Origin of the sequence: Francisella sciaenopsi, from assembly GCF_045862875.1 — a bacterium.
Taxonomy (GTDB): domain Bacteria; phylum Pseudomonadota; class Gammaproteobacteria; order Francisellales; family Francisellaceae; genus Francisella; species Francisella sciaenopsi.
Map to the genome: position 1 here is coordinate 115343 of NZ_BTHG01000001.1, position 57671 is coordinate 173013.

Below are 57671 nucleotides of genomic sequence, written 5' to 3' on the forward strand. Positions count from 1 at the left end.
TATTCTCTAGCCATATCCGCTACGGTTATTTTTACTGGTTTTTCAGTTTTGACTTCTAAATCTTCACCACTAGCAATTTTTTTCTTTAATTCTAGGTTTTTGATTTTAGCATCATCAATTTTGATATTGTCAAAAGATCCATGACAAAACCATTTTCTTTTTTTGTCGATAGTGTATCGAGATTGCCATGTTTTTTTACCATTTATGTCAACTCTAAGATAGAGTCCGTCACCTATAGACCTTTTATACTCCTTATCTTCAGCTTTTAAATCTTCAATATGCTCATCTTTTGTTATCTTTTTAGGTGTTAATTTTTCTTTTGTAATCGTCATAATTGGTATACATAATTTATAGAACTGATTTAGTATACCTTTTTGTATACCCTAAGTCCAGAATTTGGCTGGATATGTCAAGACTTGGTAAGAGTACAAAACCCTATTGAAATCACTTGTTTTATTATGTTTTAGGATTTAATGGGAATAAATGAGAAGAGTTTGTGGTACTCGCAACTGGATTCGAACCAGTGACCCCTACCATGTCAAGGTAGTACTCTAACCAACTGAGCTATGCGAGTATTTAGAATAGATATTATAATTTTATATCTTATAAAATCAATAGATTTTCGCTTATTAATTGTTATTTATTTGAATTAATATATCATTTAACACATATTTTATATTTTATAATTTCTTATGCAAAATTTTACATTTTTCGCTAGCTGTGCAAAGGGTATCGAGCTTTTATTAAAAGATGAGCTAGATACGTTAGGCATACCATCATCTGAAAAACTAGCTGGAGTTGAGTTTGAGGGATCTTTTGAAGATGCTTATAAAGTTTGTATTTATTCTCATCTAGCAAGCCAAGTTATGCTAAAAATAGCTACTCAAAAAGTTACAGATCAGCAAGCTTTATATGATTTTATATCTTCGATAAATTGGCTAGATTACTTTGATGTTAATACTGCTTTTAAAATCATAATTTCAGGCAAGCATTATGATTTTAATAATACTATGTTTGTTTCGCAAAAGACAAAAGATGCTATAGTTGATCAGTTTAGAAGAGAAACTAATGAGCGTCCAAATATTGATACTGATAATCCAGATAATATTATCAAACTTCACTTACACAAGCAGTATGTAAATGTGTTTTTATGCTTAAATATAGAGAGTTTACATAAGCGTAGCTATAGACAATTTCAAGGTCAAGCACCTTTAAAAGAATCTTTAGCAGCAGCGATACTTATCAAAGCTGGTTGGTTAGATGAGCTTAAGAAAGAACAGCCTATATTGATTGATCCAATGTGTGGTTCTGGGACTATTCTTATTGAAGCGGCTCTTATGGCAAAAAATATAGCTCCCGTCTTGTTAAATAAAGAATTTAAACTATTTAATTCAAAGCTTCACGATGAAGACTTATGGAGTAACTTATTAGAAATCGCAAAAAAAGCTCAAAAGTCAACAAATGCAATTATTCAAGGCTATGATATTGATAATAATGTTTTAGATAAAGCAGATAGAAATATTTATCAAGCAGGTGTTGAAAATATTGTTAATATCAAACGACAAGATATCCGAGATCTAGAAAATGAGTTTGATAGTGAGGGCTTGATAGTTACAAACCCTCCTTATGGTGAACGTTTATACGGTGATCAGCTTGATGAACTCTTAGATATATTTAATGGCTTCGGTGATAGATTATCTCAAGATTTTTATGGTTGGAAAGTTGCGATTTTGACAAGTTTTGATGAATCAATTAAAGAAATGCAGCTACGCACTACCAAGAAAAATAAATTCTACAATGGTGCGATTGAGACTGTATTGTATCAGTTTGATATAAATGAGCATGCAAGATTTAAACATGAAAGCCAGCTTGAGAAAAATATTCGTTTAGCTGAAGCAAGTGCACAAAAGTCAGATGAGCATATAGATTTTTCTAACAAGTTAAAGAAGAATCTTAAAAATCTAAAACCATGGTTAAAGCAATCAGGAGTAGAGTGTTATCGTTTGTATGATGCTGATATTCCCACTTTTGCTGTAGCCGTAGATATATATGGTGAGCATGTATTTTTACAAGAGTATCGTGCTGATGCTACTATAGATCAAAATATGGCTAAACAAAGATTCTATCAAGCTATATATCAGATACATAAAACTCTAGATATTCAATATGAGAATATACATACAAGAGTCCGTCAACGTCAAAAAGGCAAAGAGCAATATCAAAAAAATAATGACAAAAATAACTTTCATGTTATTAACGAATTTGATGCTAAATTTTATGTGAATTTCGATGACTATTTAGATACTGGTATTTTCTTAGACCATCGTAAGATTAGACAACTTGTGGCAAAAGCTTCGAAAAATAAGACTTTATTGAATTTATTTAGCTATACCTGTACAGCTAGTGTTCATGCTGCCCTAAAAGGTGCTAAAACTACAAGTGTAGATATGTCTAATACTTATCTTGAGTGGGGTAAAAATAATTTTGAGTTAAATAACTTAGATGTTAAAAAACATAATTTTATTCAGGCAGATTGTATTAGCTGGTTAAAATCTAACAGCGAGAAGTTTGATGTGATATTTTTAGATCCACCAACATTTTCAAACTCTAAACGTATGGATGATATTCTTGATATTCAAAGAGATCATGAATTGCTGATAAATTTAGCTATGGACTCTCTCAAAAAGGATGGAGTATTATATTTCTCTAACAATTATCGTCGCTTCAAAATGTCACAACAAATAATCGCTAAGTTTAATTGTGAGAATATTGATAAAATTTGTTTATCAAGAGATTTTTTATCTAACAAAAATATCCATAATTGTTGGGAAATTAAATACAAGAAATAAAAATTATAAACTTAATGCATGATAGTTTTTGAGTATGCACAAATAATAATAGTTCCAATAAGTATAAACAATGTTCCTAAGACAAATGGTAAATCCAACTTTTGCTTAAAAAATAGATACCCTATAATTCCTATTAGAATAATTCCAAATGCAGACCATACAGAATACGCAAAAGCAATATTCATATATTTTAATGATAATGATAAAAAGTAAAACGAAAGTCCATAAAATACCAAGACAAATAGCGAGGGAACAACCTTAGTAAAACCATTACAAAGTGGTAAAGAAATAGTTCCAAGAACTTCAGTAATTATTGCGATGACTAGATATATGTATGGCATAGAAAATGTATGATTTAAGTATTATATTCTTAATAATATTGCAGAATTGCCTTAATTAAAATATTTTTTATTCAACCACAAAGCCACATTTACTAACCCAATCAAAACAGGCACCTCAACTAGTGGACCAATTACACCGACAAAAGCTTCAGTAGAGTTTATGCCAAATACTGAGATTGCAACTGCTATAGCTAACTCAAAATTGTTTGAAGCTGCTGTAAAACTCAAAGACACAGCTTGTTCGTAAGTTGCTTTAGCTTTATATGACATAAAAAATGATATGCTAAACATTATCAAAAAATATATCAAAAGCGGAATAGCAACTTTGATTACTTGAAATGGCAAGTTAATTATTTCATTTCCTTTTGTAGTAAACATTAGGACTATAGTAAATAGTAGGGCGATCAATGTCAGAGGTGATATCGCTGGAGTGAATTTATCTATATACCATTGTTCACCTTTTTTAGAGATTAAGATAGCTCTAGTTAATATCCCGGCTACAAAAGGTATTCCTAAATATATTCCGACACTTTTTGCTATATCTAACATTGATATGTCTATATTGATGTTCGTATCAAATCCTAGTAGTTTTGGAATAACAGTAATGAATATATATGCGTAAGCAGCATAAAATATTATTTGAAAAATAGAATTAAACGCAACTAATCCAGCACAATATTCTCTAGATCCTTTAGCTAAATCATTCCATACAATTACCATAGCAATACATCTTGCTAACCCTATTAAAATTAGTCCTATCATAAAGCTAGGTTGGTCATGGAAAAAAATAACTGCTAAGATAAACATCAGAATAGGACCAATCAGCCAGTTTTGAATTAAAGATAAAAGCAGAATTTTAGTATCTTTAAATATTTCTGGCACTGTCGAGTATTTAACTTTTGCCAGTGGTGGATACATCATCGCAATTAGGCCTAGTCCTATTAACCAGTTACCTGATCCAATATCAAATTTTGATACAAAATTTTTAGCTTCTGGTAGAGTATATCCAATGGTGATACCCGCGATCATAGCTAAAAAAATCCATAAGGTTAGAAACCTATCGAGAAACTTTAATTTCATTATTACTCCTTAAATTTTACAAATTTCAGAAATTTCTAGTCTAGATATTATTTGTTGAACTTCTTCGTCTTTATCTACTTGTTTGAAAAGCTCATTTAAAATATTTAACTGATATTTAGGAATATTTTTATTTAGTTTATAAAATACCCATTTGCCTTGCTTAAAAGATTCCAGCAATCCAGTAGTTACAAGATTTTTTAGTTGTATTGATAACGCTCCTTGAGTTAATGAGATAAGTTTTTGGATATCACATACGCAAAGAGTATTTTTGTTTAATACATATAAAATAATTAATCTATTTTTATCAGAAATTACTTTTAAAAAACTTGTGATCGATGACATATTAAAATAAATACATATTTAAATTTGTAAATATAATAATGGTTTTGGTTATGATTTTCAATTTGTTTGTAATATTTATCTGAACAACTTAATATTTAGCCAATATAGACTAGATGTGTTAAAATCTAGCTAGTTTAGAGCAATATTTAATTTTTAATGAGTCGATTCAGTCAAAATTTGATGTATGTTGGTATATTAGCTGTAGTTTTCATATCTTGTATATATTTTTTTGTTTCTAAGAATATCCCTGAACCAAAAGGTATATATTTACCTAAATATAGTGCAAAATTGCCAGCTACAGATCCAAAACAAGTCAGAATATTTAATCTACGTTATCAAACAGATACACAAGATAGCATAGGTGAAATAAGAGTAGTAATAGGTGTAGATCAAGAGAGAGATTTCCAAAAACTATGTAATGAAAATATAAGAGAAGCTGTAAAATTAGCTGCTCAAAATGGTGCACATGAGATAAAATACGTTTGCCTATTTCCAGAGGGTCAAATTACTGAATTAAGTAGTGTTCAATTACGAGCATACGCTTTTAGAGACTAGTAACAATGAAAAAATTAAATATAGTTTTTGCTGGAACTCCTGATATTTCAGCACAAGTTCTAAAAGACTTATATCAATCACAGCATAATATTCAAGCGGTGCTTACTCAGCCAGATAGAGCAAAAGGGCGTGGTAAGAAAATACAATTCTCACCTGTCAAAGAAGTGGCTATAGCCAACAACACAGCTGTTCTTCAACCATTGTCTTTTAAGAAAGATCCTCAAATACTTGAGCAAATTAGAGAACTAAAACCAGATGTCATAGTTGTGATAGCTTATGGAATTATAGTGCCTCAGGAGTTTTTGGATATTCCTAAGTATGGTTGTTTAAATATTCATGTTTCATTACTTCCTAAATGGCGTGGCGCAGCACCTATCCAGAGAGCAATCCAAGCAGGAGACTCTAAAACTGGAATCTGTATAATGCAAATGGATGCTGGACTTGATACTGGAGCTATACTAAATACTCTAGAAGTTGAGATAAAAGATACAGATACATCCCAATCACTGCATGATAAGTTTGCTAAGCAATCAATAAAACCATTATTAGAAACTTTAGAAAATATTGATACGATCAAACCGCAACCTCAGCAAGGTGAGCCTAGTTATGCACATAAGATTACTAAGCAAGAAGGTCTTATAGATTTCACAAAATCTGCTGAAAAAATTAGTTGTCATATTAGAGCATTTACTCCATGGCCATCAGCATTTTTTATGTTAGAAGATGAGCAAGTAAAAGTAGGTGATTTTGAGATACTTGAAAAATCAGCAAATGATAAAGTTACAGCAATTATAGATATAACTAAAAATGGTTTTGATATTGCTACAAATGACAAGATAATTAGATTTAAGCAATTACAATTTCCCAACAAGAAAATGTTAAATATTGCAGATATTTTGAATGGTAAAGATTTAGATAAATATATCGGGTATAAAATAGGATAAATAATGAAAGTTGGATTTATAATAGATAACTTAAACTCTTTTAATATTTCAAAAGATAGCACATATATGATGCTACAAGCAGCTCAAGATAAAGGATGGGAAATTTATACTTTTTATTTGAATGATTTATCTATAATTAATGGTAATCCTAAAGGTGATGCGCTTAAGATAAAAATCCATAAAGCAAAAGAATCTTGGTATGAAATATTATCTCAACATCATGATTTATCACTGTTAGATCTTGATTGTATTTTTATGCGTAAGGATCCACCATTTAATATGGAATATATATATGTGACATATATGCTTGACTTGGCAAAAAAACATGGGGTATTAATCGTAAATAATCCACAAGCACTTAGAGATTTTAATGAGAAAGTAGCCATTTCAAATTATCCTAAATTTGCGCCAAATACTCTGATAACTAGAAGTTATAAGCAGATTAATCAATTTTACGCAGAGCATAAAGATATTATTGTTAAACCTCTTGATGGAATGGGTGGCAGCTCTATCTTTAGGATTAAAGATGGTGACAAAAACAAAAATGTCATCCTTGAAACGCTAACTCATCATGAAACCAGATATATAATGGTACAAGATTATCAAGAAGCAATAAAAGATGGTGATAAGAGAATTCTGATAGTCAATGGAGAGCCTATTAAGTATCTCTTAGCTAGGATTCCTAGTGATAGTGATAATCGTGGTAACTTGGCAGCTGGAGCTAGAGCTGAAGTAAGAGAACTTCAGGAGCAAGACTATAAAATAGCTAAAAAAGTTGCCAAAAAGCTAAAAAAAGAAGGGGTAATGTTTGCTGGTTTAGATGTGATAGGAGATAAACTAACTGAAGTTAACATTACTAGTCCAACAGGTATTCAAGAAATCTATAAAGCTACCAAAGTTAATGCTGCAAGCTTACTAATGCAGGCAGTCGAGAAAAAAATAAATAAAATGAGACAGGAAGAAGAACATGGAGAATAAAATTAACTCTCAAAGTTTATTCCAAGAGGCCTTACAATATATACCTGGTGGAGTTAACTCTCCAGTTAGAGCATTTAAAAGTGTTGGGCAAGAATTTCCAAGATTCATAAAATCAGCAAAAGGTGCTTATTTATATGATGTTGATTGGAACAAATATATAGATTATATCGGATCGTGGGGACCAATGATTTTGGGTCATGGTGATGATGATGTTCTTGAAGCTATACAATGTCAGCTAAAAAATGGTCTAAGTTATGGCGCTCCTTGTAAACAAGAGATTGAACTTGCTAAAAAAATAGTGGAGCTCATGCCAAATATTGAACAAGTTAGATTTGTAAATTCCGGTACTGAAGCGACAATGAGTGCTATTAGATTAGCAAGAGCATATACAGGTAGAAATAAAATTATCAAATTTGAAGGCTGCTATCATGGACATGCGGATGAGTTTCTTGTAGCTGCTGGATCTGGAGCACTATCATTAGGTCAGCCAAATTCTCCAGGTGTACCAGAAGATGTAGTTAAGGATACTTTAGTTGCTAGCTTCAATGATATAGACTCAATACAAGCTCTCTTTGAAAAGTATAAGGATGAAATCGCTTGTATCATAGTTGAGCCAATCGCGGGTAATATGAATATGATTTTCCCACAAGATGATTTCTTAGCTAAGCTTAGATCGGTTTGTGATGAAAATAATAGCTTACTTATCTTTGATGAGGTGATGACTGGTTTTAGAGTTGCATTAGGTGGTGCTCAAAGTATTTATGATGTTAAGCCTGATTTGACAACATTAGGTAAAGTGATTGGTGGTGGTATGCCAGTGGGTGCTTTCGGTGGTCGTAAAGAAATTATGCAAAAAGTATCTCCAGCTGGACCAGTATATCAAGCCGGTACTTTATCAGGCAATCCAATTGCTATGGCAGCTGGTATCAAAACATTAGAAAAAGTTTCACAAGATGACTTTTTTGTTAAATTAGAAGCTAAAGCTAAACAATTAGTTGATGGATTGAATGAGGCTGCTAGAGTTTATGACTTTAATTTCCATGCGAAATATTTAGGTGGAATGTTTGGACTATTTTTCTGTAGTGAAAAGGTTGCTGTTAATACATTTACAGATTTAGGTAAAACTAATCTTAAAATGTTTAATCAATATTTTGCATATATGCTTGATAATGGTGTATATCTAGCACCATCTGCTTATGAAGCAGGCTTTATATCAATTGCTCATAGTGATGAAGATATCGAAAAAACTATTTGTCTTACTAAAAAATTCTTCCAAGAAAATCAAAATTAATTAATCCCAATGAATAACAAATTTAAAGATATTTTGCTAATTTTAGTTACAGTTGTTGTAGCTTTTTGTATGTATGGTGTAGCTAATTTTTATGCTCCTGATGAAACTAGGTATTCTGAAGTAGCAAGAGAAATGCTCGCTAACCATAACTTTATAGTTCCATATATTGATGGAATGATATTTTTTCATAAGCCTCCGCTAGTATATTGGATTACCTGTATATTTATGAGCATATTTGGCGAGAATACATGGGGAGCAAGACTTGTAAATCCTGTATTATTAGGTATATGTTTAATTTTTACATATATAGCAATACGCAAAGTTTTAGATTGCCGTCAAACAGCATTATTATCAGTGGGAGTAAGTCTAAGTACAGTTTTATTTCTATTTGTTGGTAGATATCTGAATATGGACTTGGCTATAGCAGTATTTTTAAATATGACTATGCTTAGTTATTGGGTAAGCCTTAAATATGATGATGACTACAAGAAAAGTACATATTGGCTTATTTTAGCATTTATATTTGCTGGGTTAGCTGTTATGACTAAGGGACTAATGGGAATAGTTTTTCCCATGGTTATAGTAGGTTTATATTCTGTTATTATGGGACAATATAAAAGGCTACTTGATATTAGGCTTTACCTAGGTTTAGTAATTGTAGCAGTTATTTCGTTACCATGGATATTTGCAGTTGAACAGTATCATCCTAATTTTGCTTATTACTATATAGTAGTGCAACAAATACTTAGATTCTCAACAGATGAACAAAATAGAGAAGTTTCTAAAATTATTTATTTGTTAGCAATTATGGGAGCTTTTTTCCCTTGGACTTTATTTTTACCTAAAATACTTAAAAGCTTCTTTTCAAAAAAAGCCTTCAGAAATCGTAAGCAAAATTCAGATAAGTGGTTTTTATTTATTTGGGCGACATTTATATTTATATTTTTTGGAATTTCTAAGTCTTTCTTGTTTGGCTATTTAGCACCATTAATACTACCATTATCAATACTTGTAGCTATTTACTTTAAAAGCATAGATTTACAAAAATTTGATAAGTGGGATGGTATAAATTTTAAATTTATTATCTTTATTTTTGCTCTGCTTCCTATTGTAGCTATAGCTCTTTTATGTCTTCCTCAGTATTGGAGTTTTGGCTATAAATATTTCTTAATCTTATTAGCAATTGCAATAATAGCTACTGTAATCACGATCAAATTAATCAAAGAATTAAACACTTTTTCAGTAAATAAATTAGTTGCTTATATTTGTATTATGATGATGACTGTTGCAAATTTAGGTTATGTACTAGGAGATTATTTTGATACAAGCTCTAAATATAAGACAGCTCAAGAAATATCTAAAATATATCAGAAATATCCAAATGCCCAAGTTTTTGAGAGTGATCGCTTTTATGACATTATCTTCTACACTAAACGTAATGTAATTATTATTAATGATGAAGGTGAGTTAGATGATGTTAGAGAGTTCCCTAAATCAAATGTAGATAAATATTTAATGAAATTTGATAAATTTGTTAAATATTGGAATAACTCAAATCAGCTAAACATTCTTGTAGTAAAAGATAAGCCTAAAGAGCATAGTCCTCTAGCTTTTGCTGACTATAAAAAACAACTTAATCCAAGTAAGTTTTATGTAATCTCTAGTCAAGATAATGCTACGATAGTTGCTAGTGAAGATATAAAAATATAGTCTAAAGATTTAATCATTATTTTGATTTGAAGGCACGATATTGCATATATCAATAAATCTATAGTCACTTAATCGTGCTATAAAATCATTGCTTGCTTGATTTAGTATAAATTTGAGTTTACAGTTTGGTATTAATGGACAGGTTGCTTTATCCTTGTCAAAGCATTCTACAATGTTCATCGGTTCTAGTTCTTTAACAATAGTTGATAGTTTGATATTGTATGTAGCTTGAGAAATTGATACACCACCAAACCTACCTTTATATGATTCTATATAGTTTAGATTGGATAATTTATTAATAATTTTAGTAGCATGATTAAGTTTAATATCTAATATTTCTACAAGATCCTTAGTTTTATATTTTTGTTTAGGATTTGATCCTAAAATTATTAATATTCTAAGAGAGTAATCAGTAAAAGAAGTTAAATTCATATAAAATATTTTAGTAAAAATATCCATAAAGTATATGATAAATTTGCATAAATTATAATATGCATATATAATGCATATTATAATTGAGTATATGGAGATATCTTTATGTTAAGCCAAAAGAATACAGATACAATAAAAGCAACAATTCCTGTTTTAGAAGAAAATGGAGTTGCTTTAACAAGACATTTCTATGATAGAATGTTTAAACATAATCCCGAAGTTAAAAAGTTTTTTAATACCTCAAGACAAAAAAATTCATCTCAACCAGAAGCTTTAGCTGCAGCAATTTTGGCTTATGCAAAAAATATTGAGAATCTTGAAGTTTTAGGTAATGCGGTAGAGCTAATAGCTCAAAAACATGCATCATTACAAATCAAAGCGGAGCATTATCCAATAGTAGGGTCTAACTTAATCGAATCAATCAAAGAAGTCCTAGACTTAAATAATAATGATGACATAGTTATAGCTTGGACAGAAGCCTATAATTTATTAGCTGAAATCTTGATTAATCGTGAAAAGAGTATATACAAAGAGAATTTAGAACATTATGGTTGGGATAATTTTAAAGAGTTTGAGGTAATCAAAAAAGAAAATGAGAGTATAAATACATATTCTTTTTATTTAAAAAATAATCTTTTTAAAAGATATGATTTTAAACCAGGGCAATATATTACAGTTAGAATTCCATATAATGGAACTACTACTATGAGAAATTATAGTATTTCTTCAGCTACTGGTGAAGATTATCTAAGAATAACGGTTAAAAGAGAGGATCAAGGTTATGTATCTCAATACCTATCGCAAGAGATAAAAGCAGGTGATAAAATAGAAATAGCACCTCCTTGTGGCGAATTTTTCTTGGAGGTAAATAAAAATCTTGATAAGCCGATAGTTTTAATTTCAGCAGGAATAGGTATTACACCTTTAATGAGTATGCTTTTATCAGAGCTAAAAACCCAAAATCAAAGACAAGTACTTTTTGTTTGTGGTAAGAAAAATAAAAGTGAACATCCTTTTGCTGATCTGTTAAAAAAATTATCAATTGAAAATCCAAGACTTAAAACTATTTTCTTTTATGAAAATAACTCTGGATCTAACGCAAAGCAAGGACTAGTCTGTATAGATACAATTCAACAATATCTTAGTGAAGATAATGATAATACACAATATTTCTTTTGTGGACCTAAAGAGTTTATGATTTCTATACATGAAAAGTTATTAAAAAATGGTGTTAGAGAAAAAAATATCCACTATGAATTCTTTGGCTCAAAAACAGCTTAAAATATTTAAATTTTTGTAGGTGATTTGTTTATTCATATATAAAAATTAACAAGGTAGGTAGTTTTATTATTAATATGCATATATAATGCATATTAATATTGTAATCTATACATGATTCATATGAAGTTATTACTTACTTTTTTTTTGTTTACTCAATTTCTGTATCTTATTAGTATAAGCAATGTACATTGGGATTTTTATCTAGTATTGATTTTAATATTATCGGCTTTTTTAATTACCAGTCAAATAAATAAGTTTAAGGAATATTTTTATCATTTTTGGACTTCATTTATTTTTGGTGGCTTAGGTATGAAGATAGGTTGTCAAATAGATATGCATTACTCAATGAATGCAATGAAAAATATGATGAGTTACTCAATTTATTTATCGTTTTTTAATTTTATGACATTATTGATGGTGATTGCATGCGTAAGCTCTTGCATACTTATACCACAATGTAGTTTAAATAAAATTCCAATCAAATACTTAGTAATAGGTTATGCTTTTATTACATTATCAATGCTAATAGGTATGTATATTGGACGAATTATAAGTATATTTTTTAGATTTGAGATGTTTTATAGATATTTCTTTGTAGTTAGTTTAATGGGTATTTTTACTGTCTTAGGATACTTTGTTATATCTAAAATTTACAACGTTAAATTTAAAGCTTAATTTAATCAATGGAGAAACTAATATGGCTAATTTTAAAAAAAATATTTCTTTTCTAGAAGATATAGAAAATCCAGTGGCTTATAAAGTAGATAAATTAACAAATAATCTAGAAGTTAAATTTGATATTCAGTATGAGGAAAATGCGGTATTTTCATTTCATAAAAGTAATGATGTATTAACTAATACTAGGATATTCTCAACTGAAAAAACTAGAGAATCTGGGCGTACAATACCAGCACCTACGATTGAACTAAGAAAAGGTTCTCATTTAACGTTTAAGACATCTAATAATTTACCCTCTGCTGAAACACATAAAGATCCTGAAAATATTAATTTCCCATATGGATTTAATGATTATAATATGCATACACATGGATTACATATCTCTCCTAAGTCACCATCTGATAATGTATGTATGGTTTTAAAACCAGGTGATAAATTTACATACGAATATGATATACCTAAAGATCATCCATGTGGTGTATATTGGTATCATCCTCATAAGCATGGCTCTGTTGCAATACAAGTAGGTAGTGGTATGGCTGGTATGATGATAGTCAAGGGAGAGTTTGATGATGAATTAGAAAAGCTTGGTGTAAAAGAATATCAACTTATTTTTCAGAGTATTCCAGCAGATAAAGATGGATTAGTAGAAGATATGTCACAAGTTTTCCAGTTTCCAAATAGTGAATATAGTATTCTAGTTAATGGGCAGTTTTGTCCAATAATAAAAGTTAATTCTGGTGAGGTTCTTAATTTAAGATTATTAAATGCAACAACTAGAACTTCTATAGATTTTAAATGTCCATCATTTGCAAAATTTTATACTTATTCATTTGATGGTAATCCATTAGATAATTATCGTATTCAAAGTGGAGTAAGTCTTGGTCCAGCTAATAGACAATCAACATTAGTTAAAATTGATGAAAATGCCACTCCTGGATCTTTTTATTATGTATACAATGATGTTGTTGAGTATCAGCATTTGCCACACTACAAATATCATAACAATAGTCCATTATTTGTAATAGCAGTGGATAAAGGAAGTGATCTTGGAAGTAATATACATATCCCTAGTACTACACCAGCTTGTACAACAATTCCACCATTTCCAAAATCACTTAGATGTGATTTGTTAAAGCCAATTCAAGAAGATGAAATTACTAATAAAAGAACTATAACACTTCAAGCAAATACATTAACAGATCCTAAAAAACACTATAAAGGATTAAATGTAAGCTTTGATCATAAACCATTTGCTGGTTGTCATGATGTAAATCATATTGTGGAATTAGATGCAGTAGAAGAATGGACTTTAATTAATGAAAGTAATTTCGCTCATCCAATTCATATTCATGTAAATCCTTATTATATTATAGAAGTTAAGGGTGAAGATCCTTTAAATCATACATTAGAGCTGCCTTTTTGGGCAGATACATTCTTTGTGCCTGCAAATGGATATGTTAAGTTTAGAACAAGATTTAAAGATTTTACAGGTAAGTATCCTATACATTGTCATTTACTATATCATGAAGATTGTGGAATGATGCAGCATGTCGAGGTTGTAGATAAAGCTGAATTAGAAACCAAAAATAAAAATGATGATGGGTGCAAATCTTGTCATTAAATCCTAACAGGTAATTTTCCTGTTGGAATATTACCGTTAAAAATATTTTCTAATGCTGCTTGAATATTAATTTTCAAAGAAGTCTTTGTATAATTTGTTTGATCCATAGAAGTCGCACCATAAATACAAATATAATTAATAATATTATCGATATAGTTAATATCATAAGGAGTAAGTGCTGCGATATTTATAGTTTGTTCTGGCTTTATAGAAGTTACATAACTATAAATCTGATTATATTCACGAAGATTTGCCGAAATTAGTAAAATTATATCAGCATTTTCGATACTAGTTTTTATATCTTGATTATTAATATTTTCAGAGTTTATGATAGTAGTAGAGTTGTTTTTTGATACTATTTTTTGTAACTCATTATGAAAATCTATCATACGTTGGTTATCATTATCTACAATCAAGATATTTTTTAGCTTATTTAGATCGCATGGAATAATTCCTGAATTTTTGACTACTGTTGTACTTTGCTTGGCTATGTCTAAAGATATCTGCTGATGTTTACTACAATTAACTATTTGATTAGCATATTTTAATTGCTCATTTTGAGAGAGCTTGAATATTAAACTTTCATCGAGTTTATGTTTTGCTTTGAAATCAATAATACTCGTGTAGGCATTATCAACTGCATTAGCAAAATTAGGATCTTGATTATATTCTTTTTCTAGTTCATAAAAAAGCTCTTCTAACTTATAAAGATCTTTTTCTGACCATACTCGAACAGGCATTAATAAAATATCTATACCAGCTAAGATAGCTAATTTAGATGCCTCAATAGTTCCAAAGTGTTTTGCAATAGCATGCATGTCCATAGCATCTGACACTACTAGACCATCAAATTTCATTTGTTGTTTTAATAATTTGGTTATTATCTTATAAGAAAGAGTAGTTGGCACATAAATACTTTCGCTTGTTGAAACTGATTGATACTGAGTATCATCTAGGGCTGGAACACTAATATGAGCTGTCATTATCATACTACAATCTCTAGCAAGCTCTCTAAAAGGTAACAATTCTGTAGTATCTAATTCTTCTAAAGTTTTATCTAAGATTACATTACCTAAATGACTATCTGTTGCAGTATCACCATGACCAGGGAAGTGCTTGATGCAGTCTATGATTTTAGCATTATGATAACCATTTATAGCATTTTTGGCATAGTCAGTAACTACATTGGGATTATCTGAGTAAGATCTTACACCAATAATAGGATTATTTTTGTTAGAGTTGACATCTACAGCTGGAGCAAAATTAATATTGATACCTAAAGAATATAATTCATCACCAATTATTTTAGCCATAGTATAAGCATTAATAGGACTATCTGTCGCAGCTAGTGCCATATTACCGCAGCCACTAGTACCTTGTTGTAAGCGATTAACTCTACCACCTTCTTGATCTGTTGCGAAAAATATTGGTGTATTGGTGTTAGCTTGAATATCTCTTAATAGAGAGATAACTTGCTCATTATTTTGAATATTCTCTCTAAAAAGAATAAAACCACCTAAATTATAATCTTTAAAGATCTTATTGACGATATCATTAGTTTTTGTAAAAGGTATACGTTGATTATTTAAATCTTCACCCCAATAGCGAAAATCCAACATAATTAATTGACCTAGTTTTTGTCTTATATTTGAGTTTGTAGGCATCTACAGTTTTAGAATAAAATTAATATGAGAATAAATATATCACAGAAGTATTAGCTTTGTTTACATTCCCCAGCCATGACTTACTAGAATTTTCTGACCTGTTAGAGCATTAGTCTTGAATCCAGCTAAGAATATAGCTGTATCAGCGATATCTTGAACTGTCGTAAACTCACCATCAACTGTGCCACCAAGCATAATATTTTTGACAACTTCTTCTTCAGAAATATTTAGTTCTTTTGCTTGCTCTGGAATTTGTTTTTCTACTAATGGAGTCATCACAAAGCCTGGACCAATTAGGTTAGATGAGATATTATGCTCAGCACCTTCTTTTGCTAGAGCTCTTACAAAACCAACTTGTGCATGTTTAGCTGCTACATAAGCGGCTTTATTTTTTGATGCAAGAACTGAATGAACAGAGCCTACAACTATAATCCTACCACCAGTTTTGAGCTCAATCATATGCCTCATAGCTGCTTGAGTTACAAGTAATGTACCAGTCATATGGATATCAAATAATTTTTTCCAAGCTGATACACTAAAATCTACTATAGGTGATATTATCTGAATACCTGCGTTATTAATCACAGTATTAATACGACCAAATTTTTTGACAATTTCATCTACACCAGATTTTACTTGTTCTTCATTTGTGACATCCATTTGCACAGCCAATGTTTCTACAGCATATGTATCTGCTAATTCTTTTGCTACTGATTGTGATTTTTCTAGATCTAAATCAGCTATTATTACTTTTGCACCTTGTTTTGCAAACTCTATAGCCATACCTAATCCAAGACCTGATGCAGCTCCGGTAATTAAAGTCACTTTATTTTTAACTGACATAAAAAATCTCCTAATTATAAAAAATCTCTTTGGTTATCTAAGTTTATTATATATTACTAATTATCAGATAGATGAGAAAATAATAGATTAATTATAATAATCATATATATAATCTATATTATTTCAGATTGAATAATGTTTTAGATGTCAAAATATATATGTCTTAAAAAGAACAGTGTTATCTTAGGCATCACTGCCTCTTTGGTAATAGGTTTTTTTACAGTTCTACAAATTATCTTAGACTTACAAAATATTTATGGTTTGTTTGCAGCATTAGGATGTTTTGTAGTAGCACTTCATCAAGTTTCAATACGCAATCATAGTATTAAATTTAGGCTATATGCAGGAATATTATTTATATTTTGTATGAGTATAGCAATATCTTTAGGTAGTTATTACTCACATGATTTAATTACAAGCTCACTTATACTATTAGGATTTTCTTTTTTAATTGGCTACACTGCAAAATCAGATTTGGTTTTTGCTAATGGCATACTCTTTATTGTTGATATGTATGTTATAGGAACTGGATTTAATGCTGACGTGACTGATTCAATACTTATCGGGTTATTTACACTAATAGGAGCATTAGCATTTATAATATTTTTAGTAGTTATTCTAAAAAAAATAAGTATAAAAGATGCTTCTGATGATAATTATAGAAGTATAAGAATCTTACCGGATATAGATTCTACTATTTATGCAATTAGTTTATCACTTGGTTTAATTATAGGTAATTTTATATCAATTTACTTTGACATTGAAATAGGATACTGGATACCTATGACAGTTTTATTAATATTTAAACCGGATGTAATTAGATCATCTACAGCTATTAAGCACCGTTTGATAGGTACTATAATAGGGTCATTATTTGCTATACCTTTAGCTATTTATTTATCAAATGCTTACATTATTTGGATGATTTTGTTTATAACAACATTTTTTACTATATGTTGTATCATTAAGCATTATGGAAGCTATGTATTTTTTCTGACAATATTTATTGCAATGCTCCTAAAATTAGCACATTTATCTGGGTATGAGATAAGTTTATCTAGATTAATTTATACTGTCATAGGCATAGTTATAGTAGCTACAATAATCATATTATCAAAAAATATAAGAACAATTTTAAAAAGAATCTAGGAAAATACTACTTAAGATAATCAAAAACTACTTCACCAAAACCTAATGTAACATCAGCAATAAAGTGAGAACCTTTGACAATTTCTAAAACAGGTAAATGATGAAGAGCTGCTTGAACATGATTAAATACCTGTAAATCTACAGGTCCAGTCCATGCACCTTTTACAGTTACATCTTTAACATGGTATTTAACAAGTTCACAAATACTAACATCTTTACCATTAACATGCGGTATGGTTTTAAGTAAGAAGTTAGGAGTTTCTTCTAGTGCTTTTTTGATAGCATCTTTATCAAGCTCTTGATATTTATATCCCATTGTTCCAAAAGCTACATCAACACTGTTATATTTTACCGTACCTAGTAACGTATCAGAATCTACTGTAAGAGTAGGGTGGGCATATTTCTTTGGGAAGCCCCATATTTCACGACCAGCTGCAATTGACGGTAAATTATCCAGCAGCATAATGTGGGAGTATAAGCCTTTCTTACCCTCAAACTCAACTTCGATAAGTTGACCAGCTTCATTAAAGCTACCAAAACCATTTGCATCATGCATTTTCATGAATTCAAATTTTACTAGGCCAGTCGGTTTAAGAGGCTCTGGTACATATTTTTTTAGTACTTCTATATCTGCTATATAGTCGATTATGAAATATTCTCTATTCGTGAATTTATAAGCTATTCTATTTGCTGTAGGCGATACTAGTGGCATCGAAAAAACATTTTTTTTAACATCTTCTATTTTCATTTAGATCTCCAGAATTGTTTTTGTTCCAGTTAACATTATAAGCTTTAATATTTTTTTTAGTAATAGTAATAACTCAAAGATGCTTGATTAAAAGCATATTTACTATTTTTTTGAATTAAAAATACTCTATAAAAATATCTATTTAATAGTATAACGTTGAATTATGTATTATATTTGATAAAAGTAAGCTTTTGATTATCTTATGCTTTTATTAAGTGGTAATTTAAGGCTATAGGTTTATACTTAGAAATTTTTTGAGGCAAATTTTATGAAAAAAAATTACTTAATAGTATCTGTGGTGATGATTGGCTTTTTTGCTGTATCATTTGTGACTAATATTTTAGGACCTATAATCCCAGATGCAACTAATGATCTGCATTTGACACTTTCGCAAGCTGGAGTTTTACCGTTTGCATTTTTTATAGCTTACATTATTTCAATTCCTGCAGGCTATGCGCTAGAGAAATATGGATCTAAGAAGATGATCTTATTTGCCTTTTTATTGGGTTCTTTGGGTTCAATTTTATTCTGTCTAAAAGTTAGCTATCTCACTTATATCGTAAGTTTATTTACAGTTGGTACAGCTGCTGCGATATTGCAAGTTGCTTTTTGGCCTCTATTAAGAGTTGCTGGTGGTGAGGAAAATTACTCATTTTTCTCTGTATTACAGCAAGTATTTTTTGGAGGGGCATCATTTGTTAGTCCATTTGTACTATCGTATCTAGTTATGAATCTTCCATATTCTGGAGATAGTAATTATTTTTTACTATTTTTTAATAAGTTAACAGGAACAAACTTTAGTTGGGTTGCTATTTATTGGTTTAATGCAATTGTAATGTTTTTGCTAGTAATATTTATTGCTTTAATTAAGTTTCCAAAAGTTGAGTTGAAGGAAGATGAGAAATTAGAGGGTTTTGCTACTGTATTACATCTTTTAAAGAATAAAGTCGTAATAATATATTTTTTGGCGATCTTTGCTTATGTTGGTCAAGAACAAGGAATTAGTGTCTGGATTTCTAAATTCTTGAGTGACTATCATGGCTTTAATACCGAAACTGTAGGCAATACTACAGTAGCATTATTCTGGATCATGCAATGTGTTGGCGGTATTTTAGGTATAGTTTTATTGAAACTATATAATGTCAAAAATATTTTGAAAGTATTTCTAATCTTACAACTAATATCATTGTCTCTAGCATTGTTTGGATCGGCTACTATGGCTTTGATATTTTTCCCTATTTGTGGTTTTTTGACATCGATAATGTATGGAGGAGTTTTCTCATTAGGAATGAATTCTCTAAAATCACATCATGGAACAGTATCAGGAATATTCTGTACGGGAATAATCGGTGGTGCTATAGTGCCATTAGTGGTTGGTAATATTGGAGATATCTTAGGCTTAAGAATAGGAATGTGTTTTGTATATCTAACTATAATATATATTTTATATGTAGCTATAACAGCTAAGCCATTAATTGATAATAAAACTATAAAACTAACAGAATTATTTAAAAAATAAGTTGAAGTGATATGAGTAAAAAAATTCAAATTAAGAATAGAACTGTGGTTGGTGTTGATATCGGTGGCACCAAAGTGAATGCTGGTAGAGTATGTGGAGAAAATTTATTAGATTCTTACTTGAGTAAAATTCCACCAGATGCAGAACATAATGCTCAATCTGTTATTGATGTTGTTATAAATACAATAGCAAAAGTTTTTACCTCTGAAGTAGAAGGTATTGGCGTTGGTATTCCTAGCGTTGCAGATCGAGAAAAGGGAATTATATATGATGTGCAAAATATCAAATCATGGCAGGAAATTCATCTAAAGGAAATACTAGAGGCAAAGTTTAAAGTACCCGTTTTTATAGATAATGATGCTAATTGTTTTGCTATAGGTCAAAGACTATATGGTAAGGGCAAAGAGTATGAAAATTTCGTTGGTATTACAATAGGCACTGGTATTGGTGGAGGTATTATCAATAAAGGCTCTTTACTAAAAGACTCCAATTGTGGTGCTGGAGAATTTGGTATGTTGCCATATTTAGATGGAATCTTGGAGGATTATTGTAGTGGTCAATTCTTTATAAAAAAGATAGGTATTGAAGGTGTTGAAATCCTTAAGCGTGCAAGAAATAATGATAAAGATGCTCTAGACATCTATAAGCAATTCGGTAAACATCTTGGAGTTGCAATAAAGTCTATTATGTATACTTTAGATCCGGAGGTGATAATAATTGCAGGATCAATAATGTCAGCTAGAGAATATTTTGAAAAAGCAATGTGGGAAGAGATTAAAACATTTGCCTTTACTCAGTCGGCTAAAAAAATTAAAATAGAATGGTCAGAAACCGAAGGTGATTTTCAGGTTTTTGGTGCGGCAGCTGTTTATTTGGATAGAAGTAGCAATTTATGATTTTGTTAAAAGAGCAAGGCTAAATGAACAAAACTCAACAACAAATATTAACCTTTTTAGATGATGAAAAATATGTAAGTGGTGAAGATATTGCTCAAAAGTTAGGTATATCAAGAGCAGCAATTTCAAAAAATATCAAAGCACTTAAAGACAACTATCAAATAATAGTATCTTCTAACTCAAGAGTTGGATATCGACTCCAAGAAAAATTAGATCTAATAAAGGTTGATGAACTAGCTAAAGTTTTTAATAATATAAATTATTTTTATTCTATAGACTCAACATCTAAATATGCAATAGAAAATCAAGCTAAGTATAGTGAGAATGCAATTTTTATCTCAGAATTTCAAACAGATGGATTTGGACGATTTAAACGTAAATGGATTTCACCATTTGGTAAAAATATCTATTGTACTATGCTTGAAATAGTTGAGCTAGACATATCGAAACTTAATGGATTATCCTTAGTTGTAGGAATCAGTATTGCTAGAGTTCTAAAAAATATTAACTTAGATGCTAAATTAAAATGGCCCAATGATATCTATGTAGATGATAAAAAGATTGCTGGCATTATTATAAATGTTAGTGCTGAAATTAATGGTAGAGCAAAGCTATTCATAGGGTTTGGTATAAATGTTAATATGCAATATAATGAACAAATCTCCAAAAATTGGACATCAATAAAACTACAATCGCAACGCCATGCAAATCGAACTAACTTAACTATACAAATTATTAAAGCTATTAAAGAAGATTTAGCAGTTTTCATTAATAAAGGTTTTACATATTTTAAAAATGGATTTGAATCACTTAACTATCTAAAAGATAAAGAGTTTTCGTTGGCTTTAGCTGATAAAACTTATAATAACTGTAGTTATGTTGACCTAGCAAATAATGGAGAAATTCTTATTAAGAATAGCGAAGGGAATTATTCATTTTCTTCTGGAGATATTAGCATTCTAGATAAATCTATAAAGTCTAAATAATCAGCATTTTGAGAAATTTTTGCACTACACTTGTATCCTGATAACACTTCTATAGTATCTATTTGTTTATGAATATATTTAATATTTGAGTCATTACAATTAGCAATCCAACCAGCTAATTTAATATTATGACGACTTAATTCATTTATAGTCAGTAAGGTATGGTTTATGCAACCAACTTTTATAGCCGATACTAGTAGTACTGGTATTTGTAGAGCCTTTATTAGATCAAATTGTGTAGCATCATCTGAGTAAGGAGTTAATAATCCTCCTGCACCCTCAATAAAGAGAATATCTAAATCTCGAATATACTTATCTTCAATAAATTGCTTAAGATTTTCAATTGAAATATCTACTTTTGATTTTGTTGCTACTATGTGTGGAGCTACAGCTTCATTAAATGAAATTAGGTTTATTTCATCTGCTGTAAATTTATTCTTATAAGCATTTAGAATACTCTCTACATCTTCACACAGTTCTGAAAATTGACTTTGTCCAGATGCTACAGGTTTCAAACAAAGTGATTTAATATTCTCATGTTCACAAGCCTCAATCAGTTTAGTTGATATATATGTTTTTCCTACTTCAGTATCAGTACCAATTATAAAAAACTTTTTCATAAACTATTCCTTAAAACATATAAATAAACCAATATGATAACTAAGGTTTATACGGTCAGTATTTGTAAGAAACTTTTTGATATTTGAAAAGTTAGGTTTATTATTGCTTCCTGTATACGTATTAACTCCCGTAGATTTTAGGTGATTTGTTAGCTCTTTAAAGTTATTAAATCTAATATCTAAATATAAATCTTCATGATGTAGGCAGTTTAAGTTAGATTTTCTGATAAAGTCTAAAATATTAGAACTACTGTGCATTTTATTTATTCTTAGTATGTCTTTTACCTGATGAAAATTGTTATCTAAAACAGTACTAAAGGCTAAAATTGCACGATTATTTAATTTTTTTGCCAGATTTTTAATTAATGATTCTATGTCTTGGCTCCATTGGAACGACATATTTGAAAATATTAAATCATAGCTATTTTTAAGTAGACGTAGATCTGTATCAAAATTAAGTTTTAGCGTGTTTATATTTGTATGCTTGGAGCCTTTCGGTAAAGCAATATCACAAGCATCTATTTGCTTTGCTGAAAATATTCTATCAAGTTCTAATGGCTCTGATAAGTCACGCACTCCTAAATTTAGAATATTATTAGTATGATTGTAGCTTACAAGTCTTGAGTAGTTTAGAGTTTGCTCTAAAAGTAATTGGCGTATTTGATTTTGAATAGTTGAGTTTTTAGAGTAATCTGTAGCTTTTGCAAAGTTACTTTTAACTTGATCATATATGTTCATATTTGACCTCTTTTGAGATAATTTCTAAAGCCTGATGAATTTGGTCAAAGGTATTATTACTATGTAGTGAAAACCTCAATATAGCTTGATCTTTAGGTACTGTAGGATATCTAAAACAAGACACTATTATTTTATTTTCAAAGAGTTTATCCTTTAATCTAATCGCTAGATTAGCATCATTTAGTTGGATACTTCTAATAGGTGATAAATCTTTAGACACTAGTTTAAAATCTTTGTCATCACATAACTCATTAAAAAAAGCGATATTTTTTTGAAGTTTTGCTCGATTATCATTAGCCTTTTCAAGGTTTTTTAGTTGTATCAAAGCAGCTTTTAATATCATTGGTGGTAATGCTGTTGTATAGATATAATTACGTGCGAATTGTATTAGGTATTCTGCAATTGCTTCTGTAGTACAAACTACAGCACCGACTCCACCAAATGCTTTACCAAGAGGAAAAATACAGATTGGACAATTTTTATAACTTATTTGAAAGTTGTTGATTGCGCCACGACCATTTTTACCTAAAATCCCAAAACTATGAGCTTCATCAGCTATTAGCTTTTCTGGTGTGATTTTAGCTAATTTATCAAGTTGAGTAATAGATCCTGAGGTACTAAAAACTCCTTCTGTAGTTGTGAAGCTCTTGCCATCATATATATCTTGAAGTTGATTTAATTGTTGGTGTTTATACCTTTTTAGTTTGGCTTGTGAAAGTTTGATTCCGTCAATAATAGACGCATGGATATACTTATCTGCAAAGATACTATCATGCTTACTAAATAGTGTTGAATAAATTGCTAAATTTGCCATAAACCCTGAACTAAAAAATATAGCTCTAGGATAATTAACAAACTTTGCAAACTCATATTCAAATTGCTGTGTCTCATCAGTGTAACCACAGACTATATTAGACCCTTTACTACCAAAACCATACTTATCAAAACCAGTTACTATGGCATCTTTAAGATTGTGTGCTGATGATAGGTTTAAATAATCGCTAGTTGTAAAGTCAATAGTAGAATCATCCTTTATAAAAGGAGTTAACTCTCTTAATAAATTATCCTTTTGATATTGAGTATACTTATCTTGTAGGTTTAACATAATTCGACATTTGATTCTAAGCCGAGCTTAGCTAATAAAAAATTATCAGAATTAACAGTAGCATTATTCTCTGTTAATAGCTTATTACCATAAAATATTGAGTTAATGCCAGCAAGAAAACATAACGTTTGAGTTTCTAAAGACATATTTTCTCTACCTGCTGATAATCTCAAGCGTGCTTGAGGAAATAGTATTCTTGTAGTTGCTATAAATCTTACTAATTCAAAACTATCAATTTGAGCATCTGTATACTTATCTCCTAGAGGAGTTCCTTTAACTGGTATTAATGTATTGATAGGGATACTTTTTGGAGCAGCAGGTAGCTGTAATAACTCAAGTAATAAATTAAATCTATCATCTAGAGATTCACCCATACCTAATATACCACCACAGCAGACATTTATATCAGCGTTAGCAACGTTTCTAATAGTTTCAATTCTTTCTTCAAATTTGCGTGTGGTAATTATTTCCGGATAAAATTCTCTTGAAGTATCAAGATTATGATTGTAGTAATCTAATCCTGCTTCTTTTAATTTAGTAGCCTCCTCAGCGTTGATACTTCCAAGAGTTACACATGTTTCTAAGCCAAGATTTTTGACTTCAGTAATGATCTCAGCTACTTGATCGAAGTCTTTTTTGGGAATGTGCTTCCAAGCAGCACCCATACAGAATCTTTTCGATCCTGCACCTTTCGCATTTTTTGCTTCTGCCAATATACTATCTTTATCTAATAGTTTATGCTTTTCGATACTAGTATTGTAATGGCCACTTTGAGGACAATATTTACAGTCTTCTGGGCAAGTACCAGTTTTGATACTTTTTAATGAGCATAACTCAATATCATTACCAAAGTTTTTATTATGAATTTCTAAGGCTTGTAAAATTAATTCTGTTAATGGTCTTGAGTAAATTTCTTTGATTTGTTCTAATGTCATTTTTTATAAAAAATTGTTTTAAAGTTGTAAAGTATTTTATATCTTGTGTACAATTTATGTCAACTTAATATTTTACAAAAGGTTTACAATATGTATAGCTCAAATATATGGCATCCATGTACGCAAATGAAAGACTTTGAAAAATCACCTCCTATGAATGTTTATAGAACTGAAGGGAGATATATCTACACTAAAGATAATAGAAAGCTTTTTGATGTTACATCAAGTTGGTGGTGCAAATCTCTTGGACATAGACACCCATACATAATAGCTAAGCTTAAGACACAACTGGATAAATATGAGCATACAATATTTGCAAATACTACAAATGATGAAATAGATAGTTTTAGTCAAAGAATTTGTAATTTGACAGGTATGGATAAAACTTTATATGCAAGTGATGGGTCTTGTGCTGTAGAAATAGCCTTAAAAATGACAACACATCTTAGAAGTTTTCAAAATCAAACCAAAAAGACTAAGTTTGTTTGTCTTGAAAACTCATATCATGGTGAGACTTTAGCAACTATGAGTGTTAGTGATTGTGGTTTATACTCTGATCCGTATAAGTCATTATTATTTGATAGTTTAAAATTAAAAAATATTCCTTATGTTACTGGCGAAAATGATCCACTATGGTTAAATGCTGAAGTGTATTGGAATAAATCGCAACAATATCTTGAGCAACACAAAGAATTTATTAATGCTTTAATAGTAGAGCCAATTTGCCAAGGTGCTGGAGGGATGTTGATTTATAGCAAAGATTACTTAAATAGACTTTGTAAGTGGTGTAAGGAAAATGATGTTTATATTATTTTTGATGAGATAATGACCGGAGTAGGGCGACTGGGTAAACTTTTTGCTTATGAATATCTTGATATTAAGCCTGATTTTTTGTGTGTATCAAAAGGATTAACCTCTGGGATTATACCTTTTAGTATTGTTTTGACAAAAAATCAATATTACGAAATGTTTTATGATGATGAGTTAACTAAAGCTTTTTTACATTCACATACTCACAGTGGCAATGTTTTAGGTGCTGTAGTAGCAAATGCAGTATTGGATATATTTGAAGAAGACCATATACTTAATAATGTTAAGGATCTTGAAAAACAATTTGGTGAATCTTTTCTTGAGCTACAAGATCAATTGCCCATTATAAAAAATATCAGAGGTATTGGAGCTGTTATAGCAGCAGATTTAAATATTGATAAAAAAAGAGCTGGCTTAGATGTCTATCGAGAAGCTATAAAATTAGGAGCATTATTAAGACCATTAGGAAATACTATCTATTGGCTACCACCACTAAATAGTACAAAACAAGAAATTGAGTTATTAAAGAACGCCACAAGACAGTCTATATTAAATGCATTTAACTAAACTATTTTTTACGATTATTAAAATACTCTCGATCGGCAATATATATAGTTTTGGTTGCTTCAGCATAAATATTATTATCAGTATCTTCATAGCAGACTGGTAAGCTAATTACAGATTTATTTTTAGTTATAACATCTTGCTTTATCTTATTGATAATCTCTTGCGAAAGCAGAAATCTTGCATAAACATGATGCGTAATTGGCCTAAGATAATCAATATTTGCTGATAAATCCCAAACCACATAATCATCACCAAGAATATTACATAACTGCAATGGATAAATTGGGTCTAGTGATGAGTATATAGCTCCACCAAAACCAGTGCCATGATAGTTTTTGGTATTATCTGTTAAATTAAATCTTAGATGTACTTCCAAAAAGTCATTCGAGACAAAAACTATCTCCCCACCAGTTGCAACAAAAGCCGGCAAATCATTAAATTTTTTAATAAGTTCTTCTGATTTCTCACCAGGTTTTTTATCAGTTTTAAAAATTGGAGTCATATATCTAACCAATAATTATCGTTTATTTATAAACTCAATCACTTTGTCTAAAGCTATTTTAGGATTTTCAAATGGAACTACACCGAGTCCTCCTATAAAACCATGATACATCTCGTCATCATAGTGAGCTTCGACATAAGTACCTTGTTGTTTTAGTTTTTCTTCATAAGCATAAATTCCATCTATAAGGATATCATGAGCAGCTGCTACAATTAATGTATCAGGTTGTTTTGTATCTTTATAAAATAATGGGGAGATTGTAGGTTGTCTAAGTTTTTTAGGCTCTGACATGACATTTTCGCCTATATATCCTTTTAGAAAAAGCTCACACCATTCGGTAGTTAGGTGATATTTATATTCATCAAATTTAGTATTGCTATCATATTTAGTATACATATCAACAGCAGGATAAATCAAAATTTGTGCTTTTGGCATATTTTCTTGACGCTCGTGGCATATTATAGTTACAAGATTTCCACCAGCACTATCACCCATTACAAAGATATTTTCAGTAGATAAATTAAACTTAGTAATATTTTCATAAAGCCAGTCATAAGCATATAGTGCATGATTAACAGCTGCAGGATGCTTATGTTCAGGACCTAAGCCATACTCTAACGAGAAAATATTTAAATTTCCTTGATCACATAAATATCTACATACATGATCATAAGTATCTATAGAGCTCAAACACCAACCACCACCATGAATAAAAAGTACAGCTTTATCAGATGCTTTTTTAGGTTTATAATGTCTTAATATAGTATTATTTTCTAGTTTAATATCTTCTTCGATAATATCAGGACGTGGTAAACGTTTAATTTGTGCTATTGAAAGATCTGCAAATATCTTACGCTGATCTCTTAAGTCTAATTTCTTTATTCTTCTTATTTCAGGAGTATCTAATAGTGACTCTAATGCTGGGTGGTATGGCATAATTTTTCCTTACTAAATTTTATGTACTCTTACAATATCAATATTGAGTTTTTCCAATTTTCTCGAAAGTTCTCTTGTAGCACTGTCTAAAGTACTGATGTGACTATCTTTAGGAACACCTAATACCGATGGTTTACGTGAATGTCCAACTAGTGCTTTTAGATTTAGTTTTTGCTTTATATTAACAATATTTTCTAATAAATATTTTGCAGTATCCGCTTTTTTACCAAAACCAAAGCCTACATCAAAATATATATTTTGTTGCTCTACACTATGATTTAGGAGAATTTGTTTTTTGTTTTCAATAAACTCACACACGCTATTTATAGCATCTTCTTTATCTAAATATTGGTTTCTATCAGTGATGCCTAAATTATGAGTTATTACATATTTCTTTTTATATTTAGCTATAAGTTGGGCTTTTTTCTCAATATCATTACATTCAACATCATTTATCATCCAGATGATATCATTATGTTTCTCTAGCACTTTGCTCATGACTTCAAATCTACGTGTATCAATACTTACAAGAGGTCTATAGCTTAAATTATTAAGTTGTTCTTTAAGATATTCTAAGAACTCATCTAATTTATTAAACTCTTCATCAATACTAGTAGCAGTAGCGTCTGGTTTAGTCGATTCAGCACCAATATCAATAATTTCAGCACCATTTTTTATTAGCTCAATAAAATTTGATTTACGCTGAGTATCATCAAAACCACCATCTGAGAAAGACTGATCTGACAAGTTAACTATGCCCATACGCATTGTATTTGATAGTGTTTGATTAAGCTTCTCAATTGGTTCTAATTCCTTAAGTTTAATATTTAGATCTTTTTCTATTTGGATTGGGTGATTCCAACCTTTAGATAATTCTAATAATGGTGCTAGAGCAAAATTGCGATTGAGTAGTTCCTTATGTGGAATTGTAAGTTTATCTGTTTCTAAAAACAGATCTTCAGCAGCAAGAATATCTAAATCAATAAGTCTAGGAGACCAAATCGGAGCATCAAGATCTCTACCAATTTTTTCTTCTATATTTTTTAAAACTATCAACAAATCTTGAGGTTTGAGAGAAGTACTAATCTTAACAGCAGTATTCAAAAATGTAATATCCCATTCTTTAGGAGCATTTTCTTTAAGTAATGCTTTACTACTGTATAAGCTAGCTTTTCTAATAATTCTTATACTTTGGTGTGATGCTAGAGCATCTAACGCAAGATGAATATTCTCGATAGTGAAACCAATATTTGTTCCAATTCCTATAATATATTGCACATTAATTCCTAATAATAAAAGAAGCAGAACCTATCTGTGAAACTGGGGGCTTTTTATTAAGTTTCAAGTATTTGATTGTTATATCCCTATGTTTTTCTCCGATAAACAGATAAATTTGCTTAGCTAAGTACTCTATAAGATTACAGCTAATGTTATCACAAAAGCGTTGAATATTATTTCTCAAAGTATAATAACAAATAGTTTCTTCAAGATTATCAGAATTACTTGCATTATAGTTTTGACTAAATTCAAGTTCTAAGTCTAGAGTTATCATTTGTTTGTGAGATCTTTCCTCTTCAGAGCAACCAAGACTTACATATATTTCCATATCAGATAAAAACAGAGATTGTTTCATTTTGTTAGATAAATTAGAGTAAATTTTGTTATTTAATATATCATATTGGCAAATGCTTAGATAATTTATTGTCCGCAAATATGCACCAACTTAGAGATTTTTTAGCAAATATAGAGAAATATGATAGAAATACTTATATATATTTTGATGACACAAGATATAGCCATTACGAGATTTTACAAAAGTCATATAGTTTTGCTAGATTCTTAGAATCTTTTGGTTATAGAAAAATATACTCAAATCTAAAAAATTCGCCATTATCTGTAAGCTTGTATATAGCTAGTTGGATAGCAAATATAGATATTTTTGTACCGATCAATCCAAGATTAGTTGATAATGAGCTAGCAGCGATAATTGAAGATGATAGTCTATTTATCACAGATAAAATATCTAGCCTTGAAGTAAATAAATTATATATAGAAAATTCGACATCATTTTTTGAGAATCTTGGGCATACGCAAGACTATACAATTTACGCTAAAGCTCTAACAGCGCATGTAAGCTCTGGAACAACAGGATTTTATCAAAAGCATCTTCACGATATTAATCAAATAATCAATTATGCTAATGATAGAATTAATGATTTAGGCCTTAAACAAAATGATCACTTATTAGTAGCATTATCAATAAATCATGCTTTTGCTTTTTCTTATCAAATCTTACCAGCATTAGCTATGGGGTTGAGTATAACAATTATCCGTGAATTTGATGCGAGATTAATAGCAGAGATTATTAACCAAAATAATGTAACAGCCTTAGCATTGTTACCGACAATGTATCATTTTCTGTTAGAGCAAAATATCAACAACAATCATAATCTACACTATCTAAGTGTGGCTGGTGATATAGTTAGCGAAAGTTTAGCAGGTCAAGTTGAAAATAAGTTTGGTATACCATTACTAAATGGTTTAGGTATGACCGAGATTTTTGGATATGGTCAAAATGTGTCTACTAAGACGGTTAATAAAGTTAAAATCTTTGCAGATACTCAAGTGAAAATAGTTAAATTCAAAAATAGTGACTATGGTAAAATCTTCATCAAAAATAATATGCTACCTCTAAATATCAAAACTGAGTGGTTAGAAACAGGAGATATAGGTAGTTTTGATGCTCAAAGTTATGAGCTTAGTTTTTATGGGCGTTATAAAGATATAATAATTAAAGGCGGTTCAAATATATCTCCAATTGAGTTAGAAACAGCAATTTTAAAAATACCAAATATTAATAATTGTATAGTTACTTCTAAAAAAGATAAAATATGGGGAGAAACTGTTTGGGCATATTTGGTAGCATCGCAGCAGTACTCTTTAGAGTTTATAAACAACCAGCTAAGTAGTTATATAGCTGAATACAAAAAATTAGATGGAATTATTTATATTGACGAAATTCCAACCACTACAACTGGCAAGACTGATAGAAAAAAACTAAAAGAAATGATTAATCATGAGTAATACCCAATTACCACAATTTGCAATTCTTGAAGATACTTTAACAAATAACCAAAGTTATTATTTTTACAATCCGGTTGCAGAGGTTATAGCTAACGATAAAGAATCACTTGAGTTAGCTTTTGGGCAATTGGAAGAACTGCAACAGCAAGGTTTATATCTAGTTGGATATTTAAGTTATGAAGCCAGTTATTATCTTAATAATAATCTTTATGATTTATGCGATTCTGATTATACTAAATTACTTCATTTTGTTGCTTTCAGTAATTACTCAAATGAAATTCCAGATAGTCTAATTTCAGATAAAAATATAGATCTAATGATAGATAGTCTTAATTTTGCAGATTATCAAAAAAGCTTTGATGAAGTTCAACAAGCACTTATCGATGGTGAAAGCTATCAGATTAATTTAACTAAAAATATCTTAGCTACTACAAGGCTTAGCAGTTATGGTCTATATACTAAACTAAAAGGACAACAGTCAGTTAAGTATGCTGCGTATTTACCATTTTTAAATCCAGATATAATATCAATTTCGCCTGAACTTTTCTTTAAAAAAGAAGCTAGTAATTTACTTGTTAACCCAATGAAAGGCACAGCAAAGTTGACAGGCAATGATTCAGAAGATCAAAAGATATATCAAGAATTATCATCATGTGATAAGAATAGGGCGGAGAATTTAATAATTGTTGATCTTTTGCGTAACGATTTATCAGCTATTGCAAAAACTCATACTGTAAAAGTAGATAAGCTTTTCTCAATAGAGAAGTACAAAAATTTACTACAAATGACTTCACAAATTTCAGCAAAAGTAGATAAACAAATATCTTTTAGAAAGCTTTTAGATGGCTTATTTCCATGTGGTTCGATTACAGGAGCACCTAAAAAACGAACTATGGAACTAATCAAACAAATAGAAAAAGCAAAAAGGGGAGTTTATACCGGAAGCATTGGCTATATTATGCCAAATAATGATATGTGTTTTAATGTTGCTATTCGGACTATTCAAAAATATCGTGATAACTTACAGATTGGTGTAGGTGGTGGTATTACTGTTTATTCAGATGTACAGTCAGAATGGCAAGAAATGAATATCAAGATAAACTTTATACGCCAAATTTATCAGCCAGATTTTTGCTTAATTGAGAGTATTTACTACCATAATAAATTTAAAAATTTAGAGTTACATTTAGAAAGACTTGAAAATTCTGCTAGGCAGTTATTCTTTGATACTAATATTAGCCAGATTAGAGATCAACTATATGACTATGTAGAGCAATTAACTGATGATAAAGAATATAAAATCCGTTTAGAATATCATTATGATAAGTCTATAAATATCGAGCATACTGAAATTAATACCACAAACCAACAAGCTATTAAGCTAATAGTTTGCCCTGAGAAAATAAATTCAGAGAATAAGTTATTTCAGCACAAAACTACACATAGCTCGACACGAGGTTTTTATACTCAAATGCATCACAAATATATTCAAGAAAAAAATTGTGAGCTTATTTATCTTAATGAAAAAGATAATATTACTGAAGCTAGGTTTCATAATATAGTTATTGAGAAAAATGATAAACTTTACACCCCAGAATTAGAAGATGGTGTCTTAGCAGGTGTTGCAAGAAAATCTTTAATTTCTCAAGGCAAACTACAATCCAAAAGCCTAAATTTAAATGATCTAAAAACAGCTAATAAAATATATCTTATCAATAGTGTTAGAGGCTTGATACCAGCGTATTTGGAGATTTAAGATGGTTTTATATATCGATCATTATGATTCTTTTAGTAATACAATTGTTGATTATATAACTTATCTTGGTTATCAAGTATCAATAGTAAAAACTGATGAGCAAATTAATAATATTGAGCAATATTCTCATATTATTATTGGCCCAGGACCAGGTCATCCAGAGGAGCTCAAAAATATATATCCAGTTATTGAGTATTGTCAGCAAAATAACTTACCTTTGTTAGGAATATGTTTAGGACATCAGCTTATTGCTCAATATTATGGAGCAAAAATCATAAAAGCTAAACAAATATGCCATGGTAAAATGTCTGAGATTAAACTAATTAAATCATCTGCACTATACAAAGATCATCCACTAAAATTTGCTGTAACACGTTATCATTCTTTAATTGTTGATGATATTAAAGATCCGCTGATTACTTTAGCCTCAACCGATAATGGTGAAATTATGGCTTTTGCTCATCAAAAAGCAAATATTTTTGGTGTTCAATATCATCCAGAAGCATATTTGACAGAATATGGTTTATTAACTTTAAAGAATTTTTTAGCTATTTGATTATATTTTTTGAGGTTTTATATAAAAGCTTAAAATATTAGCAATAATAAGTAACCCAAAAAATAATCCATAAGCTATTTTGTAACTCAAAAAAGTAGCAAAACCATAATCTACTAAAGTTTTTTGAATATATGCAGCTAGTGGATTAATAATACTATTTAAGATATATTCAACCAAAAATAGTAGTGATAATATACTGACAAGATAACTTTGCTTACGTTTATTTGCTGTATCAAAAACCATACCTGTAAAACCAAAACCAATACCAAAAAACAACGCTGCTAAGCTAAGTATATAAATATTAGTGATATTTGTATAAAAGATGATAATGACTGAAATACTAGCTAGCGATGTGAAAATAAAGATATGAATTCTTTTGAGTAGTTGAATAGCAATAATTAATCCAACAACGATTGAAGCAATACCAGAAGCAAGTGATGCAATGCTATTACCTATTAAACCAGCTTGTTGACTGGCTAGCTTAGTATTTAATAATATAGTATTTCCCCAATAGCCAATAGTATTAAAAAATACACAAGTAAAAAAACTAGCATAAAGTATCGTAAAGATTATTTGTTTATCTTTAAAAATATCTTTCACACCAGCAAAATAATCACTAAATGATTTGATATCATCGCTTCTAGGAATCCTACCATATTTAAATCTGCTAATAGAGTAGAGCATCAATATAACAAGCATAAAACTTGCCAATGTCAAAACTATATAAGTATAACTGTATTGCTTAACAGCATAATTTAGAGGAGCTCCTGAAATAGAAACTGCTAACGAGCCAAAAAAATAAATAAAACCTGTTGCAATTGCAAATAGACGCTTACTAAGAATAATACTTGTTAGTCTATACGCACTCATCATAGCAAAAGCTGTACCGACACCTATAATAAATCGTGAAGAAAGTAGAGCCGCTGAGTTAGTAGGAAACGCAAAAATTATAGTTCCAACTAGAACTATTGTCATCGCAATCATTACAGGAATATCAATACCATATCTATCGACTATGATTCCAACAGGTATCTTCATAATTAGCATTGCGATACTATATATTGATATAGCAAAAGCAATGTCAATACTAGAAAATCCATATTGATTTATCAATGGTATAGAAAATGCCGAAAGTGAAGTATTTATCATGCGAGTATACATATAAAATGCTACCGCACTTAACCATATTAAGATTAGAAAGATTTTTTTGGACAATGTTTTGAACCTATATTAGAACGGTATTGGATATTTTCTTCTAACTTTTTCGATATCCGCTATTACTTCAGCTGACAACTCAAGATTTATAGCATCAATATTAGTCTTTAGTTGTTGCATAGTAGTTGCACCAATTATACTAGAGCTTATGTAATCTTTTCTAATTGTGAAAGCTATAGCCATTTGGCAAACATCTAAATTATATTTTTTAGCGATTTCTAGATATTCTTTAACAGCCAAGTCAACTGTAGCATTTTGTCTAGTTGCAAATCGAGCTTTCTGCTCAGGTGATCCCATAACCTCATCAGACATTCTACTTCCAGCAGGGATATTACCATCTAAATACTTACCACTTAAAATTCCCATTTGTAGTGGTGACCATGCCAGATAAGATATATCTTCAATAGCACATGTTTCCATTACATCAGTTTCATCTCTTCTTCTAAGTAGGTTATATTCATTTTGTAAACTAACTATTCTTGGTAGATTATGTTTTTCTGCTAAGTTAATAAACTGGTTTAGACCCCAAGCCGAATCATTTGATAATCCAATATGTCTAATTTTCCCAGCTTTAATAAGTTCATCACATGCTTTAAGTGTTTCAAGAATATTATCTTGTATTTGTTGTTTAGTATTAGCACCCTGAGCTGGTTCAAATGACCACCAATCTGCAAAATGATAGTTCGGTCTATTTACAGTCCAATGAAATTGATATAAATCGATATAGTCTGTCTTTAATCTTCTAAGGCTATTATCAACAGCTGAAATAATATTTTCACGATTTATTTGAGGATTTTCCTCATTTCTAGCCCAAGGAATAGGCGAGAATTTCGTAGCTAATATAACATCCTGTCTTTTTTGCCTAGAAGCAAACCAGTTGCCAATAATTTCTTCTGTCTTACCATAAGTATTAGGTGTTGGTGGAACAGCATATAGCTCAGCAGTGTCCCAAAAATTAACTCCTTGAGAAAAAGCGTAATCCATTTGTTCAAAACCCTGATCCTGAGTATTTTGTGCCCCCAAAGTCATAGTTCCAAGGCAGATTTTACTTATATCAATATTAGTTTTACCTAGTTTTGTATATTTCATATTTATCTTTAATTATTTTAAACTGTGAAAATTATAACAAATAATAACCAAAATTTGATTTGTATTTAGTTTTTCTAAAATGGAACAGGATATTTTCTTCTAACTTTTTCAATATCAGCTAAAACCTCATCGGATAGGTTTAGATTTATCGCTTCAATATTTGTTTTTAGTTGTTCCATAGATGTAGCTCCAATTATGCTACAACTCATATAGGCTTTTCTGATTGTAAAAGCTATAGCCATTTGACATATATCAAGATTATGTTTTTGCGCAACTTTGATATACTCAGTGACAGCATCATCGTTAGTAGCAAATCTAAAAGCATAACGATCTTCTTGTCCATCTAGAATCTCAGCAGACATCCTAGTACCAGCAGGGCGAGCACCATTGCAATATTTGCCTGTTAGTACTCCTTGCTCAAGTGGTGACCATGCAAGATATGATATCTCTTCAAGAGCACAAGTCTCCATGATATCCGTTTCATCTCTACGGCGATTAAGATTATATTCATGCTGAATACTTGCTAGACGTGGTAGATTATGTTTTTCAGCTAAGTTAATAAATTGATTTATTCCCCAAGCTGAGTCATTTGACAGTCCAATATGTCTAATTTTTCCAGCTTTAATTAACTCATCACAAGTAATTAGAATTTCATAGATATTATCAACTATACGTTGTTTATTTTGTTGACCTGCTAGAGGTTCAAAATCCCACCAGTTACCAAAATGATAGTGAGGTCTATTTGTTGGCCAGTGGAATTGGTATAAATCAAGATAATCAGTTTGTAAGCGCTTTAGACTATTATTTACAGCATCAATAATATTTGTCTTATCAGTGATAGGGTTTTGCTCATTTCTAGCCCATATCATAGGCGAAAACTTAGTCGCTAGTATTACATCACTACGTTTCTGCCTTGTTTTAAACCAGTTGCCGATTATTTCCTCAGTTTTGCCATAAGTCTTAGCAGTAGGGGGAATAGCATACATTTCAGCAGTATCCCAAAAGTTAATACCCTGAGCAAGAGCATAATCCATCTGCTCAAAGCCTTCATCTTGAGTATTTTGACGTCCCCAAGTCATAGTACCAAGACATATTCTACTAATATCAATATCAGTTTTACCAAGTTTAGTATATTTCATAGCTAATTTTTAAATTTAAATCTGTGTAGAAATTATAGCTTAAAATTGAAGTTATTCTATTTAAATATTTTTATTGGGTTATAGATACTAATTTAGTCGATATCGTTGGATTATATTTAATATCTGCATTAGGAAATGCATCATAATTTTTACGAGCTTGATGTAATTTTGTGATATCTAATTTTTCGACAACTACATCTTCTTTATTGAAATTACCCATATTTAAATGATTGAGTTTAAAAGCTTTATTCTGAGGAGATGTAAAAATTATTTGACTTACTCCATCAACTCCTTGGGTATTTTGTTTATCTAAGCCTGAAGCCATACCTACTACCATTCCGTATGCAAAATTTTGGATTGATAACATTTTCATTGCTGTATGAACTCTATTTAAACCGTACAAATCATTTGTGTAAGATGGTGCGATTATAATATCTGGATTAACTTTTGAGAGTTGTTCAGAGACATTCGGAAACTCACTTGTGTAACATATTACAACAGCAATCTTAGTGCCTTTATAATCTAGTACTAATATATTTTTACCAAACTTATTATAGCCAACATTTCTTTCTTCTGGAGTTAGATAAATTTTATCATTTTCTATTACTTGACCATTAGGTAAACCTACTAAAGCAGTATTAGATATTTTATCTTTCTTGTTTTTAGCAATAGTTCCACCTATAACAATTATCTGGTATTTTTTAGCGAGATTGGCTATTAAGTTTTTAGTTTGACTATAATATTCACTAAGTTTAATTATACTTTGTTTATTCCATGGTAGATCATCAATTAAGTTTACCGTGTTATCTTCAGGAAAGACTACGATTTCAGCACCTTGATCTTTAGCTTGTTTAGTTAGTCTATCCATATCATTGGCAAACTCATCAAAAGACTGTTGTTTGATTAGCATCTGTGCAGCGGCTATGCTAACTGTCTGGCTATATACATAACCGTTAATAGATATAATAATAATTATTATTAGATATTTTAGGTGTTTAATCATTCTAATTATTCTCCCGTCTAAAAAAAAGTAATTAACTTTTTAGACCTTAAGATGCTTGAGATTGAATACTTAAATATTCTGATTTTGTTTGATAAGTTCTAGAACCATTTTTCATTAACTTAAGAAATGCTTCTACATCTTTATTTTTAAGGGCTTGATTCATAGCTGTATGGGCATCATCTATAGATTTCCATTCAATGATGTCAACCCATTGATTTAGATCTTTAGTATTTTGTGTTAGTGTTCTCTTTATGAATCCTTTGTAGTTTTTTAAGTCTTGAGTTACTTTACTAGATAAATTTAGTACTTGTTGAGTAGAAGTATCTTTAGATGTTTCAAACGAGACTATTTCGAGAATAGGTGGATTGCTTACAGCATGTGCATCAGAAGTATCTAAAAGCAAAAAAAGCATACCAATGGTGAGACCAAATATAATTGCTACTTTTAGTATCATTTCTTTGAACATCTCATTCCACAATATTTAATTACTACATTTGTATCATTATATAGTTTTAAAATCTTTCTTCAATCTTGGGTTGATGTTTTAATGAAATTAGAATATTACTTTATTTAACGGATAAGTAAAATTTAACAATTCCTAAATATTCATGAATTATTGTCTGCGTTATATAAAAATTATATGCATTAGGGAGAAAACTTATTTCAGGAGTTACTTTAGATGAAGCAATGTTTATTGTATTTATATTGAAGCTATCAAAAATTAATTTAGCTCTTTGATAGTGAATACCTCCTGTAATTAAACAATATTTAGCATTCTTATCGTTTAAGATTTGTTTGGTGAATCGAGCGTTTTCGTAGGTATTTCTAGATTGTTTTTCTAATCTTATTTTTGATTTTGGAATTCCTAACTTATAGAGAATATCAGCATAAACTTCAGCCTCTGATAACTTATAATCTGAAGTGTAACCTCCACTTATTATGATATCTTGAGGATATTGGTTATAGACTTCAGCAGTTTTGAGAATACGATCATAAGCACTAATACTTGGTTCTAATTTATCAAATGCATGATTAATACCAGCTCCTAATAAGATTATCGCTTTAGTATTTGCACATTGTTTAATATTTGTAGATTCTAATCTAAGAGGTTTAGCCAAGATATTACCAATAATGCCATTACCCACAAGATAGTAGATAATTGCTATGATGATAACAAAATATCTAAGATAGCTTTTCGAGAATACACAAACAATTATTAGGATAATAAAAAATAAAAACCCAATGTCTAATAAGCTACTCATTCTAGAATCATTCTTTTTTAGCAAAAGTACCACCAAGCATTTCAGTATATGTTTCAGAGTTTTGATTATTTGTGCCTCTAAATGATACACATGTGTGTTTTGCTTTTATTTTTACACTAACATCATCTGTTGAGAGGATAAATTTTAGGGTTTCAAATATTTGAGCAGTCATTCTTTCTTGTATTTGTGGACGTCTTGCAAAGAAGTTGCAAATACTATTGATACGACATAAACCTATAATATTATTATTTTTAGGAATAAATGAAACTTCGGCAATACCTTCAAATGGCACAAAATGATGCTCACAAAATGACATTATAGTTATGTTTTTTTGTGTAAGTACTCCTTCATATCTAAATTCATTCTCATATAATGCACAAGCTGGAAAATTAGCATAATCTAAGCCATTGAATATTTCTTGAGTAAACATCCTAGCTATTCTATAGGGTGTTTTTTCAAATTCATGTGTCTGTAAGCCTAGAGTATCTAATATCTCGCGATATGCCTTTGATATCTTGGCTATTTTGGCATTGTTATCAAGTTCAAAATTTCTGGTTTGTTCTAGACCTAATTTTATGAGATGTTGTTGTACATCTTTTCCTAGCTTAGAACAGTATTTATCATTCATATTTTATTAGCTTTAGATTTAATTAAATGGGCTTTAAGTATTATATTATTTAATAACACATCTTTATAGAGTAAATAGAAGCTATTAGTGTTAATATAGCTAAGCTAAAAAATATCGGAAATAAAAAATTCATGCAATTCTCAGATTTAGGTTTAAATCCTTTAATATGTAGCGCTTTAGAAAAAAAAGGCTATACAAAACCAACTCCAATTCAAGCCAAAGCAATACCATTAGTTCTAAAAGGTAATGATGTCATGGCATCTGCACAAACAGGAACAGGCAAGACAGCAGGCTTCACATTACCAATTATCCAAAGACTTCTTGATCAACCAAAAGCTCAAGCAAATAGAATCAAAACTTTGATTTTAACTCCTACAAGAGAGTTAGCAGCACAAATACAAGAACAAATTCAAATATATGCAGCAAATACACATATCCGTTCAGCAGTGGTTTTTGGTGGTGTTAGTATCAATCCTCAAATGATGAAGTTACGTAAAGGTGTTGAGATTTTGATAGCTACTCCAGGTAGATTGCTTGATTTATATAGTCAAAATGCTCTTAAATTTGATAGTTTAAATACATTTGTTTTAGATGAAGCAGATAGAATGTTAGACATGGGTTTTATTAATGATTTAAAAAGAATCCATAAGCTTTTACCAAAAAAATTACAAACACTAATGTTCTCAGCTACATTTTCACCAGAGATAAAAAATCTTGCTAATGATTTTCTTGATAATCCTCAGTCAGTATCTGCAGATGTTGTAAATACAACAGTCAAAAAGATTACTCAGAAAATTTATACACTAGATAAATCAACTAAGATTAATGCTTTGATTTCACTAATAAAAGATCAAGATCTACATCAAGTTTTAGTTTTTTCACGTACAAAGCATGGCGCTAATAAGATATCAGAGAAATTGAACAATGCTGGTATAACAAGTAGTGCAATACATGGTAATAAAAGTCAAACAGCTAGAACAAAGGCATTAGCAGATTTTAAATCCAAAGATATAAATGTTTTAGTTGCAACTGATATCGCAGCACGAGGAATTGATATTGCCCAACTACCTTGTGTGATCAATCTTGATTTACCAAATGTTGCTGAAGATTATGTCCATAGAATAGGGAGAACTGGTAGAGCAGGGCAAGATGGTTTAGCTATTTCTTTAGTAAGTGCAGATGAAGTTGAATCATTATCAAATATAGAACATTTAATTGGGCATCTTTTACCAAGAGAAGAGTTAGAAGGTTTTGAGGCTACTCATAATGTTCCTATTACAAGTATGTCACGCAAAACTAAGGCTAAAAAAATTGATGAAGTTAAAATAATAGCTGCAAAGAGAGCAAATAAAAATAATAAAAACACTAATCAGAAGAAAAGCTCAAATCATAATAAAGATTTTGCAAAAAAAATAAAACAAAAAATTCATCAGAATAAAAGTGTCAGAAAGCCAAAGGCTCAAGATTAATTATTTGTTGTAGGTAAAACTGCATTCTCTTCATGCATCCCATGGGTATTCTCAGATACGAAATGTACTCTTGTACTTTCAATGATAGAATTTAACCAGCCACGAGCAATCCACATAATAGCAGCGATTACTGTTACAAATATTCCTATAGTTAAGAATACATGTCCATAAACGGCTAGACCTTCTACTTTTGTAAATACAATACCCTCTGCAGGAGCAGTCAAAGCACCTACATAACCACCAATTGGACCAGCAACCATTGTTGTTAGAGCCCACATTCCAAGAGCAAATCCACTCATCTTACGAGGGAATAGCTCAGCAACCATAGATAAGCCTAATGCTGAGATTAAAAGCTCTCCAGTAGATTGGAAGAAATAACTAGCAACTAACCACCATCCGGATACAATACCATCAGTAGCTGTAAACTGTGGAAAGTATAGTACTAAAAATGCCATAGCACATAGTGTCATACCAAAACAGAATTTTGTTACATGCGTACCAGGTATTTTCTTATATATTACAGATAATAAAGGTGACATAAGTACAATTACTAATGGGTTAAGTACTTGCCATTGCTCACCATGAACAGTCATGCCTAAGAAATGAGGATCAACATTATTAACAGCAAAAAAATTAAGTGAAGTAGGCATCTGTTGGTATAGTACGAAGAAAATAATTCCTTGAACAATCAATATTAAAGCTACTAACATTCTTTTTCTTTCATGCTCAGACTGTTTTAGCATTTGCATAAAGAAGTATATTAGTGCTAGTATCGCGATTACAACCACTATACTAGTACATAAAGTAGTATCCTCTAGAATATTGCCTGTAATAAATATTGCTATACAAGCTCCTATAATGACTACAAAGACTTTTATCCAAGACATCTTTTGCTTACCAGCCTCTGTAGCAATTCTTTGAATTTTTGGATAGAAAACAGTATAACTAATCAAACCAAGAAACATCCCAAATGCTGAGCATAAGAAGGCATGAAGATAGCCATATTTAGCTGCTAAAACAGGTGTTATAAGCATAGATACAAATGAGCCAATATTAACCGCCATATAGTATAAAGTCATAGCACCATCAAGAGCTGGATCGCCTTTTTCAAATAATTTTGAAATCAAAGAAGTAGGATTAGCTTTAAATAACCCGCCACCAATAGCAACACCTGCTAATGAATACATCACTATAGTTTTTTCTGTACTACCTAATAAATCAGCTATAACTACACTAAAACTAAGAGATAAGTAAGATAAAAATAAAAATCCTGCACCAATAAATATTGTACGCTTAGCACCTAAATAATTATCTCCAATCCATCCACCAATTAATGGACCACCATATAATAATGCTGAAAAAGAACCAAAGATCAACATTGCTTCGGACTCACTAAAGCCTAACTTCTTAGCGAAGTATATAGCTAATATTGCCTGTAGACCATAATAGCCAAATCTTTCCCATAACTCTAATGTCCACAGAACCCAGAAAGGGGTAAGATTACTTTTTTTCGAATGACTTACATCATTAATAGTCACAATTATTCTCCTATTTTGAACAATATAAATAACCTTTGAAAAAGGTCAAAAATTCATCATAGAATATTTAAGCTGTAAAAACAATAATAAATAACAGGAAGGATTATATTTTTATTCAATATGACTTAATATAGGTTTAATATATATTATCTAACAACAACAGCTGTACCGTAACAAAAGACCTCTGTACCACTAGTAGTTCCACCTAAACTACTTGAGTCATATCGAATAGCTACTATAGCATTAGCACCTAACTCTTGAGCTTGATTTATCATTTCTTGTTCAGCATGTAATCGAGCTTCTTTACAGACATTAGTATAAGAGGTATTTTTTCCACCTATTATATTTTTTAGTCCCCCTAGTATTCCTTGAGTTATAGTTGGAGTTCGCACAATTATCCCTGTAACTAGACCTTTGTATTCTATAATTTCTCTTTTACCAAGAGTATCAGCTGTAGTCAGTATCATAAGATTTCCTTACATAGTTACAAGCTCTTCTGAGCTAGTAGGGTGGATAGCTATAGTATCATCAAAGTCGCGTTTAGTAGCACCCATATTGATAGCTACTGCAAACCCTTGTAACATCTCATCAACATTTATACCAATCATATGACATCCAACAACTCTTTCATTATCACCTGTTACAACTAGCTTCATAACTGTTGGCATTCTATGACCAGAGATAGCACAATATAGAGCTGTAAAGCGAGATTTGTATACTTTCACATTATCATCACCATACTTGTTTCTAGCTTCTTTTTCAGTTAATCCTACAGTACCAATAGCAGGGTGCGAGAAGATTACTGTTGGGATATATTCTAGATTAGCTTTTAGATTAGTTTCATTATTAAATAGTCTACGAGCTAGATATCTACCTGTTTTGATAGCTACAGGTGTAAGTTGTGGCACGCCTGAAGCATCACCTAAAGAGTAAACTCCTTTAACATTTGTTTCAGACCATTCATTAGCAGGAATTATGCCTTTATCAGTAATTTTTATATCAGTGTTTTCTATACCTAAATTATGAGTATTTGGCGCACGACCGGTTGCCCATATTAGAGTATCAACATCTTCTAAAACCTTACCTGTATCAGTAGTGATTTTGAGAGTGCTACCAACTTTTTCAACTTTAATGATGTTTGTATGATTCATGATATTTAGGTTTGTCATTTGCATACATTCAACCAGAGCATCACTAATACAATTATCAAACTCCATTAGAGGCTTTTCTCTACGCACCATAACAGTTGTATCTGTACCGTGAGCATTTAGTACTCCAGCGATCTCAACACCTATATAGCCACCACCAACGATTACGGCTTTTTTTGGAGTTTCTTCTAGCTCAAAAAACTCATCAGACGTGATACCTAGCTCAGCACCTTCGATATTTTTTGGCACAATAGGGTAAGCACCTGGAGAAATAAAGATATGATCTGCTGTAAGTTCTGTACCATCATCTAGAATGATAGTCTTATTATCTTTAAATTTACCCCAATTATTAAAATGAGTGATGTTCCATTTATCTAATAGTCTGTCATAGAAACCATGAATATTACCTATGTATGTAGCTCTTTTTTCTTTAAGCTTTGCCCAGTTGAAACCTTTAACCTCAACATCAAAGCCATAGCCTGCGACATCATGCTTTAGTGCTTCAGCTAGGTTAGCTCCATACCACATAGCTTTTTTGGGTACACAACCTCTATTTACACATGTACCGCCAAGCTCACGTTTTTCGATAATAGCAACTTTTTTACCAAATTTAGCAGCCTGTACAGCAGATGCTATACCACCAGAACCACCACCTAAACTTATTACATCAAAATGATTATTACTCATTCTATTTCCTTACTATTTATTTTATGACTACAATTTTACTTATTTAGTTTGTAAATATGTAGAGTTTTAGTTACTTGTCCATTTTCATCAACTTCACCAAAACCGATTGCTTTAATCTTAAAGCTAATTGGTTCTAACTTCGTATTTTTGATAATCGTATTAAAATCTTTGTCAAAGTTATCTCTTTCTTGATCTGTTTGTAAATTTGCAGCCAATATACTTATATGAGGATTAAATTCTGCAAAAGCATTTGGTGAGCCATATTTTTCAAAAGATGCTAATTTACTTGGGTAAAATTTAACCCAACTTGGAGCAGGGTAGTCCTTATCTCTGTACTTCGCTAAGTCTTTTATCACAGAATTTGATAATTGCTGTAATGATTGAGAATTTTTTATATCAAGCATTACAAAACCACTTTTGCCAGCACTAAAACCAGTAGTTTCTATATAAAATAGTTCTGTATTATTAGCAAGATTAGCTAATTGACTCTCAATATCTTTAATATATTTGCTTTGAAAACTTGTTAAATACAATGTCAAATGTACAGGATGGTTTTTGATAAAAGGAGTAGTTTTGTATTTCTCTAGTACATTTGTTTTAGCTAAAGAATCATCAAATTCTTTAACATATTTATCAGCTGTAGTATCTGGGATTAGATAGACATTATATTGTTTAAAATCATCTGCAAAGCTATCTAATGTGATAAATAGAAATGCAAACAAAATAAATAATTTATGTTTCATTAATATTCCTTGAGTTGATTTATAAATATATTAAACGATTCTATAATATCAGTTTTTGCGGTATCAACTCTAATAATCTTATCTTTCCAATATTCGTAATCTCTATCTAAGACATTCTGCCAAGTAGGGTACTTATTCGGGTTTGATTTATATCTGGTTTCTATTCTATTTTGATGAGCCTGTGTATCACTACAGATGATTTCTATATTTATAACTTTTGTATTATTTATCTGTGAGAATGAGTCCCATAATTCTCGAGACTCCAAGATAGGGTTACAGCAGTCTATAATTACATTTTTACCAAGCTTAAGATTTTCCTTAGCTTGATAATAAACTATCTCATAGCCTTGTTTAGTTAGCTCTTGAGAATATGCTTTTTTAAGATAATATTCAACAGTATCAATTCTAAAGTATGCCGTATTAGGTATAACTTGAGCTAATTGTTTAGCTAAAGTTGTTTTGCCTACTCCTGGTAGGCCTGAAAATATGTAAGCTTTTGGCATGATATTAATTTTTAGTGTATCTACATTTTGGAAAATTATTACAACCTAGAAAAATCTGACCTTGTTTTTCTCCTTTTTTAATAGTTCTCTCTACTAGTAAACCTGAGCATTTAGGACAAATTTCTTCTGATTTATACTTTTCTTTAAGATTTTTAACATGTTTATAATTATTTACTATATTACTTTTTTGCTTCTGATTTTGTAATACATTTGAGTATTCTTCCAATTTAGAATAACTAAGCTTATTAAGATTTTGCTGCTTTAAATAATTTCTTAATCGAAAGATTTTGAATACATTTTCGGGCATTTTTGTTTTAAAAGTTGCACTACCAACAAAAACGATAATATTATGAATGAGAGTTTCATCTTCTAAGTGCAGCATAGCACTAATAGTTCTAACATGCTTATAGTTTTGATGTATTGGATTTTGAAATTGAGATTTATGCTTATATATCTGCTGTGTCCAATTTTTACTTTTAGAATCTCCGAAGATCCATCCTTTCATATTTTTAGTTTCAATTACGAATATCCCTGATGGAAGAAGCAATACATGATCTACTTGGGTAGTATCTTTATCTGTAGGTAATAGCAAATTATTTAACAATATGCCTTTTTTATCTTTGACAATATTTTTTACTGACATTGCTAAGATTTTTTCACCGATCCATCCTTTGAAAAGAGGAGTTTTTATAAATAAAATAAATAGTGCAATAATCCACAAATACCAATATTCTAGAAGTGCTGAAAATATTGGTAATAAAATTGCTGATACATTCATATTTTAAACCTCATAATCATAACTAATAGTTAGTGGCGCATGATCTGAGAACCAATTTTCTTTGTAAACATAATCAGACTTTGGTACAACCTTATCTTTTAGAGCTGGTGTTGAGATATGATAATCAATTCTCCAGCCGACATTGTTTGCACGCGCTTGTCCACGATTTGACCACCAAGTATATTGTAACGGCTCATGATTAATCACTCGGAAAGTATCAACCCAACCTAAATCATCAAATATATGATCTAGCCAAGCTTGCTCTTCTGGTAATACCCCAGATGTCTTACCATAATTTGATTTCCAATTTTTGATATCTATTTCTTTATGCACAATATTAAAATCTCCACACACTATAAAATCTCTACCCGATTCTGCTTGTTCTTTTAATATCTCTTTATACTTTTCAAGAAACTGCATTTTATATTCTTGGCGAACATCTCCACTAGAGCCACTTGGTAGGTACAAACTAGCAATACTAAAGTTTTCATAGTCAAATTGAATATATCTACCTTCATCATCAGCCCAATCTAAGCCAAGCTCTTTAATTACCTTTAGAGGCTTCTTCTTAGCATAAATAGCTGTGCCACTGTAGCCTTTTTTTACAGCATCTTTAAAATCATAGTAATAATCGTCTGGGAAATGCTGCTCATCTTTTTCTAATTGATGAAATTGCGCTTTTGTTTCTTGTATACACAAAAAATCTACATCCTGCGTTGCAAACCATTCCCAAAATCCTTTACGAGCCGCTGCGCGTATACCATTAGCATTGAATGTCATTACTTTTATCATTAGATTATTACTAAGTTTTAAGATTTATTGAGACATTTTAGCATTTTAGAACTAGTGGCGTAATAGTAAATACTTATTGAGTCAATAAATGTTTTTGATAGTAAATATTCTTATAGTACAAGTTTTATATTGCTATAATTATGTAATCATAAAAAATTGAATCAGTATTATGTCTAACTATATTTCCAAACAAAAAATCAAAGTAAGTCAATCATCAACAGGTGAAGATATTCATATAGAAAAAATAACTATCAAAGGTTCCGATTCATCAGCACCAAGTGTGTATATGCAAGCTAGTATGCACGCTTCAGAGCTACAGGGAAATGCTGTAATGATAGAACTTTTAGAGTATTTCAAAAAGTATCAACCCAAAGGCGATGTTTATCTAATCCCTCAATGTAATCCTATCGGTAAAGATGTATTTATAGGAGCAGGGCATCAAGGTAGATTTGATTCTGCAACAGGAGATAATTTTAATAGATATTATTTCTATCCATCTATCGATTATTCTGTGTTTGTCAAAGAACATATCAACTCTACTACAGCAGAGTATAAGCAAGCTTTTGAAAATCTTTTACAGCAAGAGTTAGATAAAGAACTATCTAATGAATGGGAGCTATCTAGAGCAAAAAGATTAAATCTTCTAGTCCAAAGAGAAGCTCAAAAGGCAGATTATGTCCTTGATTTACATACAGATACAGATGCCACTACATATTTATATACTGCAGATTTTGCTAGACAAACAGCAGAAAAATTTGGCTATAAAGATATGCTTATCATCGATAATGATAAAGCTGGCGGTTCTCTTGATGAAGCTATATTTTGTCCATGGTGGCACCTATCTCAAGAGTTCAGAAAGCAAGGTAAAGATGAAAAAGTACTCAAAGAGGGCTACACGCTTGAATTAGGCTCTGAAGAGTATATAAACTTCACTAATGCTAAAATGCAGACTCAAGGTATCATTAATTATCTGAAACACAAAGATATTATTGATTCACCTTTTAATACTGATTTATTAAATACTGATATTAGACATCATGTCTATGGGCCTAACTACAAACACTTAAAAGCAATAGAGGGTGGATTATATGAATGGTTTATCAAACCAGGCGATATTTTCAAAGCTGGAGATGTAATTGGTCAATATATTCAGACATCTACTATGCAAAAGAAAGACTTAGTTTTACCGTATGGCGGTGTTGTAATTAGTATTCATAATACTGGTGCAGTCTGTCAAGGAGGCCAATTGATTAACTTGGCTATTATTTAATTATTACTGGCAAAACATATGAAAAAAATATTATTAATTAATGGTAAAAAAGAATTTGGGCATTCAAAAGGTGCTTTGAATCAATATTTAAATGATATTGCTGAGAGTCATCTTAAGAGCCTTGGTCATGATATTAAAGTTACAGTTATTGATGATGGTTATGATATAGATGAGGAAATTCAAAAGTGGCTTTGGGCTGATACAGTGATTTATCAAATGCCAGGTTGGTGGATGGGTCCACCTTGGCTTGTTAAAAAATATATCGATGAAGTATTCACCACCGGTCATGGTGTTATGTATGCTAATGATGGTCGATCTAGACATGATGTTAGCAAGAAATATGGCTCTGGTGGTTTACTTCAGGGTAAAACATATATGCTATCGCTAACATGGAATGCTCCATTGGAGGCTTTTGTGGAGAAAGACCAGCTTTTTGAAGGGGTTGGGGTTGATGGAGTATATCTACACTTTCATAAAGCACATGAATTCATAGGCATGAAAAGGTTACCAACATTTATTACTAATGATGTTATTAAAGATCCTAAAATTGAAGAGTATACTGAGAATTACAAGAAGCATTTAAGTTTAGTTTTTTGATAATCATTAATTTTAAAGATTCTATTCTGCAAGAATCATTGTAGGTGCAGGGAATACTCCATTATTTGAAAAACTATTTATTTGATGTAATGGACTTCCAAAAACTACGTTTACTAAACTAAATATTACTACTGATAAAATTAATTTTTTCATTTTTTATAACCTTATTTAAAATTCTTATATATTTTCTGTGAAGTATTATGACAAAAAAATCTCATAGAGTTAAATATATTGATTTTATTAAGTGTATAATATTTTCTTATAATGATAGTTGGCTGCTATTTACAATAAATGGCTATACTACGTGGCGTATATATTCCAAAAGTAGCCCATGCTATGACTAAATCTGAAGTTGTTTGTTCAGCATCAACTTTATAAATATTGTTACTGCCATTACATATTTTACTAGCATTTATATCTGTCGATGGCCCCATGCCTAAAAAAAATGTATCTTTTTTATAATAAGTAGGCTTTTGTAATACTTGTTTAGGCTTTTCAAAATTTACAATTTGTGTTGCACAACCTCCTAAGAATAAGCAAATAAGTATAGCTACCGTTTTTTTCATAAATTTATACACAATAAACATAAGTATGTCGTGGAGTTATAATACCTAAAGTTATCAAAGATATTAATCCATCCCAAATAAATGGTTTTGTAAAAGTAACTTTTGCAACTTTTTCTTGATGTCCACCACATATATCAGCTGGGACTACTTCTGAAGTTTGCCCTAAACCCCCCAATATATAAATATTAGAAACTTTACCTATAATTGGTTGCTTATCTGCGGGAATTTTTTTAAAAGTAACACTTTGGTCAGCACAGCTACAAAGTATAAAAAGACTAAATCCTACCAAAAATATTTGTGTATATTTTAGGATGTGATATTTCATTTATTTTAAAAAGGTATTTATAAATTTATAATAATGAAAATTGAGACTCTTCTTTAGTTTCTGCTTTTTCTTGAGAGTTACGTCTAGCTTTAACTGCATCTGCTAACATTTCAAGCATTTTGATTGTTTCATCAAAATCAACACACTTATCTGTTACACTTTGTCCGTAAGTTAGAGGCTTATTATTAATATCCTGATTTCCAGCTACAAGATTACTCTCAATCATAATACCAAATATATCATTACTAGTTTTGATTTGCTCACAAATATCTTCTAATACTGCGATTTGCTTAGTATGATCTTTTTTGCTGTTACCATGACTACAGTCAATCATAACTTTAGTATCAATTTCAGATTTTTTAAGCTTTTCGATACAGTCATTAACATGTTCTTTGCTGAAGTTAGGTCCTGATGCACCACCACGAAGAATTATATGGCCATTTGGATTACCTTTAGTTGCAAATATTGCTGTAGACCCTGACTTTGTAGTACTCAAGAAATGATGTGGATAAGTAGCTGACTTAATAGCATCTACGGCTACTTGAATATCTCCATTTGTAGCATTCTTGAAACCAATAGAAGCAGAAAGACCTGAAGCAAGCTCTCTGTGAACTTGGCTCTCAACAGTTCTAGCACCAATAGCTCCCCAAGTAATAAGCTCTGCGAAATATTGTGGAGTAATTACATCTAAAAACTCTGTTCCACAAGGCAATCCCATACTTGTAATATCAGACAGTAGGGTACGAGCCATGCGAAGACCTTTATTGATATTATAAGAATTATCAAGATCAGGATCATTTATAAGTCCTTTCCAGCCTATAGTTGTACGAGGTTTTTCAAAATATACTCGCATAATTATCAGGATTTCTTTTTGGAATTTTTTAACTTGGTCTTTTAGCTTTTTAGCATATTCGATAGCAGCACCTGTATCATGAATGGAACAAGGACCAACGATAACAGCAACTCTATCATCTTTACCATGAACAATTTCAGCTATTTCTTTTCGTGATTTTCTAACTGTTTCAAAAGAAGTCTTTAAAAGAGGTATATCTTGGATTAGAACTTCTGCTGGAATCAATACTTTTTCCTTTTTTATATTTATATTTGAAACTTTATCAAAGTTTTTATCACCTATCATTTATAGATTTCCTTATATTTTTATTCTTATTTTTTATTACCAAAAAGACCCGACATATTACCCATACCTTGCATAGCTGATAAACGTTTCATCATGTTAGCCATGCCCCCTTTTTTACCAACTACACTTTTCATCATTTTTTTCATTTGTGTATGTTGTTGTAGGAGTTTGTTAAGATCTTGTATGGAAGTTCCCGATCCTTTTATAATTCTTTGTTTTCTACTATGTTTGATCAACTCGGGTTTCTTACGCTCAAGCGGAGTCATTGAGTCTATCATAGCTTCGATTTTTTTAAACATATCATCACCAACATTGCCTGGTAGATTTGCAGGCATATTTGGTAGTTTAGACATGATAGAGCCAACACCACCCATATTTTTCATTTGCTGGATTTGACTTTTGAAATCGTCTAAATCAAAACTTTTACCACTTTTAAGTTTCTTAGTTAATTTTTCAGCAGACTTTTTCTCTGTTTTTTGTTCAATACTTTCGATTAAGCTTAGAACATCACCCATTCCTAGTATTTTAGAGGCTACTCTATCAGGATGAAATGGTTCTAATGCGTCTGTTTTTTCTCCAGTACCTAAGAATTTAATCGGTTTACCCGTAATTTCTCTAATCGAAAGAGCTGCACCACCTCTAGCATCACCATCAGTTTTTGTAAGAATCACACCTGTCAATTCTAAAGCATCATTAAATGCTTTAGCAGTAATAGCAGCATCTTGACCTGTCATACTATCTACAGTGAAGAATGTTTCTATTGGATTTGCAATTTTATGGATTTGTTTGATTTCATCCATCATATTACTATCAATATGCAATCTACCTGCAGTATCGATAATCAAAACATCTATTAGTTTTGTTTTTGCCGTCTTAATAGCTTCTGTAACAATATAGTCAGGCTTTTGAGATGTATCAGATTCAAAAAATTCTATGTTTAAACTATTTGCAAGAGTTCTTAATTGATCAATAGCAGCAGGGCGATAGATATCGGCACTGACTACCATTACTTTTTTCTTATGTTGCTCTTTTAGATATTTAGCAAGTTTAGCTGTTGATGTTGTTTTACCAGCACCTTGTAAACCTGCCATAAGTATCACAGCAGGAGGTTGTGTTTTTAAGTTAATAGGTACAGCTTCTTCACCTAATGCTTTTTCTATTTCTTTTTTTACGAATGAAATAAATGTTTGATCTGGTGTAAGACTTTTCTTGACTTCTTCACCTATTGCTTTTTGCTTTATATTTTCTATAAACTTTTTGACAACAGGTAACGCAACATCCGCCTCTAGTAGAGATACTCTAATGTCACGTAAAGCTGACTGTATATTTTCTTCTGTAAGAGAAGTTTGTCCCTTTATCTTCTTAAATGAAGATTGTAATTTATCTGATAAACTAGTAAACATATTTCAATAAGTTTTCAGCCCTTATGAGCACAATTATCACAATAGACAAAATATTAACATTTTTAGAATAAATATACTATCTAACAGACTATACTAACGGTTATTATTAGGAATAATAATAAACATATCAGCATGTAAGTGTAGTTTTTTGCCTTTATAAAAAAGATAAACTCTAAAAGAATCCTTAGCACTGGTGTTATTATTATTAAAAAGATCCCAATATTAACAATGTTTTTTGCAATATCACGACTTCCAAAAATAGCATCTACAGCACCTAAGCATATTATAAAAACAGCTAATGATAAATTTAACTTTATAACACGATATATGACATTATCTTTGATCATATTAATCCTTTAATTATCATTTGTAATGCTGAAATAAATAAAACTATAAAAAATGTAAGCCTCAAAATTCTTGTTGAAATATGTGGCATAATTTTAGAGCCTATAGTAGCACCTAATAAAGTACCTAAAGCAACAGGGGCAGTTATCGAGCTATCTATATACCCTGCGAAATAATAAGTTGAAGTCGCTGCAAATGCCGTAATACCCATAATAAAATTACTAGTAGATGCACTTACCTTAAAGGGTATCTTCATAACCTTATCCATCGCTATTACTTTAAAAATACCAGCACCAATGCCAAGTAAACCTCCGATAAATCCAGCACTAGACATAAATATAAAGCCAAGAATAGGGTGTTTGACATTATATTGTTGTTTTACTTTATCTACAGTAATTGAATCATTAAGCTGAAGTTTTTCGGCAATAACTGATACTTTGGTAGATTCTTGAATATTGTTATTTTGTTTCTTTTTTATAAAACTTAAAACTGCAACTACAAACAATATTCCACCAAATATCAGAAATAATGCTTGTGATTTTAGTAATAGAGCTAGTTTAGCTCCAAATATAGCTCCTATAGCAGTAGCTAATGCCAAAAATAATCCTAATTTTTCTTTAGTTAATCCGTGAGATTTTAATGAAACAAGAGATGTTGCTGTTGATGTACAGATTATTGCTACTAGAGATGCTCCAATAGCATAATGAAGAGGGACATCTAATACTGTTGATAGTAAAGGAGTTATTACTAATGCTCCACCTAAACCTATAACAGCTCCAATGCTACCACCCAAAATAGCTACCACGAAGATTACTAACTCAAAGAAAAAGTACTTTTCCACTACGAGAATACTTAAAAATTAGGATTTTGATAATGAATTATAACCTTTTAATAAGTATTTTTTCAAAAGATTTGAGTTTTTAATTAATTCCTTTTAAAATAGATGCTGTTTTATGTAATTATTAAAAACTAATTTAACCGGAGATGAGGCCAATATGGCAAAAGAAGATTGTATAGAAATGGAAGGTGTTGTTTTAGAAGCTCTTCCAAACACAATGTTTAGAGTAGAGCTTGAGAATGGACATGTTGTAACAGCTCATATTTCAGGCAAGATGAGAAAAAATTATATTCGTATACTAACTGGCGATAAGGTAGTAGTTGAAATAACTCCTTATGACTTGACTAAAGGTCGTATCAAATTCCGTAGCAAATAAATTTCTTATATTTCATTTAGTTCCATTCATAATATCTAAAACCAATATTTATTATTGGCTTTATTTACTGAATAGTTATAGGATTAAATTTTCTAACACAAGAAGAATAGGAGTTGTAATAGTCATTGTTAGGCCAATAGTTATAGCTAATGGAACTATTTTATTACCATAATTATTTCTAAGAATTGGTAAACAAAAATCCATAGCAGTATTTGCGGCATATCCGACCATCTCTACAGAAAAATATCGTTTTAGTAATGGTACCATCACGATTACTAGTATTTCTCGTAAGAAATCAACCATAAATGTTATCATTCCATAATATTCACCAATAAAATCTGTATTTAAGACTACTGATAAAGAATACCAGCCTAAGCCTGAGCTAATCATGATGCTTTGCTTGACTGGTATATTAATGATATAGCTGATCAAAACAGCTGAAATTATCGACGTTGCAATCACTATAACAACCACAGACATAGCTAATTTATTTTTAAAGAGATCTATAAGAGATATATTTTCAAACCTTAATAAACCACCGATAATTAGCATAAGAAGTAATAACATTACAAAAACAATGTCATTTATAAATGAAGTAATATTTATATTAATAATTTCACCTAATATATAACCTATTATCAGATATATTAAGTACTTACTTGCTTTGAGAATTGTAATAAATAGATTTTCTTTAGCTTCACTTATATTATCAGATATAAATTTAGTTTTTATATTAGGATCTTTTTTGCAAAAAATAAAAATTCCCAATATGTTAGCAACTGTAATAATTGTAATATATATCAAACTTATACCTATAACTTCTAGAACTATAGTATTTGTATTAGTAAATATACTGAAGTTGTAGCCTAGCAAAAAAATTATAGAAATTACAATGAAGTCTAATGATAAGTTTATAAGTTTTATAACTTTTAATGATTCTGAGAAATTAAAAATGTAATAACCAATAATTAGGAATATAAAGAGAATTAATGATTCAAGCATTAGATATTTTTAAGTTTAACCTTTCTATAAATCATGAATAATACTACAGGAAGGATTGATAATACAAAACATATTGATAACATTTGAATAAATTCAAAAGGATTTTCATATAAATTATCAGGTGGAATAAAACCAACTATTACACAAGAGATTGTTCCCACAATACCCAAAATACAAACAAAAACCATACCAAACTTACCACCAGGTATATTGAAATCCTCATTGTTACGAGTAGATTCTTTATTTGTAAGCTTTAGTTTGAGTGCTGCAAAGAACATCATTAAATACATCAAAGAGTAAATTTGGGTACTTAAAGCAGTAAGAAGCCAATAGTAAGCCTGAACTGATGGTACAAGCTCTAATAAAAGACATATTATAGTCATAATGATTGCTTGCAATATGAGAATTCCACTTGGCACATCATGCTTATTTGTTTTATCTAAAGCATCGGGTAAAAAGTGATCATCGGCAGCCTGTAATAGACCTCGAGCAGGTGAAATCATCCAATTGATCATAGATCCTATAGAACCTATGAAGATCATTAGTCCTAGAATATAGTAGAAAAACATAGGTATACCTAGGCTTTCTAGATAAACTTTAAAAGTCTTAATTGTTCCATGCACAACATCTATTTCAGATTGAGGGAATATAATCGCTACTGCTAGAGCACCTAATACCATCGTAAATACTATAAAAATCACTGAAATTAATAGCGCTAGTGGAAATGTTTTTTTAGGGTTTGCTACATTTCTTATGTGAACTGTTGCTAATTCAAGTCCTAAGAAAGATGCAATTATGGCTGTCAGACCCATCCAAGATTCAGTAGATGTGAAACTAGGGATTAAATTACCTAATTCAAAATGGATATTTATAGTATAGCTATTCAGTAACCATATTAATGCGAAAATAACCATTAGTAGCATTGGCACAACCATACCAAAAAATGTACAGGCACTTGCAAAAATCGCAGAGACACGTAAACCTTTGAGGTTTAGAATAGTCAAAGACCAAAAAACCACTGTAATAAAAATAATAGTAAACTTAATATTTTGAGCAAAATCTGGATTAAATAGATATGCAATAGTTCCTGCAATAAATGTTAATATACTTGGGAACCATATTAAAGTATTAATCCATTGAAACCAAATTGCTAGCATCGCCACATTAGGTCCAAAAGCTTTTTTAACCCAACCATATACACCTTCTTCACCTTTGGCTGTATATGTTGCAGTCATTTCTGCAGATACTAAAGCAACAGGAGCGAGAAACAACAAAACTGCAACAGCAAAAAAGAAAAATATATAGGTTCCGGATGTGGCAGTAGAAGGGAGATTCCTTATATTATCAATTGCTCCGGTCATTAGTAATATAAGTAGAATTAAACCAATTTTTTCTTTTCCTGTTGAGTTTGATACCATGAGCTATACTTATGAGTAAATTTTATGATAGATTTATCATAACCTAATTTCTCATATTTTAGCAATCATTTATGCAATGTATAAAGGCATTACTTGAAAAAGTTTTTCGAGTGTTTGTAGAGCATTTTTATTATCGACTTTGATGATTATTCTATCTCCATCACTTATAATCGAGTTGTCAGTGAAGAATCTGGGAATATTGTCATCCTTCATAATAGCTAAAATTTGTAAGCCATTTGGTAATTTTAGATCAGCTATTTTTTTGCCGATTACTGTAGACATATTCTCTTGACCATGAACCTTTAACTCAACGAACATTTCTTCACTATCTTCAACTTCATACATTTTAAGCATATCAACTTGGGTCAAAAATGCTTTGATTGTCGTATATGAAAAATTATGAGGTGAAATTGATATATCAATAAGCTTAAGGTCTCTAGTAATATCGTAATATTCAGAACTGTTTACTGTTGCCACTGTTTTTCGTGCACCAAGCTTTTTGGCTAAAATAGATGACATGATGTTAATTTCATCTGAATTAGTCAACGCAAAAAACATGTCAGCTTCATCAATGCCTTCAGCAACTAATAAATTATTATTCACTGGATTATAATGTAGAATTGTAGACTTTGACAACTCATTCAGGGCAAACTCACATTTTTCAGCATTTGGATCAATCATTTTTATAATATAACCTTTATTTTCTAGTGATTTTGCAAGAGTTATACTCGCATAATTAATTCCCGCAATAAAAATTTTTCTAATATTTGCTTTTTTAGGCTGGAATATTGATAGAATTTGAGATGAATATGCCTTTTCTGATAAGTACATAACTCTATCACCTGGTTCAACTAGAATATCGGTATCATTAATATCCAAC

61 protein-coding genes and 1 tRNA gene (2 of these 62 running past the window's edge) are annotated in these 57671 nt (G+C 30.4%); 21 read left to right on the forward strand and 41 right to left on the reverse strand.

Annotated elements, in window-relative coordinates:
* Both ACKTR7_RS00555 and ACKTR7_RS00560 read right to left on the reverse strand, forming a co-directional pair.
* Positions 1-332 carry the start of a tyrosine-type recombinase/integrase gene (locus tag ACKTR7_RS00555; RefSeq protein ID WP_407876538.1) on the reverse strand. 898 nt of this gene lie to the left of the window's left edge, so only the first 332 of its 1230 coding nucleotides appear in the window; the start codon lies at positions 330-332; its stop codon lies off the left edge, out of view.
* Between the two features lie 165 nt (positions 333-497).
* A tRNA-Val gene (locus ACKTR7_RS00560) sits at positions 498-574 on the reverse strand.
* Positions 575-692: 118 nt separating this feature from the next.
* On the opposite strand from ACKTR7_RS00560, the gene rlmKL reads away from it, so the two are divergent.
* Complete coding sequence (gene rlmKL / locus ACKTR7_RS00565) at positions 693-2849, forward strand: bifunctional 23S rRNA (guanine(2069)-N(7))-methyltransferase RlmK/23S rRNA (guanine(2445)-N(2))-methyltransferase RlmL (protein WP_407876539.1); 2157 nt, start codon at positions 693-695, stop codon at positions 2847-2849.
* A gap of 11 nt (positions 2850-2860) precedes the next feature.
* On the opposite strand, the gene ACKTR7_RS00570 is transcribed toward rlmKL, so the two are convergent.
* The 3 genes from ACKTR7_RS00570 to ACKTR7_RS00580 are packed head-to-tail and all read right to left on the reverse strand — an operon-like array spanning position 2861 to position 4612.
* A complete protein-coding gene (locus ACKTR7_RS00570) occupies positions 2861-3190 on the reverse strand; it encodes a DMT family transporter (protein ID WP_222829640.1) in 330 nt (109 codons plus the stop codon).
* Positions 3191-3241: 51 nt separating this feature from the next.
* Positions 3242-4270: an ACR3 family arsenite efflux transporter gene (arsB, locus tag ACKTR7_RS00575; RefSeq protein ID WP_407876540.1), complete on the reverse strand. Its 1029-nt coding sequence runs from the start codon at positions 4268-4270 to the stop codon at positions 3242-3244.
* A 9-nt stretch (positions 4271-4279) separates the two neighbouring features.
* Complete coding sequence (locus ACKTR7_RS00580; protein ID WP_407876541.1) at positions 4280-4612, reverse strand: ArsR/SmtB family transcription factor; 333 nt, start codon at positions 4610-4612, stop codon at positions 4280-4282.
* A gap of 156 nt (positions 4613-4768) precedes the next feature.
* Between ACKTR7_RS00580 and fvfA the strand changes: the two genes are divergently transcribed.
* From fvfA to ACKTR7_RS00605, 5 genes are read left to right on the forward strand one after another with little or no spacing between them, the layout of a single operon-like run.
* Positions 4769-5167 (forward strand): Francisella virulence factor A, encoded by a 399-nt coding sequence (gene fvfA / locus ACKTR7_RS00585; protein ID WP_407876542.1) that lies wholly within the window; start codon positions 4769-4771, stop codon positions 5165-5167.
* A gap of 5 nt (positions 5168-5172) precedes the next feature.
* Positions 5173-6111 carry a methionyl-tRNA formyltransferase gene (gene fmt, locus ACKTR7_RS00590; protein WP_407876543.1) on the forward strand — a complete coding sequence of 313 codons (939 nt, stop codon included), beginning with the start codon at positions 5173-5175 and terminating at the stop codon, positions 6109-6111.
* Positions 6112-6114: 3 nt separating this feature from the next.
* Positions 6115-7089: a glutathione synthase gene (gene gshB, locus ACKTR7_RS00595; protein ID WP_407876544.1), complete on the forward strand. Its 975-nt coding sequence runs from the start codon at positions 6115-6117 to the stop codon at positions 7087-7089.
* Positions 7079-8380: a glutamate-1-semialdehyde 2,1-aminomutase gene (gene hemL, locus ACKTR7_RS00600; RefSeq protein ID WP_407876545.1), complete on the forward strand. Its 1302-nt coding sequence runs from the start codon at positions 7079-7081 to the stop codon at positions 8378-8380. The genes gshB and hemL overlap by 11 nt, the downstream gene beginning before the upstream one ends.
* 9 nt (positions 8381-8389) lie before the next feature.
* The gene (locus ACKTR7_RS00605; protein WP_407876546.1) at positions 8390-10090 is read left to right on the forward strand and encodes a phospholipid carrier-dependent glycosyltransferase; all 1701 of its coding nucleotides are present in this window, start codon (positions 8390-8392) and stop codon (positions 10088-10090) included.
* A 9-nt stretch (positions 10091-10099) separates the two neighbouring features.
* Here ACKTR7_RS00605 and ACKTR7_RS00610 read toward each other — a convergent pair whose 3' ends face one another.
* Complete coding sequence (locus ACKTR7_RS00610; protein WP_222829647.1) at positions 10100-10522, reverse strand: Rrf2 family transcriptional regulator; 423 nt, start codon at positions 10520-10522, stop codon at positions 10100-10102.
* A gap of 105 nt (positions 10523-10627) precedes the next feature.
* Here ACKTR7_RS00610 and hmpA point away from each other — a divergent pair, with 105 nt between their 5' ends.
* The 3 genes from hmpA (at position 10628) to ACKTR7_RS00625 (ending at position 14105) form a co-directional block, all read left to right on the forward strand.
* Positions 10628-11803: an NO-inducible flavohemoprotein gene (gene hmpA, locus ACKTR7_RS00615; RefSeq protein WP_407876547.1), complete on the forward strand. Its 1176-nt coding sequence runs from the start codon at positions 10628-10630 to the stop codon at positions 11801-11803.
* A 309-nt stretch (positions 11804-12112) separates the two neighbouring features.
* Positions 12113-12478: a hypothetical protein gene (locus ACKTR7_RS00620; protein ID WP_407876548.1), complete on the forward strand. Its 366-nt coding sequence runs from the start codon at positions 12113-12115 to the stop codon at positions 12476-12478.
* 22 nt (positions 12479-12500) lie between these two features.
* A complete protein-coding gene (locus ACKTR7_RS00625) occupies positions 12501-14105 on the forward strand; it encodes a multicopper oxidase family protein (protein WP_407876549.1) in 1605 nt (534 codons plus the stop codon).
* On the opposite strand, the gene ACKTR7_RS00630 is transcribed toward ACKTR7_RS00625, so the two are convergent.
* Both ACKTR7_RS00630 and ACKTR7_RS00635 read right to left on the reverse strand, forming a co-directional pair.
* Positions 14102-15769 carry a glycoside hydrolase family 3 protein gene (locus tag ACKTR7_RS00630; protein WP_407876550.1) on the reverse strand — a complete coding sequence of 556 codons (1668 nt, stop codon included), beginning with the start codon at positions 15767-15769 and terminating at the stop codon, positions 14102-14104. The genes ACKTR7_RS00625 and ACKTR7_RS00630 overlap by 4 nt on opposite strands.
* A 60-nt stretch (positions 15770-15829) precedes the next feature.
* On the reverse strand, positions 15830-16612 hold the full coding sequence (locus ACKTR7_RS00635) for a 3-hydroxybutyrate dehydrogenase (protein WP_407876551.1): 783 nt from the start codon (positions 16610-16612) through the stop codon (positions 15830-15832).
* Between the two features lie 144 nt (positions 16613-16756).
* Between ACKTR7_RS00635 and ACKTR7_RS00640 the strand changes: the two genes are divergently transcribed.
* Positions 16757-17761, forward strand: a complete 1005-nt coding sequence (locus ACKTR7_RS00640; RefSeq protein ID WP_407876552.1) for an FUSC family protein — start codon at positions 16757-16759, stop codon at positions 17759-17761.
* 7 nt (positions 17762-17768) lie between these two features.
* Here the strand turns inward: ACKTR7_RS00640 and ACKTR7_RS00645 are convergent, their stop codons facing one another.
* Positions 17769-18509: an acetoacetate decarboxylase gene (locus ACKTR7_RS00645; RefSeq protein ID WP_014548278.1), complete on the reverse strand. Its 741-nt coding sequence runs from the start codon at positions 18507-18509 to the stop codon at positions 17769-17771.
* 268 nt (positions 18510-18777) lie between these two features.
* Between ACKTR7_RS00645 and ACKTR7_RS00650 the strand changes: the two genes are divergently transcribed.
* The 3 genes from ACKTR7_RS00650 to ACKTR7_RS00660 are packed head-to-tail and all read left to right on the forward strand — an operon-like array spanning position 18778 to position 21910.
* Positions 18778-20028 (forward strand): sugar MFS transporter, encoded by a 1251-nt coding sequence (locus ACKTR7_RS00650; RefSeq protein WP_407876553.1) that lies wholly within the window; start codon positions 18778-18780, stop codon positions 20026-20028.
* A gap of 11 nt (positions 20029-20039) precedes the next feature.
* On the forward strand, positions 20040-20924 hold the full coding sequence (locus ACKTR7_RS00655) for an ROK family protein (protein ID WP_407876554.1): 885 nt from the start codon (positions 20040-20042) through the stop codon (positions 20922-20924).
* 23 nt (positions 20925-20947) lie between these two features.
* Positions 20948-21910 carry a biotin--[acetyl-CoA-carboxylase] ligase gene (locus ACKTR7_RS00660; RefSeq protein ID WP_407876555.1) on the forward strand — a complete coding sequence of 321 codons (963 nt, stop codon included), beginning with the start codon at positions 20948-20950 and terminating at the stop codon, positions 21908-21910.
* Here ACKTR7_RS00660 and bioD read toward each other — a convergent pair.
* Genes bioD through bioB form a run of 4 tightly spaced genes read right to left on the reverse strand, consistent with a single transcriptional unit; the run spans position 21853 to position 25308 of the window.
* Positions 21853-22530 carry a dethiobiotin synthase gene (bioD, locus tag ACKTR7_RS00665; RefSeq protein ID WP_407876556.1) on the reverse strand — a complete coding sequence of 226 codons (678 nt, stop codon included), beginning with the start codon at positions 22528-22530 and terminating at the stop codon, positions 21853-21855. The two genes, ACKTR7_RS00660 and bioD, sit on opposite strands and share 58 nt — an antisense overlap.
* A gap of 3 nt (positions 22531-22533) precedes the next feature.
* Positions 22534-23268 carry a methyltransferase domain-containing protein gene (locus ACKTR7_RS00670; RefSeq protein WP_407876557.1) on the reverse strand — a complete coding sequence of 245 codons (735 nt, stop codon included), beginning with the start codon at positions 23266-23268 and terminating at the stop codon, positions 22534-22536.
* Positions 23255-24373 carry an aminotransferase class I/II-fold pyridoxal phosphate-dependent enzyme gene (locus ACKTR7_RS00675; protein ID WP_407876558.1) on the reverse strand — a complete coding sequence of 373 codons (1119 nt, stop codon included), beginning with the start codon at positions 24371-24373 and terminating at the stop codon, positions 23255-23257. The genes ACKTR7_RS00670 and ACKTR7_RS00675 overlap by 14 nt, the downstream gene beginning before the upstream one ends.
* The gene (gene bioB, locus ACKTR7_RS00680) at positions 24367-25308 is read right to left on the reverse strand and encodes a biotin synthase BioB (RefSeq protein ID WP_407876559.1); all 942 of its coding nucleotides are present in this window, start codon (positions 25306-25308) and stop codon (positions 24367-24369) included. The genes ACKTR7_RS00675 and bioB overlap by 7 nt, the downstream gene beginning before the upstream one ends.
* Before the next feature lie 90 nt (positions 25309-25398).
* Here bioB and bioA point away from each other — a divergent pair, with 90 nt between their 5' ends.
* On the forward strand, positions 25399-26685 hold the full coding sequence (bioA, locus tag ACKTR7_RS00685; protein ID WP_407876560.1) for an adenosylmethionine--8-amino-7-oxononanoate transaminase: 1287 nt from the start codon (positions 25399-25401) through the stop codon (positions 26683-26685).
* Position 26686: 1 nt separating this feature from the next.
* On the opposite strand, the gene ACKTR7_RS00690 is transcribed toward bioA, so the two are convergent.
* Genes ACKTR7_RS00690 through ACKTR7_RS00705 form a run of 4 tightly spaced genes read right to left on the reverse strand, consistent with a single transcriptional unit; the run spans position 26687 to position 29756 of the window.
* Positions 26687-27187, reverse strand: a complete 501-nt coding sequence (locus ACKTR7_RS00690) for a PaaI family thioesterase (protein WP_407876561.1) — start codon at positions 27185-27187, stop codon at positions 26687-26689.
* Positions 27188-27202: 15 nt separating this feature from the next.
* Entirely contained in the window at positions 27203-28123 is a 921-nt protein-coding gene (bioJ, locus tag ACKTR7_RS00695) for a pimeloyl-ACP methyl ester esterase BioJ (RefSeq protein WP_407876562.1), read from the reverse strand.
* Positions 28124-28135: 12 nt separating this feature from the next.
* Positions 28136-29401, reverse strand: coding sequence for a dihydropteroate synthase (gene folP, locus ACKTR7_RS00700; RefSeq protein ID WP_407876563.1), 1266 nt, complete (start codon positions 29399-29401; stop codon positions 28136-28138).
* Position 29402: 1 nt separating this feature from the next.
* Complete coding sequence (locus ACKTR7_RS00705) at positions 29403-29756, reverse strand: dihydroneopterin aldolase (protein WP_407876564.1); 354 nt, start codon at positions 29754-29756, stop codon at positions 29403-29405.
* Positions 29757-29836: 80 nt separating this feature from the next.
* Between ACKTR7_RS00705 and ACKTR7_RS00710 the strand changes: the two genes are divergently transcribed.
* The 3 genes from ACKTR7_RS00710 to ACKTR7_RS00720 are packed head-to-tail and all read left to right on the forward strand — an operon-like array spanning position 29837 to position 33519.
* Positions 29837-31207, forward strand: coding sequence for a class I adenylate-forming enzyme family protein (locus ACKTR7_RS00710; protein ID WP_407876565.1), 1371 nt, complete (start codon positions 29837-29839; stop codon positions 31205-31207).
* On the forward strand, positions 31200-32963 hold the full coding sequence (locus tag ACKTR7_RS00715) for a chorismate-binding protein (RefSeq protein ID WP_407876566.1): 1764 nt from the start codon (positions 31200-31202) through the stop codon (positions 32961-32963). The genes ACKTR7_RS00710 and ACKTR7_RS00715 overlap by 8 nt, the downstream gene beginning before the upstream one ends.
* Position 32964: 1 nt before the next feature.
* Positions 32965-33519, forward strand: a complete 555-nt coding sequence (locus ACKTR7_RS00720; RefSeq protein ID WP_407876567.1) for an anthranilate synthase component II — start codon at positions 32965-32967, stop codon at positions 33517-33519.
* Here the strand turns inward: ACKTR7_RS00720 and ACKTR7_RS00725 are convergent, their stop codons facing one another.
* From ACKTR7_RS00725 to folE, 7 genes are all read right to left on the reverse strand, one after another.
* Positions 33520-34680, reverse strand: coding sequence for an MFS transporter (locus ACKTR7_RS00725; protein WP_407876568.1), 1161 nt, complete (start codon positions 34678-34680; stop codon positions 33520-33522).
* A 69-nt stretch (positions 34681-34749) separates the two neighbouring features.
* Positions 34750-35823: an aldo/keto reductase gene (locus ACKTR7_RS00730; protein ID WP_407876569.1), complete on the reverse strand. Its 1074-nt coding sequence runs from the start codon at positions 35821-35823 to the stop codon at positions 34750-34752.
* Between the two features lie 74 nt (positions 35824-35897).
* A complete protein-coding gene (locus ACKTR7_RS00735; RefSeq protein WP_407876570.1) occupies positions 35898-36962 on the reverse strand; it encodes an aldo/keto reductase in 1065 nt (354 codons plus the stop codon).
* Positions 36963-37032: 70 nt separating this feature from the next.
* Positions 37033-37965 carry a nitrilase-related carbon-nitrogen hydrolase gene (locus ACKTR7_RS00740; protein ID WP_407876571.1) on the reverse strand — a complete coding sequence of 311 codons (933 nt, stop codon included), beginning with the start codon at positions 37963-37965 and terminating at the stop codon, positions 37033-37035.
* A 46-nt stretch (positions 37966-38011) separates the two neighbouring features.
* Positions 38012-38431, reverse strand: a complete 420-nt coding sequence (locus ACKTR7_RS00745) for an EbhA protein (RefSeq protein WP_407876572.1) — start codon at positions 38429-38431, stop codon at positions 38012-38014.
* A gap of 100 nt (positions 38432-38531) precedes the next feature.
* Positions 38532-39227, reverse strand: coding sequence for a YdcF family protein (locus ACKTR7_RS00750; RefSeq protein ID WP_407876573.1), 696 nt, complete (start codon positions 39225-39227; stop codon positions 38532-38534).
* Between the two features lie 7 nt (positions 39228-39234).
* Positions 39235-39855: a GTP cyclohydrolase I FolE gene (gene folE / locus ACKTR7_RS00755; RefSeq protein WP_407876574.1), complete on the reverse strand. Its 621-nt coding sequence runs from the start codon at positions 39853-39855 to the stop codon at positions 39235-39237.
* A gap of 131 nt (positions 39856-39986) precedes the next feature.
* Here folE and ACKTR7_RS00760 point away from each other — a divergent pair, with 131 nt between their 5' ends.
* Positions 39987-41324, forward strand: a complete 1338-nt coding sequence (locus tag ACKTR7_RS00760) for a DEAD/DEAH box helicase (protein ID WP_369851100.1) — start codon at positions 39987-39989, stop codon at positions 41322-41324.
* Here the strand turns inward: ACKTR7_RS00760 and ACKTR7_RS00765 are convergent.
* From ACKTR7_RS00765 to ACKTR7_RS00795, 7 genes are all read right to left on the reverse strand, one after another.
* On the reverse strand, positions 41321-42862 hold the full coding sequence (locus ACKTR7_RS00765) for an oligopeptide:H+ symporter (protein WP_407876575.1): 1542 nt from the start codon (positions 42860-42862) through the stop codon (positions 41321-41323). The two genes, ACKTR7_RS00760 and ACKTR7_RS00765, sit on opposite strands and share 4 nt — an antisense overlap.
* Positions 42863-43008: 146 nt before the next feature.
* Complete coding sequence (locus ACKTR7_RS00770) at positions 43009-43329, reverse strand: YbjQ family protein (RefSeq protein WP_044526166.1); 321 nt, start codon at positions 43327-43329, stop codon at positions 43009-43011.
* A gap of 9 nt (positions 43330-43338) precedes the next feature.
* Positions 43339-44697 (reverse strand): glutathione-disulfide reductase, encoded by a 1359-nt coding sequence (gene gorA, locus ACKTR7_RS00775; protein ID WP_407876576.1) that lies wholly within the window; start codon positions 44695-44697, stop codon positions 43339-43341.
* Between the two features lie 35 nt (positions 44698-44732).
* A complete protein-coding gene (locus ACKTR7_RS00780) occupies positions 44733-45440 on the reverse strand; it encodes a 2'-5' RNA ligase family protein (RefSeq protein ID WP_407876577.1) in 708 nt (235 codons plus the stop codon).
* On the reverse strand, positions 45440-45943 hold the full coding sequence (locus tag ACKTR7_RS00785) for an AAA family ATPase (RefSeq protein ID WP_407876578.1): 504 nt from the start codon (positions 45941-45943) through the stop codon (positions 45440-45442). The genes ACKTR7_RS00780 and ACKTR7_RS00785 overlap by 1 nt, the downstream gene beginning before the upstream one ends.
* A gap of 4 nt (positions 45944-45947) precedes the next feature.
* Positions 45948-46721, reverse strand: a complete 774-nt coding sequence (locus ACKTR7_RS00790; RefSeq protein WP_407876579.1) for an NERD domain-containing protein — start codon at positions 46719-46721, stop codon at positions 45948-45950.
* 3 nt (positions 46722-46724) lie between these two features.
* Positions 46725-47513 (reverse strand): exodeoxyribonuclease III, encoded by a 789-nt coding sequence (locus tag ACKTR7_RS00795; protein WP_407876580.1) that lies wholly within the window; start codon positions 47511-47513, stop codon positions 46725-46727.
* Positions 47514-47682: 169 nt separating this feature from the next.
* On the opposite strand from ACKTR7_RS00795, the gene ACKTR7_RS00800 reads away from it, so the two are divergent.
* Both ACKTR7_RS00800 and ACKTR7_RS00805 read left to right on the forward strand, forming a co-directional pair.
* Complete coding sequence (locus ACKTR7_RS00800; RefSeq protein ID WP_407876581.1) at positions 47683-48783, forward strand: M14 family zinc carboxypeptidase; 1101 nt, start codon at positions 47683-47685, stop codon at positions 48781-48783.
* Between the two features lie 18 nt (positions 48784-48801).
* Complete coding sequence (locus tag ACKTR7_RS00805; protein WP_407876582.1) at positions 48802-49380, forward strand: NAD(P)H-dependent oxidoreductase; 579 nt, start codon at positions 48802-48804, stop codon at positions 49378-49380.
* Between the two features lie 21 nt (positions 49381-49401).
* Here the strand turns inward: ACKTR7_RS00805 and ACKTR7_RS00810 are convergent, their stop codons facing one another.
* From ACKTR7_RS00810 to ACKTR7_RS00840, 7 genes are all read right to left on the reverse strand, one after another.
* Positions 49402-49533, reverse strand: a complete 132-nt coding sequence (locus ACKTR7_RS00810) for a hypothetical protein (RefSeq protein WP_267906566.1) — start codon at positions 49531-49533, stop codon at positions 49402-49404.
* 125 nt (positions 49534-49658) lie between these two features.
* Positions 49659-49946: a Bor/Iss family lipoprotein gene (locus ACKTR7_RS00815; protein ID WP_407876583.1), complete on the reverse strand. Its 288-nt coding sequence runs from the start codon at positions 49944-49946 to the stop codon at positions 49659-49661.
* A 4-nt stretch (positions 49947-49950) separates the two neighbouring features.
* Positions 49951-50271, reverse strand: a complete 321-nt coding sequence (locus ACKTR7_RS00820) for a Bor/Iss family lipoprotein (RefSeq protein ID WP_407876584.1) — start codon at positions 50269-50271, stop codon at positions 49951-49953.
* A 25-nt stretch (positions 50272-50296) separates the two neighbouring features.
* Positions 50297-51409 (reverse strand): 3-deoxy-7-phosphoheptulonate synthase, encoded by a 1113-nt coding sequence (locus ACKTR7_RS00825; RefSeq protein ID WP_407876585.1) that lies wholly within the window; start codon positions 51407-51409, stop codon positions 50297-50299.
* Between the two features lie 26 nt (positions 51410-51435).
* Entirely contained in the window at positions 51436-52812 is a 1377-nt protein-coding gene (gene ffh, locus ACKTR7_RS00830; RefSeq protein ID WP_407876586.1) for a signal recognition particle protein, read from the reverse strand.
* A gap of 80 nt (positions 52813-52892) precedes the next feature.
* The gene (locus ACKTR7_RS00835; protein ID WP_407876587.1) at positions 52893-53159 is read right to left on the reverse strand and encodes a DUF1634 domain-containing protein; all 267 of its coding nucleotides are present in this window, start codon (positions 53157-53159) and stop codon (positions 52893-52895) included.
* Positions 53156-53998, reverse strand: coding sequence for a sulfite exporter TauE/SafE family protein (locus tag ACKTR7_RS00840; RefSeq protein ID WP_407876588.1), 843 nt, complete (start codon positions 53996-53998; stop codon positions 53156-53158). The genes ACKTR7_RS00835 and ACKTR7_RS00840 overlap by 4 nt, the downstream gene beginning before the upstream one ends.
* A gap of 154 nt (positions 53999-54152) precedes the next feature.
* Between ACKTR7_RS00840 and infA the strand changes: the two genes are divergently transcribed.
* Positions 54153-54371, forward strand: coding sequence for a translation initiation factor IF-1 (gene infA / locus ACKTR7_RS00845; RefSeq protein ID WP_004287780.1), 219 nt, complete (start codon positions 54153-54155; stop codon positions 54369-54371).
* 75 nt (positions 54372-54446) lie between these two features.
* Here infA and ACKTR7_RS00850 read toward each other — a convergent pair whose 3' ends face one another.
* The 3 genes from ACKTR7_RS00850 to trkA form a co-directional block, all read right to left on the reverse strand.
* On the reverse strand, positions 54447-55373 hold the full coding sequence (locus tag ACKTR7_RS00850; protein ID WP_407876589.1) for a lysine exporter LysO family protein: 927 nt from the start codon (positions 55371-55373) through the stop codon (positions 54447-54449).
* Positions 55373-56791: an APC family permease gene (locus ACKTR7_RS00855; protein WP_407876590.1), complete on the reverse strand. Its 1419-nt coding sequence runs from the start codon at positions 56789-56791 to the stop codon at positions 55373-55375. Before ACKTR7_RS00855 ends, ACKTR7_RS00850 begins: the two co-directional genes overlap by 1 nt.
* A gap of 69 nt (positions 56792-56860) precedes the next feature.
* Positions 56861-57671 carry the 3' portion of a Trk system potassium transporter TrkA gene (gene trkA, locus ACKTR7_RS00860; RefSeq protein ID WP_407876591.1) on the reverse strand. The gene runs 563 nt beyond the window's last position, so the window shows 811 of its 1374 coding nt (coding positions 564-1374); its start codon lies beyond the right edge, outside the window; it ends in the stop codon at positions 56861-56863.

Excerpts from the sequence above, each read along its gene's own strand:
- rlmKL (WP_407876539.1), top strand. The coding sequence starts at position 693 with ATGCAAAATTTTACATTTTTCGCTAGCTGTGCAAAGGGTATCGAGCTT.
- ACKTR7_RS00570 (WP_222829640.1), bottom strand. The coding sequence starts at position 3,190 with ATGCCATACATATATCTAGTCATCGCAATAATTACTGAAGTTCTTGGA.
- arsB (WP_407876540.1), bottom strand. The coding sequence starts at position 4,270 with ATGAAATTAAAGTTTCTCGATAGGTTTCTAACCTTATGGATTTTTTTA.
- ACKTR7_RS00580 (WP_407876541.1), bottom strand. The coding sequence starts at position 4,612 with ATGTCATCGATCACAAGTTTTTTAAAAGTAATTTCTGATAAAAATAGA.
- fvfA (WP_407876542.1), top strand. The coding sequence starts at position 4,769 with ATGAGTCGATTCAGTCAAAATTTGATGTATGTTGGTATATTAGCTGTA.
- fmt (WP_407876543.1), top strand. The coding sequence starts at position 5,173 with ATGAAAAAATTAAATATAGTTTTTGCTGGAACTCCTGATATTTCAGCA.
- gshB (WP_407876544.1), top strand. The coding sequence starts at position 6,115 with ATGAAAGTTGGATTTATAATAGATAACTTAAACTCTTTTAATATTTCA.
- hemL (WP_407876545.1), top strand. The coding sequence starts at position 7,079 with ATGGAGAATAAAATTAACTCTCAAAGTTTATTCCAAGAGGCCTTACAA.
- ACKTR7_RS00605 (WP_407876546.1), top strand. The coding sequence starts at position 8,390 with ATGAATAACAAATTTAAAGATATTTTGCTAATTTTAGTTACAGTTGTT.
- ACKTR7_RS00610 (WP_222829647.1), bottom strand. The coding sequence starts at position 10,522 with ATGAATTTAACTTCTTTTACTGATTACTCTCTTAGAATATTAATAATT.
- hmpA (WP_407876547.1), top strand. The coding sequence starts at position 10,628 with ATGTTAAGCCAAAAGAATACAGATACAATAAAAGCAACAATTCCTGTT.
- ACKTR7_RS00620 (WP_407876548.1), top strand. The coding sequence starts at position 12,113 with ATGAAGATAGGTTGTCAAATAGATATGCATTACTCAATGAATGCAATG.
- ACKTR7_RS00625 (WP_407876549.1), top strand. The coding sequence starts at position 12,501 with ATGGCTAATTTTAAAAAAAATATTTCTTTTCTAGAAGATATAGAAAAT.
- ACKTR7_RS00630 (WP_407876550.1), bottom strand. The coding sequence starts at position 15,769 with ATGCCTACAAACTCAAATATAAGACAAAAACTAGGTCAATTAATTATG.
- ACKTR7_RS00635 (WP_407876551.1), bottom strand. The coding sequence starts at position 16,612 with ATGTCAGTTAAAAATAAAGTGACTTTAATTACCGGAGCTGCATCAGGT.
- ACKTR7_RS00640 (WP_407876552.1), top strand. The coding sequence starts at position 16,757 with ATGTCAAAATATATATGTCTTAAAAAGAACAGTGTTATCTTAGGCATC.
- ACKTR7_RS00645 (WP_014548278.1), bottom strand. The coding sequence starts at position 18,509 with ATGAAAATAGAAGATGTTAAAAAAAATGTTTTTTCGATGCCACTAGTA.
- ACKTR7_RS00650 (WP_407876553.1), top strand. The coding sequence starts at position 18,778 with ATGAAAAAAAATTACTTAATAGTATCTGTGGTGATGATTGGCTTTTTT.
- ACKTR7_RS00655 (WP_407876554.1), top strand. The coding sequence starts at position 20,040 with ATGAGTAAAAAAATTCAAATTAAGAATAGAACTGTGGTTGGTGTTGAT.
- ACKTR7_RS00660 (WP_407876555.1), top strand. The coding sequence starts at position 20,948 with ATGAACAAAACTCAACAACAAATATTAACCTTTTTAGATGATGAAAAA.
- bioD (WP_407876556.1), bottom strand. The coding sequence starts at position 22,530 with ATGAAAAAGTTTTTTATAATTGGTACTGATACTGAAGTAGGAAAAACA.
- ACKTR7_RS00670 (WP_407876557.1), bottom strand. The coding sequence starts at position 23,268 with ATGAACATATATGATCAAGTTAAAAGTAACTTTGCAAAAGCTACAGAT.
- ACKTR7_RS00675 (WP_407876558.1), bottom strand. The coding sequence starts at position 24,373 with ATGTTAAACCTACAAGATAAGTATACTCAATATCAAAAGGATAATTTA.
- bioB (WP_407876559.1), bottom strand. The coding sequence starts at position 25,308 with ATGACATTAGAACAAATCAAAGAAATTTACTCAAGACCATTAACAGAA.
- bioA (WP_407876560.1), top strand. The coding sequence starts at position 25,399 with ATGTATAGCTCAAATATATGGCATCCATGTACGCAAATGAAAGACTTT.
- ACKTR7_RS00690 (WP_407876561.1), bottom strand. The coding sequence starts at position 27,187 with ATGACTCCAATTTTTAAAACTGATAAAAAACCTGGTGAGAAATCAGAA.
- bioJ (WP_407876562.1), bottom strand. The coding sequence starts at position 28,123 with ATGCCATACCACCCAGCATTAGAGTCACTATTAGATACTCCTGAAATA.
- ACKTR7_RS00705 (WP_407876564.1), bottom strand. The coding sequence starts at position 29,756 with ATGAAACAATCTCTGTTTTTATCTGATATGGAAATATATGTAAGTCTT.
- ACKTR7_RS00710 (WP_407876565.1), top strand. The coding sequence starts at position 29,837 with ATGCACCAACTTAGAGATTTTTTAGCAAATATAGAGAAATATGATAGA.
- ACKTR7_RS00715 (WP_407876566.1), top strand. The coding sequence starts at position 31,200 with ATGAGTAATACCCAATTACCACAATTTGCAATTCTTGAAGATACTTTA.
- ACKTR7_RS00720 (WP_407876567.1), top strand. The coding sequence starts at position 32,965 with ATGGTTTTATATATCGATCATTATGATTCTTTTAGTAATACAATTGTT.
- ACKTR7_RS00725 (WP_407876568.1), bottom strand. The coding sequence starts at position 34,680 with ATGTATACTCGCATGATAAATACTTCACTTTCGGCATTTTCTATACCA.
- ACKTR7_RS00730 (WP_407876569.1), bottom strand. The coding sequence starts at position 35,823 with ATGAAATATACAAAACTAGGTAAAACTAATATTGATATAAGTAAAATC.
- ACKTR7_RS00735 (WP_407876570.1), bottom strand. The coding sequence starts at position 36,962 with ATGAAATATACTAAACTTGGTAAAACTGATATTGATATTAGTAGAATA.
- ACKTR7_RS00740 (WP_407876571.1), bottom strand. The coding sequence starts at position 37,965 with ATGATTAAACACCTAAAATATCTAATAATAATTATTATTATATCTATT.
- ACKTR7_RS00745 (WP_407876572.1), bottom strand. The coding sequence starts at position 38,431 with ATGTTCAAAGAAATGATACTAAAAGTAGCAATTATATTTGGTCTCACC.
- ACKTR7_RS00750 (WP_407876573.1), bottom strand. The coding sequence starts at position 39,227 with ATGAGTAGCTTATTAGACATTGGGTTTTTATTTTTTATTATCCTAATA.
- folE (WP_407876574.1), bottom strand. The coding sequence starts at position 39,855 with ATGAATGATAAATACTGTTCTAAGCTAGGAAAAGATGTACAACAACAT.
- ACKTR7_RS00760 (WP_369851100.1), top strand. The coding sequence starts at position 39,987 with ATGCAATTCTCAGATTTAGGTTTAAATCCTTTAATATGTAGCGCTTTA.
- ACKTR7_RS00770 (WP_044526166.1), bottom strand. The coding sequence starts at position 43,329 with ATGATACTGACTACAGCTGATACTCTTGGTAAAAGAGAAATTATAGAA.
- gorA (WP_407876576.1), bottom strand. The coding sequence starts at position 44,697 with ATGAGTAATAATCATTTTGATGTAATAAGTTTAGGTGGTGGTTCTGGT.
- ACKTR7_RS00780 (WP_407876577.1), bottom strand. The coding sequence starts at position 45,440 with ATGAAACATAAATTATTTATTTTGTTTGCATTTCTATTTATCACATTA.
- ACKTR7_RS00785 (WP_407876578.1), bottom strand. The coding sequence starts at position 45,943 with ATGCCAAAAGCTTACATATTTTCAGGCCTACCAGGAGTAGGCAAAACA.
- ACKTR7_RS00790 (WP_407876579.1), bottom strand. The coding sequence starts at position 46,721 with ATGAATGTATCAGCAATTTTATTACCAATATTTTCAGCACTTCTAGAA.
- ACKTR7_RS00795 (WP_407876580.1), bottom strand. The coding sequence starts at position 47,513 with ATGATAAAAGTAATGACATTCAATGCTAATGGTATACGCGCAGCGGCT.
- ACKTR7_RS00800 (WP_407876581.1), top strand. The coding sequence starts at position 47,683 with ATGTCTAACTATATTTCCAAACAAAAAATCAAAGTAAGTCAATCATCA.
- ACKTR7_RS00805 (WP_407876582.1), top strand. The coding sequence starts at position 48,802 with ATGAAAAAAATATTATTAATTAATGGTAAAAAAGAATTTGGGCATTCA.
- ACKTR7_RS00810 (WP_267906566.1), bottom strand. The coding sequence starts at position 49,533 with ATGAAAAAATTAATTTTATCAGTAGTAATATTTAGTTTAGTAAACGTA.
- ACKTR7_RS00815 (WP_407876583.1), bottom strand. The coding sequence starts at position 49,946 with ATGAAAAAAACGGTAGCTATACTTATTTGCTTATTCTTAGGAGGTTGT.
- ACKTR7_RS00820 (WP_407876584.1), bottom strand. The coding sequence starts at position 50,271 with ATGAAATATCACATCCTAAAATATACACAAATATTTTTGGTAGGATTT.
- ACKTR7_RS00825 (WP_407876585.1), bottom strand. The coding sequence starts at position 51,409 with ATGATAGGTGATAAAAACTTTGATAAAGTTTCAAATATAAATATAAAA.
- ffh (WP_407876586.1), bottom strand. The coding sequence starts at position 52,812 with ATGTTTACTAGTTTATCAGATAAATTACAATCTTCATTTAAGAAGATA.
- ACKTR7_RS00835 (WP_407876587.1), bottom strand. The coding sequence starts at position 53,159 with ATGATCAAAGATAATGTCATATATCGTGTTATAAAGTTAAATTTATCA.
- infA (WP_004287780.1), top strand. The coding sequence starts at position 54,153 with ATGGCAAAAGAAGATTGTATAGAAATGGAAGGTGTTGTTTTAGAAGCT.
- ACKTR7_RS00850 (WP_407876589.1), bottom strand. The coding sequence starts at position 55,373 with ATGCTTGAATCATTAATTCTCTTTATATTCCTAATTATTGGTTATTAC.
- ACKTR7_RS00855 (WP_407876590.1), bottom strand. The coding sequence starts at position 56,791 with ATGGTATCAAACTCAACAGGAAAAGAAAAAATTGGTTTAATTCTACTT.